The organism is Sphingopyxis sp. OAS728 (genome assembly GCF_014873485.1).
Taxonomy (GTDB): Bacteria; Pseudomonadota; Alphaproteobacteria; order Sphingomonadales; family Sphingomonadaceae; genus Sphingopyxis.
Window position 1 is genome coordinate 4,474,032 of sequence record NZ_JADBDT010000001.1, and the last position, 55,461, is coordinate 4,529,492.

Annotated in this window: 60 protein-coding genes (2 of these 60 running past the window's edge); 33 read left to right on the plus strand and 27 right to left on the minus strand. The window is 63.3% G+C overall.

Annotated elements, in window-relative coordinates; all coding sequences use genetic code 11:
• From GGC65_RS21140 to GGC65_RS21180, 11 genes are all read left to right on the plus strand, one after another.
• Positions 1–2,538, plus strand: partial view of a strawberry notch-like NTP hydrolase domain-containing protein gene (locus GGC65_RS21140; RefSeq protein WP_192648955.1) — the 3' portion only. It extends 1,797 nt beyond the left edge of the window; only the last 2,538 of its 4,335 coding nucleotides appear in the window; its start codon lies beyond the left edge, outside the window; the stop codon is at positions 2,536–2,538.
• 11 nt (positions 2,539–2,549) lie between these two features.
• Positions 2,550–3,587 carry a toprim domain-containing protein gene (locus tag GGC65_RS21145; RefSeq protein WP_192648956.1) on the plus strand — a complete coding sequence of 346 codons (1,038 nt, stop codon included), beginning with the start codon at positions 2,550–2,552 and terminating at the stop codon, positions 3,585–3,587.
• Between the two features lie 326 nt (positions 3,588–3,913).
• Positions 3,914–4,852: a DUF2493 domain-containing protein gene (locus GGC65_RS21150; protein WP_192649666.1), complete on the plus strand. Its 939-nt coding sequence runs from the start codon at positions 3,914–3,916 to the stop codon at positions 4,850–4,852.
• Positions 4,853–5,091: 239 nt separating this feature from the next.
• On the plus strand, positions 5,092–5,832 hold the full coding sequence (locus GGC65_RS21155; RefSeq protein WP_192648957.1) for a LuxR family transcriptional regulator: 741 nt from the start codon (positions 5,092–5,094) through the stop codon (positions 5,830–5,832).
• A 190-nt stretch (positions 5,833–6,022) separates the two neighbouring features.
• A complete protein-coding gene (locus tag GGC65_RS21160; protein ID WP_192648958.1) occupies positions 6,023–6,637 on the plus strand; it encodes an acyl-homoserine-lactone synthase in 615 nt (204 codons plus the stop codon).
• A 13-nt stretch (positions 6,638–6,650) separates the two neighbouring features.
• Positions 6,651–7,556: a phytanoyl-CoA dioxygenase family protein gene (locus GGC65_RS21165; protein ID WP_413052758.1), complete on the plus strand. Its 906-nt coding sequence runs from the start codon at positions 6,651–6,653 to the stop codon at positions 7,554–7,556.
• Entirely contained in the window at positions 7,553–8,173 is a 621-nt protein-coding gene (locus GGC65_RS21170) for a GntR family transcriptional regulator (protein WP_192648959.1), read from the plus strand. The genes GGC65_RS21165 and GGC65_RS21170 overlap by 4 nt, the downstream gene beginning before the upstream one ends.
• 100 nt (positions 8,174–8,273) lie before the next feature.
• The gene (locus GGC65_RS23660) at positions 8,274–8,396 is read left to right on the plus strand and encodes a hypothetical protein (protein WP_264081037.1); all 123 of its coding nucleotides are present in this window, start codon (positions 8,274–8,276) and stop codon (positions 8,394–8,396) included.
• A gap of 71 nt (positions 8,397–8,467) precedes the next feature.
• Positions 8,468–8,596, plus strand: coding sequence for a hypothetical protein (locus tag GGC65_RS23665; protein WP_264081038.1), 129 nt, complete (start codon positions 8,468–8,470; stop codon positions 8,594–8,596).
• Positions 8,597–8,649: 53 nt separating this feature from the next.
• Entirely contained in the window at positions 8,650–9,306 is a 657-nt protein-coding gene (locus tag GGC65_RS21175; RefSeq protein WP_192648960.1) for a lasso peptide biosynthesis B2 protein, read from the plus strand.
• A gap of 74 nt (positions 9,307–9,380) precedes the next feature.
• Entirely contained in the window at positions 9,381–11,000 is a 1,620-nt protein-coding gene (locus GGC65_RS21180; protein ID WP_192648961.1) for an asparagine synthase-related protein, read from the plus strand.
• Here GGC65_RS21180 and GGC65_RS21185 read toward each other — a convergent pair.
• From GGC65_RS21185 to GGC65_RS21210, 6 genes are all read right to left on the minus strand, one after another.
• The gene (locus tag GGC65_RS21185; RefSeq protein ID WP_192648962.1) at positions 10,907–12,880 is read right to left on the minus strand and encodes an Atxe2 family lasso peptide isopeptidase; all 1,974 of its coding nucleotides are present in this window, start codon (positions 12,878–12,880) and stop codon (positions 10,907–10,909) included. The two genes, GGC65_RS21180 and GGC65_RS21185, sit on opposite strands and share 94 nt — an antisense overlap.
• On the minus strand, positions 12,874–15,807 hold the full coding sequence (locus GGC65_RS21190) for a TonB-dependent receptor (protein ID WP_192648963.1): 2,934 nt from the start codon (positions 15,805–15,807) through the stop codon (positions 12,874–12,876). Before GGC65_RS21190 ends, GGC65_RS21185 begins: the two co-directional genes overlap by 7 nt.
• An 82-nt stretch (positions 15,808–15,889) precedes the next feature.
• Entirely contained in the window at positions 15,890–16,798 is a 909-nt protein-coding gene (locus tag GGC65_RS21195) for a FecR family protein (RefSeq protein WP_192648964.1), read from the minus strand.
• A complete protein-coding gene (locus GGC65_RS23785; RefSeq protein WP_192648965.1) occupies positions 16,795–17,373 on the minus strand; it encodes an RNA polymerase sigma factor in 579 nt (192 codons plus the stop codon). The genes GGC65_RS21195 and GGC65_RS23785 overlap by 4 nt, the downstream gene beginning before the upstream one ends.
• Before the next feature lie 914 nt (positions 17,374–18,287).
• The gene (locus GGC65_RS21205) at positions 18,288–18,467 is read right to left on the minus strand and encodes a hypothetical protein (protein ID WP_192648966.1); all 180 of its coding nucleotides are present in this window, start codon (positions 18,465–18,467) and stop codon (positions 18,288–18,290) included.
• A gap of 61 nt (positions 18,468–18,528) precedes the next feature.
• Positions 18,529–18,831 carry a hypothetical protein gene (locus GGC65_RS21210; protein WP_192648967.1) on the minus strand — a complete coding sequence of 101 codons (303 nt, stop codon included), beginning with the start codon at positions 18,829–18,831 and terminating at the stop codon, positions 18,529–18,531.
• Positions 18,832–18,880: 49 nt separating this feature from the next.
• Between GGC65_RS21210 and GGC65_RS21215 the strand changes: the two genes are divergently transcribed.
• On the plus strand, positions 18,881–19,135 hold the full coding sequence (locus GGC65_RS21215; protein WP_192648968.1) for a hypothetical protein: 255 nt from the start codon (positions 18,881–18,883) through the stop codon (positions 19,133–19,135).
• 122 nt (positions 19,136–19,257) lie between these two features.
• Here GGC65_RS21215 and infA read toward each other — a convergent pair whose 3' ends face one another.
• Together infA and GGC65_RS21225 are read right to left on the minus strand one after the other, a co-directional pair.
• Positions 19,258–19,512: a translation initiation factor IF-1 gene (gene infA / locus GGC65_RS21220; protein WP_192648969.1), complete on the minus strand. Its 255-nt coding sequence runs from the start codon at positions 19,510–19,512 to the stop codon at positions 19,258–19,260.
• 8 nt (positions 19,513–19,520) lie between these two features.
• Positions 19,521–19,727 (minus strand): cold-shock protein, encoded by a 207-nt coding sequence (locus GGC65_RS21225; protein ID WP_054728090.1) that lies wholly within the window; start codon positions 19,725–19,727, stop codon positions 19,521–19,523.
• Positions 19,728–20,094: 367 nt separating this feature from the next.
• Between GGC65_RS21225 and GGC65_RS21230 the strand changes: the two genes are divergently transcribed.
• From GGC65_RS21230 to GGC65_RS21250, 5 genes are all read left to right on the plus strand, one after another.
• Complete coding sequence (locus GGC65_RS21230; RefSeq protein WP_192648970.1) at positions 20,095–20,736, plus strand: hypothetical protein; 642 nt, start codon at positions 20,095–20,097, stop codon at positions 20,734–20,736.
• Positions 20,726–21,028 (plus strand): DUF2384 domain-containing protein, encoded by a 303-nt coding sequence (locus GGC65_RS21235; RefSeq protein WP_192648971.1) that lies wholly within the window; start codon positions 20,726–20,728, stop codon positions 21,026–21,028. Before GGC65_RS21230 ends, GGC65_RS21235 begins: the two co-directional genes overlap by 11 nt.
• The gene (locus tag GGC65_RS21240; protein ID WP_168707828.1) at positions 21,018–21,251 is read left to right on the plus strand and encodes a hypothetical protein; all 234 of its coding nucleotides are present in this window, start codon (positions 21,018–21,020) and stop codon (positions 21,249–21,251) included. Before GGC65_RS21235 ends, GGC65_RS21240 begins: the two co-directional genes overlap by 11 nt.
• 32 nt (positions 21,252–21,283) lie before the next feature.
• Entirely contained in the window at positions 21,284–21,538 is a 255-nt protein-coding gene (locus GGC65_RS21245) for a hypothetical protein (protein ID WP_192648972.1), read from the plus strand.
• A gap of 232 nt (positions 21,539–21,770) precedes the next feature.
• Entirely contained in the window at positions 21,771–22,400 is a 630-nt protein-coding gene (locus GGC65_RS21250) for a tyrosine-type recombinase/integrase (protein WP_136174220.1), read from the plus strand.
• A gap of 126 nt (positions 22,401–22,526) precedes the next feature.
• Here the strand turns inward: GGC65_RS21250 and GGC65_RS21255 are convergent, their stop codons facing one another.
• From GGC65_RS21255 to GGC65_RS21285, 7 genes are all read right to left on the minus strand, one after another.
• Complete coding sequence (locus GGC65_RS21255) at positions 22,527–22,952, minus strand: aconitase X swivel domain-containing protein (protein WP_192648973.1); 426 nt, start codon at positions 22,950–22,952, stop codon at positions 22,527–22,529.
• Positions 22,949–24,202, minus strand: coding sequence for an aconitase X (locus GGC65_RS21260; RefSeq protein ID WP_192649668.1), 1,254 nt, complete (start codon positions 24,200–24,202; stop codon positions 22,949–22,951). The genes GGC65_RS21255 and GGC65_RS21260 overlap by 4 nt, the downstream gene beginning before the upstream one ends.
• Before the next feature lie 22 nt (positions 24,203–24,224).
• Entirely contained in the window at positions 24,225–25,694 is a 1,470-nt protein-coding gene (locus GGC65_RS21265; RefSeq protein ID WP_192648974.1) for a M24 family metallopeptidase, read from the minus strand.
• Positions 25,695–25,768: 74 nt separating this feature from the next.
• Entirely contained in the window at positions 25,769–26,710 is a 942-nt protein-coding gene (locus GGC65_RS21270) for an alpha/beta hydrolase (RefSeq protein ID WP_192648975.1), read from the minus strand.
• A 39-nt stretch (positions 26,711–26,749) separates the two neighbouring features.
• Positions 26,750–27,667 (minus strand): sulfite exporter TauE/SafE family protein, encoded by a 918-nt coding sequence (locus tag GGC65_RS21275; RefSeq protein ID WP_192648976.1) that lies wholly within the window; start codon positions 27,665–27,667, stop codon positions 26,750–26,752.
• 75 nt (positions 27,668–27,742) lie between these two features.
• Positions 27,743–29,575, minus strand: coding sequence for a M2 family metallopeptidase (locus GGC65_RS21280; protein WP_192648977.1), 1,833 nt, complete (start codon positions 29,573–29,575; stop codon positions 27,743–27,745).
• 109 nt (positions 29,576–29,684) lie between these two features.
• The gene (locus GGC65_RS21285) at positions 29,685–30,341 is read right to left on the minus strand and encodes a helix-turn-helix domain-containing protein (RefSeq protein WP_192648978.1); all 657 of its coding nucleotides are present in this window, start codon (positions 30,339–30,341) and stop codon (positions 29,685–29,687) included.
• Between the two features lie 211 nt (positions 30,342–30,552).
• Here GGC65_RS21285 and GGC65_RS21290 point away from each other — a divergent pair, with 211 nt between their 5' ends.
• The 7 genes from GGC65_RS21290 (at position 30,553) to GGC65_RS21320 (ending at position 37,849) form a co-directional block, all read left to right on the plus strand.
• Positions 30,553–32,802 carry a TonB-dependent receptor gene (locus GGC65_RS21290; RefSeq protein ID WP_192648979.1) on the plus strand — a complete coding sequence of 750 codons (2,250 nt, stop codon included), beginning with the start codon at positions 30,553–30,555 and terminating at the stop codon, positions 32,800–32,802.
• A gap of 49 nt (positions 32,803–32,851) precedes the next feature.
• A complete protein-coding gene (locus GGC65_RS21295) occupies positions 32,852–33,805 on the plus strand; it encodes an ornithine cyclodeaminase family protein (protein WP_192648980.1) in 954 nt (317 codons plus the stop codon).
• Between the two features lie 278 nt (positions 33,806–34,083).
• Complete coding sequence (locus tag GGC65_RS21300) at positions 34,084–35,283, plus strand: hypothetical protein (RefSeq protein ID WP_192648981.1); 1,200 nt, start codon at positions 34,084–34,086, stop codon at positions 35,281–35,283.
• Positions 35,284–35,311: 28 nt separating this feature from the next.
• Positions 35,312–35,599: an excalibur calcium-binding domain-containing protein gene (locus GGC65_RS21305; RefSeq protein ID WP_225941278.1), complete on the plus strand. Its 288-nt coding sequence runs from the start codon at positions 35,312–35,314 to the stop codon at positions 35,597–35,599.
• 632 nt (positions 35,600–36,231) lie between these two features.
• Positions 36,232–36,633, plus strand: a complete 402-nt coding sequence (locus tag GGC65_RS21310; protein WP_192648983.1) for a hypothetical protein — start codon at positions 36,232–36,234, stop codon at positions 36,631–36,633.
• 115 nt (positions 36,634–36,748) lie between these two features.
• Positions 36,749–37,024: a hypothetical protein gene (locus tag GGC65_RS21315; RefSeq protein ID WP_192648984.1), complete on the plus strand. Its 276-nt coding sequence runs from the start codon at positions 36,749–36,751 to the stop codon at positions 37,022–37,024.
• Between the two features lie 222 nt (positions 37,025–37,246).
• Positions 37,247–37,849 carry a DUF1772 domain-containing protein gene (locus GGC65_RS21320; RefSeq protein ID WP_192648985.1) on the plus strand — a complete coding sequence of 201 codons (603 nt, stop codon included), beginning with the start codon at positions 37,247–37,249 and terminating at the stop codon, positions 37,847–37,849.
• 234 nt (positions 37,850–38,083) lie between these two features.
• Here GGC65_RS21320 and GGC65_RS21325 read toward each other — a convergent pair whose 3' ends face one another.
• Positions 38,084–38,446, minus strand: a complete 363-nt coding sequence (locus GGC65_RS21325) for a hypothetical protein (RefSeq protein WP_137892568.1) — start codon at positions 38,444–38,446, stop codon at positions 38,084–38,086.
• 63 nt (positions 38,447–38,509) lie between these two features.
• On the opposite strand from GGC65_RS21325, the gene GGC65_RS21330 reads away from it, so the two are divergent.
• Entirely contained in the window at positions 38,510–38,629 is a 120-nt protein-coding gene (locus GGC65_RS21330; RefSeq protein ID WP_225940948.1) for a DUF1993 family protein, read from the plus strand.
• Between the two features lie 35 nt (positions 38,630–38,664).
• On the opposite strand, the gene GGC65_RS21335 is transcribed toward GGC65_RS21330, so the two are convergent.
• From GGC65_RS21335 to groES, 5 genes are all read right to left on the minus strand, one after another.
• The gene (locus GGC65_RS21335; protein WP_192648986.1) at positions 38,665–39,009 is read right to left on the minus strand and encodes a response regulator; all 345 of its coding nucleotides are present in this window, start codon (positions 39,007–39,009) and stop codon (positions 38,665–38,667) included.
• A gap of 79 nt (positions 39,010–39,088) precedes the next feature.
• On the minus strand, positions 39,089–40,327 hold the full coding sequence (gene trpB / locus GGC65_RS21340) for a tryptophan synthase subunit beta (RefSeq protein WP_192649669.1): 1,239 nt from the start codon (positions 40,325–40,327) through the stop codon (positions 39,089–39,091).
• Between the two features lie 118 nt (positions 40,328–40,445).
• Complete coding sequence (gene folE, locus GGC65_RS21345) at positions 40,446–41,045, minus strand: GTP cyclohydrolase I FolE (RefSeq protein ID WP_192648987.1); 600 nt, start codon at positions 41,043–41,045, stop codon at positions 40,446–40,448.
• 280 nt (positions 41,046–41,325) lie between these two features.
• Entirely contained in the window at positions 41,326–42,945 is a 1,620-nt protein-coding gene (gene groL, locus GGC65_RS21350) for a chaperonin GroEL (protein ID WP_192648988.1), read from the minus strand.
• Between the two features lie 48 nt (positions 42,946–42,993).
• Positions 42,994–43,308 (minus strand): co-chaperone GroES, encoded by a 315-nt coding sequence (gene groES / locus GGC65_RS21355; RefSeq protein WP_054727958.1) that lies wholly within the window; start codon positions 43,306–43,308, stop codon positions 42,994–42,996.
• 260 nt (positions 43,309–43,568) lie between these two features.
• Here groES and GGC65_RS21360 point away from each other — a divergent pair, with 260 nt between their 5' ends.
• Together GGC65_RS21360 and GGC65_RS21365 are read left to right on the plus strand one after the other, a co-directional pair.
• A complete protein-coding gene (locus GGC65_RS21360; RefSeq protein ID WP_192648989.1) occupies positions 43,569–43,796 on the plus strand; it encodes a hypothetical protein in 228 nt (75 codons plus the stop codon).
• Positions 43,793–44,062 carry an usg protein gene (locus tag GGC65_RS21365; RefSeq protein WP_192648990.1) on the plus strand — a complete coding sequence of 90 codons (270 nt, stop codon included), beginning with the start codon at positions 43,793–43,795 and terminating at the stop codon, positions 44,060–44,062. The genes GGC65_RS21360 and GGC65_RS21365 overlap by 4 nt, the downstream gene beginning before the upstream one ends.
• 102 nt (positions 44,063–44,164) lie before the next feature.
• On the opposite strand, the gene GGC65_RS21370 is transcribed toward GGC65_RS21365, so the two are convergent.
• Positions 44,165–44,644 (minus strand): Hsp20 family protein, encoded by a 480-nt coding sequence (locus tag GGC65_RS21370; protein ID WP_192648991.1) that lies wholly within the window; start codon positions 44,642–44,644, stop codon positions 44,165–44,167.
• 335 nt (positions 44,645–44,979) lie between these two features.
• Here GGC65_RS21370 and hemH point away from each other — a divergent pair, with 335 nt between their 5' ends.
• Positions 44,980–46,038, plus strand: coding sequence for a ferrochelatase (hemH, locus tag GGC65_RS21375; RefSeq protein WP_192648992.1), 1,059 nt, complete (start codon positions 44,980–44,982; stop codon positions 46,036–46,038).
• 60 nt (positions 46,039–46,098) lie between these two features.
• Here the strand turns inward: hemH and GGC65_RS21380 are convergent, their stop codons facing one another.
• Positions 46,099–46,653, minus strand: coding sequence for a fasciclin domain-containing protein (locus GGC65_RS21380; protein ID WP_192648993.1), 555 nt, complete (start codon positions 46,651–46,653; stop codon positions 46,099–46,101).
• A 219-nt stretch (positions 46,654–46,872) separates the two neighbouring features.
• On the opposite strand from GGC65_RS21380, the gene GGC65_RS21385 reads away from it, so the two are divergent.
• Positions 46,873–47,289 carry a nuclear transport factor 2 family protein gene (locus GGC65_RS21385; RefSeq protein ID WP_192648994.1) on the plus strand — a complete coding sequence of 139 codons (417 nt, stop codon included), beginning with the start codon at positions 46,873–46,875 and terminating at the stop codon, positions 47,287–47,289.
• Positions 47,290–47,291: 2 nt separating this feature from the next.
• Positions 47,292–47,630 carry a putative quinol monooxygenase gene (locus GGC65_RS21390; protein ID WP_192648995.1) on the plus strand — a complete coding sequence of 113 codons (339 nt, stop codon included), beginning with the start codon at positions 47,292–47,294 and terminating at the stop codon, positions 47,628–47,630.
• An 18-nt stretch (positions 47,631–47,648) separates the two neighbouring features.
• Here the strand turns inward: GGC65_RS21390 and GGC65_RS21395 are convergent, their stop codons facing one another.
• The 3 genes from GGC65_RS21395 to GGC65_RS21405 all read right to left on the minus strand — a co-directional run bounded on the left by GGC65_RS21395 (position 47,649) and on the right by GGC65_RS21405 (position 51,772).
• Positions 47,649–49,022, minus strand: coding sequence for a cryptochrome/photolyase family protein (locus GGC65_RS21395; protein ID WP_192648996.1), 1,374 nt, complete (start codon positions 49,020–49,022; stop codon positions 47,649–47,651).
• A 246-nt stretch (positions 49,023–49,268) separates the two neighbouring features.
• Positions 49,269–50,831 (minus strand): phytoene desaturase, encoded by a 1,563-nt coding sequence (locus tag GGC65_RS21400; RefSeq protein WP_192648997.1) that lies wholly within the window; start codon positions 50,829–50,831, stop codon positions 49,269–49,271.
• Positions 50,828–51,772: an NAD(P)/FAD-dependent oxidoreductase gene (locus GGC65_RS21405; RefSeq protein WP_225940949.1), complete on the minus strand. Its 945-nt coding sequence runs from the start codon at positions 51,770–51,772 to the stop codon at positions 50,828–50,830. The genes GGC65_RS21400 and GGC65_RS21405 overlap by 4 nt, the downstream gene beginning before the upstream one ends.
• Positions 51,773–51,974: 202 nt before the next feature.
• Here GGC65_RS21405 and GGC65_RS21410 point away from each other — a divergent pair, with 202 nt between their 5' ends.
• Both GGC65_RS21410 and GGC65_RS21415 read left to right on the plus strand, forming a co-directional pair.
• Positions 51,975–52,562, plus strand: coding sequence for a PAS domain-containing protein (locus tag GGC65_RS21410; protein WP_192648998.1), 588 nt, complete (start codon positions 51,975–51,977; stop codon positions 52,560–52,562).
• A 101-nt stretch (positions 52,563–52,663) separates the two neighbouring features.
• Positions 52,664–53,389, plus strand: a complete 726-nt coding sequence (locus GGC65_RS21415; protein WP_192648999.1) for an SDR family NAD(P)-dependent oxidoreductase — start codon at positions 52,664–52,666, stop codon at positions 53,387–53,389.
• Between the two features lie 101 nt (positions 53,390–53,490).
• Here GGC65_RS21415 and GGC65_RS21420 read toward each other — a convergent pair whose 3' ends face one another.
• The gene (locus tag GGC65_RS21420) at positions 53,491–54,366 is read right to left on the minus strand and encodes a LysR family transcriptional regulator (RefSeq protein ID WP_192649000.1); all 876 of its coding nucleotides are present in this window, start codon (positions 54,364–54,366) and stop codon (positions 53,491–53,493) included.
• A 124-nt stretch (positions 54,367–54,490) separates the two neighbouring features.
• Between GGC65_RS21420 and GGC65_RS21425 the strand changes: the two genes are divergently transcribed.
• On the plus strand, positions 54,491–55,461 hold the 5' portion of the coding sequence (locus tag GGC65_RS21425; RefSeq protein ID WP_192649001.1) for an MFS transporter. 526 nt of this gene lie beyond the right edge of the window; the window shows 971 of its 1,497 coding nt (coding positions 1–971); the start codon lies at positions 54,491–54,493; its stop codon lies beyond the right edge, outside the window.

Below are 55,461 nucleotides of genomic sequence, written 5' to 3' on the forward strand. Positions count from 1 at the left end.
GACGGCCCGATCATCTTCGACGAGGCCCATGCGATGGCAAATGCCGCAGGTGGCAAGGGCGAGCGCGGTGACCAGAAGCCCTCGCAGCAGGGGAAAGCCGGGCTTCGGCTTCAGTATGCGCTTCCCGACGCGCGCATCGTCTATGTATCGGCGACGGGGGCGACCACCGTGCAGAACCTTGCCTATGCGCAGCGCCTCGGCCTTTGGGGCGGCACCGACTTTCCGTTCGCCGGTCGCAGCGATTTCGTCGCCGCGATCGAGGAAGGGGGCGTGGCGGCGATGGAGGTGCTCGCACGCGATCTCAAGGCGCTCGGCCTCTACGCCGCGCGGTCGCTATCGTTCGACGGGGTGGAATATGAGCTGCTCGAACACCGGCTAACCGACGAGCCGCGCCGGATCTACGACAGCTATGCCGCCGCCTTCCAGGTCATCCACAATAATCTCGATGCCGCCATGGAAGCCGCCGGTGTCACGAGCGCGGAGCATGGCACGCTGAACGGGCAGGCCAAATCCGCAGCGCGCTCGGCGTTCGAGAGTACCAAGCAGCGCTTCTTCAATCATCTGATCACCGCGATGCAGACCCCGAGCACGATCGCCAGCATCGAGACGGATATCGAGGCCGGCCATGCAGCGGTCGTGCAGATCGTCTCGACCGGCGAGGCGCTCCAGGAGCGGCGGCTTGCCGAGATTCCCGCCGAGGAGTGGGGGGATGTGTCCGTCGACATCACACCGCGCGAATATGTTCTCGACTATCTGGCGCACGGCTTCCCGGTCCAGCTTTTCGAACCGTGCACCGACAGCGAGGGCAACCTCTCGTCGCGTCCCGCTTACGGCGAGGATGGCAATCCGATCGTTAGCCGCGAGGCGTGCCGCCGCCGCGACGCGATGATCGAGAAGCTCGCGAGCCTGCCGCCGGTGCCGGGCGCGCTCGACCAGATCGTCCAGCATTTCGGGACCGACGAGGTGGCCGAGGTCACGGGCCGGTCGCGGCGGATCGTTCCGAAGCGGGATGAGAGCGGCGATGTGCGATTTGCTGTCGAGAATCGCCCGGGCAGCGCAAGTATCGGCGAGACCCACGCGTTCATGGACGATGCGAAGCGGATCCTCATCTTTTCGGAAGCGGGCGGCACCGGGCGCTCCTATCACGCCGATATCGGCGCGAAGAACCAGCGGCGGCGCATTCACTATCTGCTCGAGGCCGGCTGGAAGGCGGATGCTGCAATCCAGGGTTTCGGGCGCACGAACCGCACGAACCAGAAACAGCCGCCGATGTTCCGCCCCGTGTCGACCGACGTGAAGGCGCAGAAGCGCTTCATCTCGACGATCGCGCGCCGGCTGGACTCGATGGGCGCGATCACGCGGGGGCAGCGTCAGACGGGCGGGCAGAATATGTTCCGTCCCGAGGACAATCTGGAATCCCTCTATGCCCGCGACGCGCTTCGACAACTTTATTTCCTGATCTCGGTCGGCAAGGTCGCGGGCTGCTCGCTTCTCACCTTCGAGAGCGCGACGGGGTTGTCGCTTCTCGATATCGACGGCGGTCTGCGCGATGAATTGCCCCCGATCACCACCTTCCTCAATCGCATGCTCGCGCTCGCTATCGATCTCCAGAATATCCTGTTCGAAGCGTTTGAAGGTTTGCTCTCAGCGCGGATCGAGGCGGCGATGACCGCCGGGACCTTCGAGGTCGGCCTCGAGACATTGCGGGCCGAGAGTTTCCTCATATCCGAGCGGCGGACGATCTACACGCATCCGGGAACAGGCGCTGTCACGCAGCTGCTGACGATCGATCGGAAGGACCGGCTCGCGCCGCTCTCGCTGGCCAACGCTCTCGCGCTGGAAGACGCCGAGGGCGCCGCCTTGCTGGTCAATGCCCGTTCGGGCCGGGCCGCCGTGCGCCTCCGCGCGCGAAGCATCGTCGACGACGATGGTGCCGTGCACCGCCGCTACCGGCTGATCAGGCCGATGGAGACGGTCAAGATCCTCGCCGACCAGCTTCCTTCAAGCCATTGGAACGACATGGGAGCCGAGGCCTTTGCAGCTGCATGGAACGCCGAGCTCGCCGAGCTGCCCGAATTTGAAACGGGAACGCTTCACATGGTCGCCGGCTTGCTGCTGCCGATCTGGCGGAGCCTCCCGAACGAGTCGACGCGCGTTTACCGGCTGCAGACCGATGCCGGCGAGCGGGTGATCGGGCGGAAAGTGTCGCCCGCTTGGGTGGCGAAGTTCGTCGACGACGGGCCGCCGAAGCTCTCTGGGGCGCAGGCATGGGCGATGCTGCTGTCGGGCGAGGCGAGGTTCGAGCTTGCCGAAGGGCAGATGATCGCGCGCGTCCGCGCGATGAACGACTGGCGGGTCGAACTCACCGGCTTCAACGATCTCGGGGTCGAGCGGCTGAAGGCATTTGGCTTGATCTCCGAGATCGTTTCATGGAAATTGAGGCTCTACGTGCCGGCAGGGGCTGCTGGCGCCGACGTGTTCGCACGGCTCCTTGAACGCTTTCCGATTCAACGGGTCCACGAACGCAAGGCCGCCTGAAGGAGCCCCGCATGGAAAGTCCCGCCCGCGAGATCGCGCGCCGTCTCGGTGAGAATGCCGAGGCGGTGTGCCGCCGCTATCTGTCGAATGGTCGCCGCGAAGGGCAATATTGGGTCGTCGGCGATCTCGCCAACAGCAAGGGCCGAAGCCTCTATGTTCGCCTTACGGCCAGTAGCGACGGTGCGCGCCCCGGCAAATGGACCGATGCTGCGACCGGCGACCATGGCGATCTCCTCGACATCATCGCTGCGAGCGGCGCTCACGCCCATTTTCGCGATACGCTCGCCGAGGCGCGGCACATTCTCAGCCTGCCGCCGCCCGACGAGCAGATGCCCAATCCCCGGAGCCGCAAGCCGGCGGGCGGCTCGGCGGGGGCGGCGAGGAGGCTCTTTGCAGCGTCGCGCCCAGTCGAACGAACGCTGGCCGAGCTCTATCTCGAGGGGCGCTTGCTGCACGGCCCATTCGGCCCGTCGCTGCGCTTTCACCCCCATTGCTTCTATCGACCGAGCGAGGACGATGCGCCAGGGCTGCCGCCTGCGTGGCCCGCGCTGATCGCCGCCGTCACCGATGAGGGCGGCGCGATCCATGGCGTGCACCGCACGTGGATCGACCCCGCGACGCGGACGAAAGCGCCCGTGGCGCACTCGCGCCGCGCGATGGGTAATCTGCTCGGGCACGGCGTGCGCTTCGCCTCCAGCGGGGCGGTGATGGCGGCGGGCGAAGGCATCGAGACGATGCTATCCCTGCGCGAGGCGGCACCGACGTTGCCGCTGATCGCGGGGCTCTCTTCGGCGCATCTTGCCGCCATCCGCTTTCCGGAAGCGCTGAGGCGCCTTTATGTCGCCTGCGATCGCGACCCCGCGGGCGAGGCGGCCTTCGCGACGCTTTCGGAGCGGTCACAGACGGCCGGGATCGAGCTCTGCCCGATCGTGCCGCGCCTCGACGACCTGAACTCCGAGCTTTGCCGATTTGGCCTGGACGCGCTCAGGCATTGTTTGACGTCACAGCTCCTGCCGGTCGATGCGGACAGGTTTCTCGCGCGTCATTGAACTGGCCGGGAAGAGCGGAAGGCGGGGCGATGGGTGCGGGATAGCGCGCGGGCCTGCCGTCGCCGGTCGGCTCGCGCCTCCGCCCTTCGCTCGGGGGCGCCTGCGGCAAGCGCACCGGGCACGCAATGGCGCGCGTGCAGCCATTTTCCGCCGGGACGCTGCGCGCCCCTTTGCATCGCGAAGCAAAATGGCCTTCGCTTGCCATCCTCCGCTGCCGCTCCGGCCGCGCGCCAGGCGCGCGGTGCAGACCCCGGTGCGCTCGCCGCAAGAGGTCGCCCGCGAAGGCCGCGAGAGGCGCGGCCGGCGCCAAGCGAAAGGCAGTTTCCATGTCCCTCGATCCCGATCCCGTTCCGCCCCATCATGCCCCCGAACCCGGTTCGACCGCCTATCTCCTCCAGGAACTGCAGCTCTTTGGGTATCGACCCTTCGACAACGAACCCGATGCACGGCCGCTACCCGATGCGCAGCTCGCCGGCGGCGCGATCGCCGACATCTTCGATGCCATGGCGACATGCCTGGCCGACACGAGAATCGAGCCCGACCTTGAGGATCTTCTCTGGAACATCGTGAACATCTTCCACCGTGCCGGCGAGCGGGTCGAGCGCAGCCTCGACGACAATGAGCAACTTCAGCGCAAACTCCAGCGCGAGCAGGACGGCAGCGAAATCCGCTCGGTCGAGCTCGAACGCGCGACCGCCGAGGGCATCACGCTCATCGAGCGCCGCGACGCGATGGAATTTTTCCGCGAAGCTGCCGCCGACCAGTTCCGCCTTCACCTGAGGAAAGCCTGGATGCCTAGGACCGGATCGCGGACAAACCACAAGGCGCTCACCGCATCGGTGATCGACAGCCGGGACTTCCTCGATCGCCGGCTGCGCGAAAAGGCGGCGGCGTTGCTGCCTGCCGGCACGCGGATCGCCCTCTCCGGAGGCAATGCTTTCGGCGATCACCGGGCCGTGTGGGACGCGCTCGACAAGGCACGCGGGCGCTACCCCGACATGGTTCTCCTGCACGGCGGCGGCGCCGCGGGCGCCGAGCGCGCTGCGGCCTGCTGGGCAGAGAACCGGGAGGTGCCACAGGTCGCCTTCCGCCCGGACTGGGCGAAACACAGAAATGCGGCCCCGTTCAAGCGCAATGACGCCATGCTCGAAGCGATGCCCGCGGGCGTTATTGTTTTCGCGGGTACCGGCATCCAGGACAGTCTTGCCGACAAGGCCAGAAAGCTCGGCATCCCGGTTTGGGATCAACGCGGCAAACCGGGCTGAGAGCCGCGCCGCATGCGCGTTCGCAGAAACTATCCTCAATCTGGATGTTTATGCCGAATATATTTGCAATATATCCAGAGCTTACACAGCTTCACTGCCATCAAATCACCTTGACCAGCGGTGATGTCCATGGCTTCGCCGGTGCCTAATTGAGTGGGCGTCGCCGACGGGCTTTTGGCAAAGGAACAGTGCCGGTTGTTTCGGCTTGGCGACGATCGCCGGCATTGTCATGGGTCGCAATGTTCATTCTCGATGCCGCGAGCGAGCTCGCAATCGACGTCATGACGGTCAGCACCGAGGCGGCGCTGCTTGATCTTCTCGGTGCCGCCGCCGCACGGCTTGGCTGCGACTATTTCGCGCTTAGCCATCACATTGATTTCCTGGTAGCGCCGCGGCAGGGGATCCGGCTCCACAATTACCCTGAAAGCTGGGCGCGGCGCTTCGACGAACAGCGTCTCGGTCCCGTAGATCCCATTCATCGTGCGAGTCAGCGAACCAGCGCGGCTTTTCTCTGGCAGGAGGCGCCGCGCTGGACGCCCGTCCGGCCCGGCGACGACTTGGTGCTTTCCGAGGCGCGCCGGCACGGGCTTCACGACGGGCTCACCATTCCTTCCCATCTCCCGGGTCAAGCACATGGATCGGTATCCTTCGCATGGCGCCGTGGGAGGCCGACGGTCTGCGATCTTCCCTTCGCCGGCATGTTCGGCCCCTTCGCGTTCGAGGCAGCGCGCCGGATCGCAGGACCCGTGCCCGAGGCGAACCGGCCGCGGCTCACCGATCGCCAGCGTGATATTGTCATTTGGGCGGCGAGAGGAAAATCAGACTGGGCGATAGGGCAAATTCTCGCACTTAGCCCGGGGACGGTTGTCGAGCATCTGCGCAACGCGCGCGGGCGCTACGACGCGCCGAGCCGAACGGTTCTGGCTATCCGGGCGCTCTGGGACGGAACGATCAGCTTCGCCGATATCACGGGCCGTTAGGCCGTCGCCCCGCCGCGGGAGCGGCTCTGTTCGCGCCGGCCTCGCTCCGCTCCCGTGCGCTGCCTGCACTCTTCCAGCGAGCGGGCCAGCGCACGGTGCCGCAATATCGGCACCCCCATTTCTTGATATGGCAGCTCCGCAAAATGCGGTTCAATTGGTTCGTCTCTGCCAACCCCCTAGGAGAGACACCATGTTTTTGATCGTCGACGAGGCCAACCGTGCCCGCGAGCACGCTGTACTGCGATCGATGTTCGAGGCGCGCAAGCGCGTCTTCATCGACCTTCTGAAATGGGACTTGCCGGCGCTCGCCGGCCGGTTCGAACTCGATCATTTCGACGACGGGGATGCGACCTATCTCATCGTCGCCGACCCCGAGGGCAATCATCTCGCCTCGGCGCGGCTGCTGCTGACGACGCAGCCGGCGCTTCTCGATACGCTCTTTCCGGAACTGGTCGCGGGGCCGGTGCCCCAAGGCGCGGACATATTGGAAATTACCCGATTATGCCTGTCACCGGGGATCGGTGCGCGGCAGCGGCGGATTGCGCGCGATGCGTTGCTCGTCGGCCTTGTGGACTATGCACTCGACAATGGCATCGCCGCCTACACGGGCGTCGCCGAACTTTCCTGGTTCCGGCAGGTGGAGAGCTTCGGCTGGGATTGCAAGGCGCTTGGCGAGCCGGTTCTGCACCGCGGACAGGCGCTCGTCGCATTGCGCATCTATATTGACGGCCACACCCTCCGCAAGCTCGCAGGTGCGGGCATCGTCAGCAGCGCCGCCGCGGCATCCGCCACGCGCGCGGCATGAGGAGGGGGCTATGATGATCAATCCGCAGTTCCCCGATCCCGCCGCACGGCGCAATTCCGCCGGGCTCGATCTCATGGGCCGCGGCTACACCATCCTGCGGGGCGCTGCCCCGCAGGGGGTGATCGCGGCCATCGCCGCGGATCTCGCACCGCGGTACGCGGCGACGCCTTTCTGCGAGGGCGGCTTTTACGGCGAGCGCACCAAGCGTTTCGGACGGCTACTGATCCGTTCGCCGAAGATGGCAGATCTCGTGATGAACCCGGCGGTTCTCGAGCTCGCCGAAGTGGCGCTCGGAAACTGGTGCGAGCGTATCCAGCTCAACCTCGCCCAGGCGATCGAGCTTCATCCCGGCGCCTTGCCGCAATTTCCTCACCGGGACCAAGATATGTGGCAAGGAGCGCTCGGCGATGTCGAATATCTCCTCAACGTCATGTGGCCGCTGACGCCCTTTACGGAGGAGAATGGCGCAACGATGATCTGGCCGCGCAGCCATGGCATCGAGGCGCTCGTCGAGGAACCGAAGGAGGCGCCGATCGTCGCCGAGGCCGAGCCCGGCGATGCAATCGTCTTCCTGGGCTCGACACTGCACGGGGCAGGGGCCAATCGGAGCGATGGCGTTCGACGCGCCGTTATCGTGAGCTACTGTCTCGGCTGGCTCAAGCCCTATGAGAACCAGTGGCTGGCCTACCCGCCCGAGGTAGCGCGGGACTTTTCCCCTGAGCTCGCCGCGCTCGCCGGCTATACGCAGCACCGCCCCAACCTCGGCAATTTCGAGGGGCAATGCCCCTCGGTCTTGTTCGGAGGTTACCCTGCGGAACCGCTCGCGGCAGTTGACGCGCTGAGGCCCGACCAGGATGCCCTTCTCGCGGATTTCGTCGCGGCGCAGCGGACCGGCCGTGGTGAGAGTTTCGGGCGATGAGCCCCGGTGCGACCATGGAGCGCGTCTATCTCGACCTCAAGGCGCGGATCATCGCGGGCGTCTTCCCGCCGGGCACGCGCCTCGATCCGACGCAGTTGGCGAAGGCACTCGATGCGAGTGCGACCCCGGTACGCGATGCGCTCCACCGCCTGTCGGGCGAGCGCATTGTCGAAAGCTGGCACCAGGAAGGGTTCCGCCAGCCCTCGCTCGCCGAGGCTGATCTTTGCGATCTTTACGGCTGGGCCGGGGTGCTGCTCTCGCTCGCGCTGAAGGGGCGTACCCCGCATCCCTCGGCCGGCGGCCTGTTCGAGCTTGCGGGGCACGTGGGCTACGCCGAGGCCGCCGAGTCGCTCTTTCGCACCATCGCGATCGGCGCCGGAAATCGCGAGCTGCGCTACGCGCTCATCGCCAATATCGAGCGAAGCCAGATTTTCCGTGCCCCCGAGGCGCGTATCGATCGCGCCTCGCGCGAACTGCTCGCAGCGATGGAAGAGGATTATCGCTTCGGTCGCTGGACCGCATTGCGCAGCAAAATCACGAGCTTCCATCGGCGCCGCGTCGGGCAGGCGGGGCGCATCGTCGCCGAACTCAAGCCGCGGACCGAGCCGCTCAGATAATATTCGGCATATTCGAAAACTATAAAATTCCTATCTGGAATCAGCGGCGTAGCTTTGGACATGCCGCAATTCTGCGGCAGCGTGACAAAGGAGAGCGATCATGGATCGTGATACCAATGACATCGTCGAGCTCGGCAGCGTCAGCGTCGATACGGCGGGCGAAGACCGGGTCGGAATCGAGGCGGGCGGCAAATATCAGCCGCTCGGCCTGACCCAGGACTGATCCGGGCGCCGGGGGTCGGGTTATGCCGGCTCCCGGCCTCGTTCTCCAAGTTTCAAGCAAAGGATGCGACTATGGAACGCGAACTGGAAGCGAACGATCTCCTCGAACTCGGCACGGTCAGCGGCGACACCGCTGGCGATTTCGGACTGCCGCTGGAATCCGGCGGCCGCATGACCCGCCCCGGTCTCGCCCAGGACTGAGCCTGCTTCCGGGAGCGGCAAGCGCCACTCCCGGACGTAGCTCCTGCACCGATATGGAATGGCGACTGGCACCCGGCACGGGCTTCTGCGAAGTGGGCGGAGAACTGCTGTTTCTCGACCTGCGGCGCGACCGCTACCTCGCGCTTCGGGGCAAGGAACGCATGACATTCGATCGCTTGCGCTTTGGCGAGACCGGAGATGAAGGCGCGATGACGCAGCTCGCCGGCAGCGGTTTGATCGTCGCCGGGAATGGCGGGAGGGCGATCAGGGCAACGGAGATCATCGTCCCTGACGACGATCTCTCGGCCTCCGCCGCCCGGTCCGGTTCCGGATGGGGCACTGCCTTAGCGGCGGCGCGGAGCTTGATCTGGGCGCGCCGCGCAATGCGGCCCGCTCGGCTTGCGCGGACTGCCGAATATCTTGCCGCCGCCAAGGCGGACAGGGCGGGAGCCGGGAAGCAGAGCGAAGCCGAGGAACTGGCCGCGGGGTTTGCCGCGAGCCGCTGGTTGATTCCCATCGCGCCGCGCTGCCTGGTCGATGCCCTCGCGCTCGACCGGATTCTCCTTCGTCGGGGTGTCGCGGCGACCCTCGTCTTCGGGGTGAGGCTCAATCCCTTCAACGCGCATTGCTGGCTACAGACGGAGCGAACCATATTGACAGGAACCGCCGCTGAAGCCCGAAACTTCGCTCCCATATTGACGGTCGGATGAGCCGTCGCATTCTCGCCGCGCTAGGAGCGCCGGCAAGCCGCGGCGGGGCTGCGAGCGCGGCGAGACGTTGCGGCTTGGCGCCGCTGCATGAAGGCGGGTCGTTGCATCTCTATTGCTCGCCGGACCTGCCCAGCCGGAGTCTGGAAGACGGCTCGATCTTGTTGGGCGATTGCTTTGCCCGCAGCGGATCCGGTCCCGGCTGCCCGCCTGAAGGCTGGGGAAATTACCTCGCTTTCGGCGCTTCGGGGCGTTCGGCGACGATCGAGAGAGCGCCGCTGACCGGATTGCCGCTCTACTGGACCAGACAAGAAGAGGGGGTTCTCTGCTCGACGAGCCTGGAGCTCCTCTCCGAGCTCGGATGCGGTCTTGCGGTTGACGAAGCGTTTGTCGCGCACAGTCTCGCCTATCCCAATCTGCGCACCGAGCGCACCGGCGTCTCGGGGGTGAATGAATTGCTTCCAGGCTGCCGGCTTGGTTGGACAGGCACGGCGGCCGCGACGACGGAGACATGGTCGCCCTGGAATTACATCGCTCCCCAGCCGGCGGTTTCCGTGGATGACCTCGCGCGGCAATTGGAGACGGTGATCATCGACTGCACACGGGCTTGGTGCGCGGGCCGGGCCGAAATCCTGCTGGAACTTTCGGGGGGCCTCGATTCATCCATCGTCGCGGCGGCGCTCGACGCCGCAGGCGCCGACTTTTCCGCGATCAATTTCGCCACCGCCGCCGCCGACGGAGACGAGCGTGCATTCGCTTCGACAGTCGCCGCGCACTTGGGCCGCGAACTGGACGGACTGCTCAATGACGAAGCGGCGATCGATCTGGTGGGGGTGCCGCGCCTGGTGCGGCCGCGTCCCGGAGCCTATGGCGTGCTTGGCGGGCTCGATCTCGCGTTTGAACAAGCCGTGGGCGCCAGGTCAGCCGCGATCTTCGGAGGAATCGGAGGCGACAATGTCTTCGACTTTGACACGTCGGTTGCCCCCGTCCTCGACGCGTTGCAGGCGTGCGGCGTATCCGGGACGAGTTTCGCTGCGCTCCGGGATGTTGCCCAGGCAAGCGAGGCAACACTCTGGCAGGCGGTGCGGCTTTCGTGGCGTGCATGGCGCGACGGTCCGCGATCCCCTTGGGTTCGCGAAACGCAATTTTGTCGGGAAGAGGCGATGCCCGATCAACCGCTCGCCCATCCTTGGGACAATACCCCGGAGACCGCGCCGCGGGGCAAGCGTAAACATGTCGCCGCTATCCGCCGGATCCTCGACTTTCTCGATCGACCCGACCGCTGGACAGACCGTGACGTCGTCGCCCCGCTGCTATCGCAGCCCGTCGTCGAACTATGCCTCTCTATTCCGAGCTGGACATGGTTCACCGGCGGGCGCGACCGGGCGATTGCGCGGCAGGCCTTCGCGCGGCGTCTTCCGGCGTCGGTCATATGGCGCAAGGGCAAGGGGCGGCTCGAGAGCGCCTGCAGCGCTGCCTATCTGCGGCAGCGGCCCGCACTTCGTGACCTGTTGCTCGACGGCCGACTGGCCGCACTCGGTTATCTCAACCGCGCCGCAATTGAAGCCTATCTTGCTCGCGACGGCATCTCTGGCGATCACGATTACTTCCGGTTGCTCGAGATTGCGGATATCGAACGTTGGCTCCGTTCGCTGGAGAGTGCGTCGCGTGCGGCACGGATGGCGGCCCAGCGCTGATACTGCGCTGCCTTTTCGGGATCAGGGTCGCTCTCATCCTTCAGCCAGTAGCGAAACCAGTCGAGATTGCGGACGTAGGCCGCCAGCTTCTGTCGAGGCTCCACCTTGATATGCGGTGCGAGCGGAAAAATGTGCGTCTCGCCGATCTCGGCAGTCGCGACTTTCGAAATCAATTCGACGGTCTGACGTGCCTCATGTTCGGGGAGCTGCAACAACAAGGGCGCTCCGAGCTTGTCGAGATTCGACGCAACCGATATTCGCCGCCAGCCGTCGGGATCGTCGTCGGGGGACCCGACGCCGAAATATTGCTCGAGATTCTCGGCGAACATCTTGCGCCCGGGCCGCGCGTTGAACCAATAATAGGCGGGTCCCATCTGCAGCGAGGCGATCGAGGCTGCGCGGAGCATGTCGCTGTGCGTCGCGATCCACATCGTGACTTCGCTCCCGAAGCTGAGACCGCCCATTCCGACGCGCTTGCGATCGGCGATCCCCCGACGGTCGAGTTCGTCGATCGCTGCACGAACCGCGGCCATCGCGAGCCCGTATCGATCCTCCGCCTTCGCGCCGCCCGGGAGCGCATTGATGCAGAGCGCCGCAATTCCACTGGCGGCAAGTGCCCGCAGTGGCCATTCATCCCCCAGTCCGCCGCGCGGATAGCCCGTGCATCGATAATAGGTGACGAAGAGCGGCAGCCGCCCGGGGATCTTCGGGCGGATAAGTACGCCCGACGCACGGCTGCCGCTCACCTGCCACGCGACGGTTTCGGCAACGAGCCCGTCGTCGTCAGGATAGCCATTGGGTGATGCGATGATTGTCTTGCGCCCGTTGAAGCCGATGCGAACGAGGCGAGGGGCGATCGAGGGTGCGGCTTCGACACAGAAAACTGCGCGCGGGACAGGAGTGCAGGCTGTGCTTTCCAGCCGGTTGCCCGCGAGCAAGCCTTCGCCGGACGCCAATTTCCGGATATTGCCGGTCTCTGGCGTCCAAATATAAAGCGTCTGCCGATAAGCGCCGTCCCGGAGGGTCGTTACGATCCTGCCACCCGGGGCCCCGATCCACGAGGAGAGGCGTAGCGTGGCGTCGGCGCACGCCGGACCTGTAATGCACGCGCCAGCAGCCTCGAGGGCGGCAGCCGGAGCGGCAGGAAGTTCCAGGGTTGGCCGATCGGCCAGCGCCGAAATTGCTGCCTCGGACAGCGGGCGCTCCTCGCGGGTGTCGAGCTTCCATGTTCGCAGGATCGGAGGGCCCTGGGCGAGGAGGGGTGCGCGGTCGAACCAGTCGCCGGTGAACCGCTGCGTCGCGTGGCGACCGTTCACGATCCCGCCCCGGAAGAGGGGAGCGGCAAGGTCGGTGCGGCCATCCACCAGAACGCCGGCCTCGCGTTCACGCTCCTCGGCGCGCAACGTCTCGGCGCGCGAGGGAAGCTGCCTGACGACCAGCGCACCGTCGGGAAGAAGCGCGAAATTTTCGATATCGCCATCGGCGACGATCGCTGGGGCAAAGCCAGAGCCGTCGATAGTGCTTTTCCAGAGGCCGACCCGGTTGTCAACGAGCGCACGAACGACGACCGTCTGACTGTCCGGCGTCCAGCCGATTTCGCCGGGCAGGATGCTGCCCGCGTCATTGGATAGCGCGGCGCCAAGATGCCCCAGCGAACGGGGGTTTGTCCTTCCGTCGGCGGCGACGATGAACCATTCGGCGTCGATCCGGTTGTTCGCCGTAGAAGGTCGTTCGACGCGATAGGCGAGCCATTGTCCGTCAGGAGAAGCTGCCAGCCCAGAGATATCGGCGATCTCGGCGATCTCGCGCGGCGTCACCTGGCTGGCCGCAGGCGACGCCGCGGCCAGCAGGGCGAGCGACAGGGCGTACCGCCCTACCACCGAATGACCGCCTGGATCGCCATCGAGCGGCCGATCGGGCTCGCTTTCTCGGGGTCGTATGCGAGCGCAGAGGTGTTGCTACGGTTGAAGACGAGCGGTGGATCCTTGTCGAACAGGTTGAGGACACTGAGGCCCAGCGACAAACCTCGCCCGTTATCGTCGCCGCCGATTTTCTGGCTGACATTCAGATCGACCGTCGTCCACGAGGGAACGTGCTGCACGGGGTTCGCGGTCTGATTTCGGTAGCCGTCGATATAATTGACGAAGCCGCCGACCGAAAGGCCGTCCTTCGACCAGCCGAGGCGACCGCGAAGCCGCCATTGGGCCGGATTGGCATAGGTTCCGACGACATCGACCGCCGGTGCCCCGGGCGTGAGCTGGCGTCGGATCGAGAAGATATGCGTTCCCCCCAAGCCGATATCGAGCGTGCCGCCGGCAAGTTCGGGCGCATAGCCGAGGTCGAAGTCGAGCCCCTTCTGCTGCTCGCGCGAAAGATTGCGGATCTGGCCGTCGAGAATTGCGACGATGTCGGTCGTCGCGGCACCTACGACGTTGAAGAAGGTCGGTGCATCGAAATAGCTCTGGACCAGCGCGAGCGGAGGGTTGTCCTGGACCACGCCTGCGAACAGGTCTCGGTTGGCGAGGAAGCGGGTATAGTCCTCGCTGGCCGTCCCGATCCGCCCTTTATAGTCGACCTCATAATAGGTCAGCGAGGCCTTGAGCCCGGGGATCGAGGGCGGCGCGAGGTCGAACCCAGCTGTCCAGGTCGTTGCCTTCTCGGGGCCGATGCCCGGCGCATAGCCGAACAATGCGAGCACCGTCGACACGCCGGTTGGTGAAGCGGGATCGGGCACCTGCTCCGCCGTGTACAGCGAGATCGCGGGACCGACGAGTTCATCAAAGGCCGGGGCACGAAAAGATGTTCCGTAGCTGCCGCGCAGTGCAATGCCGTCAAGCGGCTCCCAGCGAACACCGAACTTCGGGTTCGCGGTACGGCCGACATCGCTGTAATCCTCGATGCGTCCCGCCACCGTGAGGTCGAGGCGCCGGAAGCCGGGAACCACGTTGTCCGGTCCGAATATCGGCACCAGAAGCTCCGCATAGGTCGAGCGGACATGGCGCGGCCCAGGAAAATAGTCGAAATCGTCGATCGAGGACGTAAGCGCGCTGATGTCGTTGATCGACACCGTATCGTAGCGTTCACGTCGATACTCCGCGCCGATCGCGAGGCGCACATCACCCCCGGGCAGCCGCATCAACGGCCCGTCGGCGCGGAGCGCGGCGGACCAGCTCTCGAAGTCGTCGACCGAGGAAAAGCTACCGCGGATGCGGTCGATCGTCGCCGGGTTGTTAGCGGTGCCGTTGCCGAAGATATTGAAGGCGGTGGCCGGATTGGCGTCCGCGAGCGCTGCCGCCAATCGTGCGCGGTTAGGGACATTGAGGCGGTCGAGCGTGCTCTTCTGTCTGCCGAATGCGCCGCCCAGTTGGATGCGCCATCGGCCGACCTCCTGTTCCAGTCCCGCCGACGCCGTGATGCCCTGCGACTTGCCGGTGTCGATTTGCGGCCCGAGATCGTTCACATAGCTGTAGGTGACCGTCACCGGCTGATTGGTGCCAATCGGATCGATATAGTATGGGTTGGTTACCGGCACTCGCGCGGCCTGCAGATAATCGCTCTTGGCCACCTTCCGGAAGCGACGTTCGGCAGCAAGAATATTGGCCCGGAGCGTGAGACCCTCGGTGATCGCGAGTTCGCCTGCCGCATATAGACTATGCGTGCGCTGGTGAGGAAGAATGTCGCTCGCCTGCCGCTGGTCACGCTTGTTCTGGACCCCGGGAAGCAACGCCGACGCCGCCAGGGTGCGACCATCCTGTCCGTCGGGGATGCCGAAGCGCTGACCGTTGGCCGCGGTGATCGTCCCCGGCGCAGCATAGAGCGATCGATAATCCGGCCCCCCGAACGGCCGGAGGTCCTCGGCGAAGAAATCGCGCCTCGAGCCGGGCAGCGCGCTGCGGTCGGAAAACTGGTAGGCGAGGACGAGGCGTCCGCCGCCCCAGTGCTTGCCAAAAACCTGGCCGACCTGAATTTCACCCATATCGCCATCCGCCGTTCCCGCTCGCAGCAGCGTCTCCGCGCCTTCGAAGCGAGTACGCATCCGGATATTGACCACGCCCGCGACGGCGTCCGCGCCATATATTGCCGAGGCGCCATCGGTGAGCACTTCGACTCGGTCGATCGCATTGACCGGGATCAGGGAAATGTCGGCGAAGACGCCGCCGATCCCACCTAGGGCTGGCCGGGCGCCATCGATCAACACGAGCGTGGAAGAGGTCCCGAGCCCGCGCAGGTTAATGCTCGACCCGCCGCTGCTGTCATTTCCCCCGCCGTTGCGCGTCGTCGTTCCCGAGACCGTCTCGTTCGGCCCGCCGCCAAAGGCTTGCGGCAACGACTGAAGCATCTGCTGGACCGTTGCATAGCCGGCCTTCTCGATCGCGGCACGATCGAGCGTGACGACCGGCGAGCCGATCGGCCCGGCGCCGCGGATGCGCGAACCGGTGACGACGATCGCATCGCCGTCCGCGTCAGTCGAAGCGAGGTCCGCCCCGGCATCGCCGTTTCCCTCGCGGATCACGAGCGCGCCATCAACGATTTCGGCGATCAGGCCGGTACCGGAAAGCAGGCGGGTGAGGGCGGCGTCGGGGGTGAGGCGGCCTTGCGCGCGGCCGCTGCGCTTGCCTTCGGTCAGGCTTCCCGAATGTACCACCTCGCGGCCCGACACTTCGGAATATTTGCGGAGCGCATCGCCGAGGCGCTGCGGCGCGATGTCATATATGCGCTGGTCGGTTTGCGCGTGCGCCATCGGCGCATGGAGCGCCGCCGGCGCTGCGGTCGAGGCCATCATCGCGGCCAGATATTTCATTCGCATTCTCACCCTCCCGGTCGCGGCCGTGATGGCCGTCCGGGGGTGCAAAATGCCGGGGGGCGAAAATTTCCCCCCTGCGTGCGAATTATTTTGCGGCGAGGATGATTTCGTCCGTCCGATCGTCGACCGCGAGCCCGAAGGCGGCCGCGAGCTTGCGGGCGAGGGCGCCGCTGTCCGCGAGATCGAAGCGCCCCGAGACCGGGAGCGTCGCAAGGGCCGGGTCGGCGAGGCGGACCGGTTTCGCGTTCACCTTGTTCGCGCTCTCGAGCACCGAGCCGAGCGGAAGATTGTCGGCCGCGAGCAGGCTGGTCGCGACGGGGCTCACCATCATACCGACCACCTTCGGTCCCTCGGCCGGCACCTCGGCGCTCTGGCCGGGCTCGAGCCGCAGCGCGGCGCCGCCGCCGCTCGAACGTACCTCGACGCGGCCGCTGACTAGGCGAACGCGCGGAGGGCCGTTTCGCAGATCCACCTCGAAGACCGTGCCGAGCGCGGTTGTCTCCGAACGGCCGGCGATGACGGTGAACGGACGCGAGGCGTCGTGCGCGACCTCGAAACGTGCGGAGCCGCTCGTGAGGATGACGACGCGGCGCCCAGTCGTGAACTGGGTTTCGATCTTTGCGCCATCAGTCAGAATGACCTTGGTACCGTCGGCGAGTTGCCGTTCTTCGCTCGCATTGGGTGACTGTGCCGTGCGCGTTTCGTCGTGCAGTGACTGCATATAGAGCGCGCTACCTGCAACCAACACCAGCGCGGCGGCAGTGGCGAGCCCCCATTGCGACTTGGCGCGCTTCCGGGCCTTCGTCCGCGCCATTGCCTCAACGCGCGCCGGCGACATGCTGGACCCCACGGCATAGGCCTCCGCCGAACGGGCATAGGCCGCGGCGTTGCCGGGCTCGCGGCGCCACGCCTCGAACGCTTCGCGGTGCGTGTCGGCATCGGGGCCATGCATCAGGCCGACCCAATCGTCCGCCTCCCGCTGCTGCCGCGTCACGATTGCCGGTCTCGCGCCTTGCGGATTGCGGTTACGGCCTTGCTGATGAGCTTTTCCACGCGCTTCACACCTATGCCTTTGATTCGAGCTATTTCAGAATAGCTGAGATTTTCGACGCGGTGCATAAGGAATACATCCCGTGTGGTGGCATCGAGGTCTGCGAGAGCCTCCTCGGCGCGTCGCAGGAGGTCGCGCGCTTCGAGCACGTTATGCGGATCGGGACCAGCGACATCTTCCTCCTGGAAACTGTGATGCGCCGAATGCTGGCGCCGCACGCCGGTACGCGCGCGTTCCCTCAGAAGCGTGCGCGCAGTTTGCGCGAGATAGGCGCCCGGCTTGTCGCCGATATGGAAATAGCCCTTCGCGCTGAAGAAGCGTCGAAAACTCTCCTGAACGAGATCGGCGACATCCTGCGGATGCGCGTTGCGGCGAAAGAAGCTCGTGAGGCGAGGGCGCTGCTCGGCAAGGATCGCCTCGGTCCGCGCGGCGCGACCGAATCCTTCCCAGTCCCCGGGCGGTATCGATTCCCCATTGCTCAGCGCGGGGCGGCGGTCGTCGTCATCGTCATAATCCATAGGTCTGCCTTCCAGCCCGGAAGGAGACGGCAGGTAGCCGGGTGTTGAGTCTCGCTTGACGACGAGGCCGCAACCTTTGGCCCGAAGGCTTGGACATGCGTCGCGGCCACCCGGCGGGATGGCAAAAATCCGTGATCGTCAAGCGGGTGTCTCAATCCCCGGCACCGCGCTTCTCACACCCGATGCGGAAGTGAGCATAGCTCTCCGCTACGGCAGGGCAAGAGTCAGGAGGGAGATTGATCCAGAATGAATCTTGTTGTGGTGACTGCTGTGCGCCCGATGTCGGCCGTTTCGGCCTCGAATGGCTTGTGCCTGAAAGCGGCCATTTAGCTGGAGCCGCGGAGTGCGATCACTTTGCGTTTAAACCGATCCGTTCATCGGCGGATCACCGCGCGCGATATCTGCCGCAGGACGGTCCTGAAGTGCCATAAATAATGGGATTCTGGTACTCGCTTGCTAAAAGAGCTCTACCTTTCGACAGAGCCCTTTCAGTCCTCTGAGATCGTGACCAAAGGAAGCCCCGTCGGCTCTCCGGGTCGCGGGGAGAGCCTCTGTTTCCGAAAGCTAGGCCTATCTCACGGTATGTCTAGCCAATTCGGCAGTCTTTAACGTCGAATGTCAGCCGTCGAACAAGCTGGATGTTGACCTCGAGGCCAAGCCCCGGTCGCGTCTGCCTATTGGAGCGTTGGCTTGGGAGAGAAGCCGTTCTTATGTTCGGTTTGTTCGGGGAGGCGGCGCGCGGGGTCGGGATGCGGTGGGACTTCCTTCTCGGGCGAAACGGGCCGCCGCTTAACGGGGCCTTTCGTGCTGTTTGCCACCTTGATGCTATGCACGGAAATCTCCCAGTCCAATTGAAGCTTCAGCCCATCGCGGTCCAGCAGCAGCGCAGCCGTGCCAAGAAAGATTAGCGTCGGCTATTGCGCGCTGTAACCTGTGAAGTCTGGCGATAGGCCTCGACGGTGTCGGAAGCGATTCATCCGCTTGACATAGTGGCGGGCGAGATTGAGGGCTTCCATTTGCTGCCCGTCCTCCGGCGCCAAATCCGCCGCCATCAGTGCGATTTGGTGATGATAGAGAAGCTGGTTCATATCCATGGCGGAATCCTGAATTGAATATGGCGCGGATGCGTGATGGCCTCTCGGGGATGTCAATGTCTCACGCGTCGGGGTCCGATATCTCGCAACGTCGTTTGACAATTTCGTCAAGCTTCCCCGCGGCCGCTGCCGCCATGTCGGCAAGAATCCACGGGACCGCCCTGAGATTATTGCACGCGGCCGGTCCTATGGCTTCGATCAGAACCCGTTCGATGTGGTCGGCCAAGGTTAGCGCCTGCATCGGATTGGGTCGTGAAATAAAGATGTGCGGATGAAGAGTCTCGAGCGCTGCTCGAATGATCTCTTTTTGCTCCGAAGGTGAGATTTGGGGGTGCGGAGGTCCAGGCATGACGGGCTCGGTCAAGGTTTCCTCCGCGCCGCTTCCAATGTGCGGATGACCGCTATGCGAGGCATTGCCTGCGCACTTCGGCTGCAAGGCGATCCTTTTCGGCGCGCGCCTCTTCGGATTTCAGCTGACGAGCTGCCATGATTCGCCAAGCGGCTGCCGAGCGAAGGTTGCGCTGCCGGACCTGCGCAAGATCTGCTTTGGCGGCTTCCGCTTCGCACCGTTCGGCTTGCTCGCGATAATGATCACTTGTTACTGCCACGGCGCGTTCCTTTCGTTCAACCAATCAATAGGGGGCAATACGCCCGAGTTCGCGGCGTGAGAGCGTTGGCCTACGCCCTGCCTCAACGGCGCGGCGCATCGATCGTCCGCCGAGAAGGAGGCCGGTCAGGCTGGAGAAAATGGTGCTACTCTGAAAAATGTCAAAATCCTTGACTATAGTTCTCAACGGCGCTTGCCTGGAGCGCCAGGATTCCCCGGGCCGCGATCGCGATAGACGATGCGGCCCTTGGTCAGATCATAGGGCGTCATTTCGACGCGCACGGAATCGCCCACCACCGAGCGGATGCGGAAACGCCGCATCCGTCCGGCGGTATAGGCAATGAGCCGGTGGCCATTTGCGAGTTCGACGCGAAAGCGCCCGTCGGGCAGAATCTCGTCGATCATCCCGTCAAGGGTGAGAAGTTCTTCCTTGGCCACCCGACGCGTCAGGCCGTTTCGAGATTTACGGCTGAAACCTTGCCGTCACGGCCGGTCTCAAGGTCGTAGCTGAGGCGCTGGTCCTTGTTCAGCGTTGCCATCCCGGCGCGCTCGACGGCAGTGATGTGGACGAAGCTGTCGCCCGAGCCATCCGCGGCTGCGATGAAGCCATAGCCCTTGTCGCTGTTGAAGAATTTGACGTTGCCGATCGGCATGGATGTTTCCTTTCACGAAAACAGGGTATCCGCCGGCAAAAGCACCGGCAGAGCTGGAAGCGTGAGAAGGGAAGAAGCGACCCCCGCGGGGGCATCAAATTTCCGTCGCAGGCGACGTTAGCGATCCACGTATAAGTCAGCGATCTCAAAAAATCAAGGAATTCCTTGCCTTTCAGTTTGTCGACAAATTGGTCGGCCGAGAGCACGAGGTCGATGTTCGCCCGGGACGCCTGAGGTCCGATCAGGACATTTCGACATGCATATGGCTTGTAATGCAGCATCCGGACGCCCACATGAGGGTATCCCCGGCTTGGCATTGCATGCCGGTGACTGAGAGACAATCGCGCTCCCGCAAAAGGGAGCAGACATGGATCTCAACCAACTTCTCTATCATCACCAGATGGCGCTCATTGCGGTAAGCCAAGCCCGGCGCGACGGTCACTTGCTTCCGAACTTCGATCTGCCCCGCTATTATGCGAAGCGGATCAATGAGTATCGCGAGCGCCGTGGGCTGGCCGACGACTTTGCAGGGGTTATCACGCCGGAGCATGTTGGTCCGAAGGCTGACCCACCTGTTTCCGATCCGGCAAACGACTACCCGGTTTTTGTTGGCGACACGCTGATTGCAGAGTTGCTCGTCAACGAGGCGTTGGCGATGACCGAGGAGGAAAGGGCGGCCTTCGGCTTGGAGGATGTCGTCGGCCGACTTGCCGCGGTCCAGGAGGATATCTGGGTTATCGGGCGCGATATCTACCGCGCGCTTGGTCTCGACGAGGACAAGCTGGCCGCGCTTGCGGCAAAGTTGTCCGCTTTGCCCGATTTGCATCCAGCCGATGCGGTGCATCTCCAGCCGTTTCGGTCGCTATCGGAAGTAGGCATCGTCCACACATATGTTGAACAATTCCGGGTCGGGCCATTCCGATATTCGAGTATCGACGACGCGCGTGCCGCGCTCCGGCGCCAAGGCTCCAGCAGTGGAGCCGAAGGAAAACAAGCCAATGACGTCTGAGCAGAATAAGCCGCGCACCGCTTTGGCGAGCGCGCGTACAAACCCGTTTCGGCGAAATCGCAAGATCACACCCCTTGCGCCGGAGGATGCGCAGCGGCAAGGCGCGATCAGCGCGCTGGCGTTCCAGCTGCTTGGCGGACGCGATGCGGCGCTCGACTTTCTCAACACCGAAGACGCAATTCTGAGCGGGCGTCCCATCGCGGTCGCGACCAGAAGCGAGGCCGGCTATGCGAGCGTCGAGCGCGAGCTTCGCGCACGATCGCTTGTCCGGGATGCGCCGCATGGAGGATGATCGAGAAGGTGCCAGTCACATCGTCCGCTGCTGGTTCGAGTGGGAGATCGACGGCCTCGCCCGAAAGGTCATTCTTGTCGTCGAAACCGACCTTCCCATGCAGCCCGATGAAAACGGCTATGAAGCCATCGCGCTCGATGAACTTCGCGCTGCCGCTATCGCCCGGTCGCGCGCGTCCCCTGGCGCTATCGACCGGATCCGCATCGTTCCGGTTCGCTACTAGCTGGCCCGCGCAAGAGGATCGGACTTCAAGACATGGCCGACTATGAGATTGTCGCCGTCCGCGAAGGTGCCGGTAATGGCCGGACGCATCATATCGCCGCGGTGAAGGTGGGCGAGAGCCTGTTCCTCGCCGATCAGATCGTCGACTGGATCAATGCCGGCACATACCGTTTCTGGGTCTGGTTTCATGTGGTCGCCAGGGAGCAAGGTGCGTCGCGGCGCTATTACCTGACCATAACAAGCGTTGGTTTTCCACCCATTGCCTTGCTTTCGCTCCCCCGTTTTTAAGTTTGGAATTTCAGTTTCGGTCCGTAACCGGTTCAACGGCAGCAACGGGAAACAGCGAGGCTTAAATCAGGACTTGTCGATCGAACGCATCACATGAACTGGAGCGAACGCTTGGGCAGTCCGAACGTCCGCTCTCGCTGTTTGGAGCCTCAAAGCTGGCTGCCTGCAAGCAGCCAACCGGCTTGACCCATGCGTTTCCCTTTTTGGCCATTTTGGCCTTAGGAGAACGATCATGGGTAGGTCAGAATTCGACTATTTACCTCCGCGACCGGCGTGGAATGCCGGTCGAAAGGTTGGCGCAAAGCGGCCGTTAAAACCACGGCAGATTTGGGCTATTCGCTTTCACCTGGATCGAGAGCATCGGCTTCGAGACAGGGCACTTTTCGATCTTGCGATCGACAGCAAACTGAGAGGCTGCGATCTGGTGAAGATCAAGATCGGCGACCTTGTCACCGGCGGTGAGTTGAGAACACGGGCGATGGTGATTCAGCAGAAGACCGGTCGACCAGTTCAGTTCGAGATCATGTCGGATGCTCGTGGAAGCCTCTTGGCATGGCTTGAGCGGCGCGGCGGATCGATCGAGGATTTTGCGTTTCCCAGCCGGATCGACCACTCTGCCCATATGAGCACGCGTCAATATGCGCGTCTCGTCGACGAATGGGTAACGGCGGTTGGCCTTCGAAGCGAAGATTACGGGACGCACTCTCTGCGCAGAACGAAGGCCTCGATCATTTACAAGGCAACCGGTAACCTACGTGCCGTACAAATTCTGCTCGGTCATACCAAGATTGAAAATACCGTGCGGTACCTCGGCGTCGACGTTGAAGACGCGTTGACTCTGGCGGAAGGCATCGAAGTCTAACGATCAAATCTCGTTATCCTGGAGAGCGAGCGCTCTGACGCGTCTTAGAACGTCCGCTCTCTCTATTTGATTTCTAAAAGCTGACAGGCTCCAACCGGCCAGGAGATAATGCACAGCTGATTGTGATCAGCTGGCGATATCCAAACAACTGACATCCCCGGTTGCTTCGACAATAACCTTGCCGGCGGATGGAAGCATGTCCCACTGATCTTCCGTTACCAGCACGATGGGGATTTGAATCCCATAGAGGTCAGCCGCGACGAGGCTGCCGATCACCAGGATCGGATCGGGACGCACGAGAATGATTGCGCACGGTGCGACACCGCGTCTCGCTGCTTCGACGAGCGCGCTCGAGGAGGAGGAAGAGCCGCGCGCAGCGCGCATCGCCAAAACCTTACCTGAAAGCGATTGGCCATGCTCCGGGTGGTTCACGTCGCAGATCGTGCCGTCGTCGAGGTCGAGGCCGCCCCACAGGCTCAGTGGCGCAGAGAGCCGGGCAAGGGGACCGGTCGCCGTGCCGGGGCTGAGCGTTCTGAGCGATGAGAGGTTCATTTTCGCACCACCCGCCCGGTCTCGGCCGATCGCACACAATCTTCGAGGCTCATCAGACCGACGCGCCGGCGCAGATTGCCTGGCCCATAATGCGCCCATTTTCCGGAATTGGTGACGATCGCGCCGGTGGTTTCACGCACGACTGGCGCGAGATATGTGCATGTATCGACGACGAGGTGCGCACCGAAGGCAAGCACGGGCGCAAGGTTGGGGGCTTCTTCGACATGCGCCGCGATCTCGCGTGACGTGGAGACATAAACCTCGACACCGGCCGCTGCCCGTCGTCCTTCAACTACGCGGGCGAGCGATTCAAACTCACTGATCGAATAATGCGGGGTGCCGAGGCACAAGGCAGCCACCTCTTCGCCCTCTCGCAAAGGGCAGAGGGATCGTACGGCGGCGCGCAGGTCGTCGGGTGAAAAGGTGATCTCGATCAGATCCGCATCGGAGTTGCCGGTTGCGTGTGCGAGCGTTTCGGCTTCGGGAGTGATCCCGACTGCGTGGAACAGTGCGATCGCACCTGCCGAGGCGGCGCATGCGCCCAGCGCCTTGAGTTCGTCTTCGCTCGCATCCGCCGGCAGACCGATCATGACAGGCACATGGTCGGTGGACCGCGAGCCGAGCACATATCCCATGGCTGCGAAATAGAGATCGCGCGCCAGACCTGTGTCCTCAACGCTGGGAACATGCACGACCAGCGTGGCGCGGCGGTTCTCGGTCCGGTGAAGGCCGACATAGGGCACGCGCCCCGTGAGCGCCGCGCAGAGGTCGGTGAAATCGCCGTAACGGTCCGTGCGCGCGCCGAGCACCGAATTGGCGAACGCGATCGCGTTCGATTCCGCCCAGGCAATATGCTCGCCGATGCGCGGTCTAAGCATGCGCTGATAGGGCGCGCAGGTGAGGGTCGCGACACAGCCCAGCTCTTCGTGCAGCGCGGTCAACAGCGCCTGCTCTGACAGCAGCTCGGATGGACCCTGGTGCCAGCCGGGATGGACGACGTCGACCGCCGCGACGTTCAAGGTGGTCGGTACGCGGACGCGTCCGCCGAGGTCGACGAAGCGCCGAACGAAGTCGATGCTCGATGGCCCGTGATAGAGGCACCCGTCGATGTGGGCGGAGTTCACGGAAATGAAGCGCTCTGCGCCGAATACCTCGCCATATCGGATGAGGAGCGCCATTGCATGCGCGGAGGCGGCACCAAATGCACCGTCGAGAAGGTCCCGGTCGACCGGTTCAAGTTCCATCGGCATCAACCCTATCCGGTTCGTCCCGTCAAAGCTTCACGAACAGCCAGTCCTTCGAATAGGGGGTGCGGCTCATCCCATAACCGCTGGCCTCGCCGGTCACGATACTGTCGCTCCAGTTGTAACCGACCTTGCGGACCGCATCGTAAAGGCCGGGTTCGACGGACATCACCGAATTTTTCGGTAGCACCGTGCGATCGCCGAGCGCGATGAAGGGCGGCATATGGCCCTCGGTCGTCTGGCCGTGCGAGGCACGCGTGAAGATGTAATCCTTCATGCCATTGTCGACCTGATATTTGTGGACGGCATAAGCGATGTCGCCGCAGACCGCCCCGGCCTTCTGCATTTCCCGCTGTATATCGCAGCAGTGCCGGCTGACCTCCCAGAGTTTCGTTCCGTGTGGATCGAAGCGTCCGGCCTTGTTCGCGACTTGGTACATGCGGTAATTCTCGCCGCCGCAAAGCCCCACCATGACATAGGTCACCACCTGCAGCGGCGCGTCGCGCAGGACCTGCGAATAATAGGGCTGGTTGGGATGCGGATAGCCGTTGACCGGCCCCGAGCGAACTTCGACCTCGCCGATCGAGCCCACGCCATGGTTGGGGAGGCCGCCTGCGAGGTCGAGTTCCGAATATAGGGTGTCGCGCAGCCAAAGCTCGGTGGCGAACTTGAGTTCGAGGTCGGTGATGTCGGTCCCGAAGGTCAGCAGATAGTCGCGTGCGAAAGCCTGTGCCCGGTCGTGATAGGTGTAGGCGCGGCTCCACAGGGCCAGCTCCTCGGGCGTCTTGACCATGCGCAATGCGAGGACGGCATCGCTGATATCGACGATTTCGACGTCGGGCAGGATCTTTTTGAACTTGGCGAGTTCGGACGCATAAAGCTCGCCGTCGATGCCGATCTTCGTGCCCTTGACCCCCTTCTCCTTGATGCCTTCGAGCATATACTCCATGAGATCGATGCCGGGCGATGTCACGACCTTGCCCTTGTTCGGGAAGCCGCCTTCCGCATGCGGATAGTCGAAATAGATGCGGTCGCCGCCGAACCAGCCGTCGCGGACAAGCGAATGATCCACCATCGGATGGAAGTACCAAGGCGCTTCGTCGCTTTCATTCATGAAGACGGCCTGCGGGCGCTCGGTATTGCTGAACGAATAGCCGGTGAAATAGGTGACGTTGGAAGGCCCTCGTAGCAGGACAGCGCTCACGCCGAGCTCGGCGGTCTTTTCGAAGAGCGACTTCATTCGGCTCTGGTGCCACGAGCGCGAAAGCATGTCGGTCTTCGCGGGCGCGGGCGGGCGGTCGACGCCGCCGTAATCCGCCGGGAGCAGGAGCGCCTCGCTGTTGCGGGGGATCGCCTTCAGCTGAGCTATGATGGTTTTGGGATTGGCCCCGCTTTGCATCGCGGCGACTTTCTCGGTCCGTGACACCAGCCCGGCGGTGAGCGCGCCGAGCGCGGTGAGTTTCATGATGTCGCGGCGACTCTTGGCGAAGCTCGTCATCGGTTGCGATCCTTGTCTGTATGGGACGCAGTTGCGGCCCAGGGGGGTACTTCCGGCTTATCGGGCTGCGAGACCTAAAGGCCGACGACACAGCCTGCGCCGATGGCCGGCGGTGTGGGGTCGAGCAGTTTGCGCAGCCCGAAGGTGTGTCCCGGACCCTGAATCGTGTGATGGGTCGTATCCGCGAGCGCGCGTGCGAACACCCTGTCACCCCGGCCGGCAGCGGCGACATATTCGGCAAGGATCTCAACGTTGCGCGTCATATTATACTTTGCCTCCGAGACCGTTTGTTCGAGGGCTCCGGCAAGCGCCACGGTGTGCGGGAAGGCTGCGCCTCTTTGCAGGGCTTCTTTCAATTGCCTCAGCACAAGATTCTTGTCGAACCACAGCGAGGGGCTAAGCGCGAGCAGATTGGCGAACAGATCGGGTTGCTGAACTGCCGTGTCGAGGACGAAGAGGCCGCCGAACGAGTGGCCGACCAGCGTCGATTGCGCGGCGTCGACTTCGAACTCGCTTTCGATGAGCGGCTTGACCTTGGTCGCGATAAAGGCGCGGAACTCGGCGGCGCCGCCAAAACGTCTGCCGTCCGACGGGCCGTTGGCGCTGGGTGTCAGATCGAGGGCCCGTCGGCCCGCCTTGTCGGCCTTTTCGGCGTCGGCATAAGCGATGCCGACAATCAGGCAGGGCGGCACGGAACCGCCCCACTGCATCATTCGGGTCAGTCCCAGGACAATCGGAAAATTCTCGGTGCCGTCGAGGACATAGATGGGGACGGGCTTGCGGCCGCGGATCATGAGCGGGAGGCCCTCCTCGATCGGATGCGGATGTCCGATCTGGATCCGGAATTGCTGCCCACCGGGGCCTACCAACATGCGCTCCTCGCTGCGGTCGATCCCGGCCAATTTGGGCGCTGCCGCGGTTTTGCTGCGGGCGTGCGCGGTGGCGGGTGCAGCCGCCGTAGCCGCTGCGGCGACGCCGAGCAGGATGTTGCGTCGCGATACGTCGGGAAGGTCCAACTTAAATCTCCCTTGGAAATTGATATTGTGGTTTCGGCGTCATGCTTCGCCCGCCGGACCGATACGGCCAGTTGGCGCGGCCACAATGCGACCGTCTGCGGCTTCGCGGCGCGAATGGAGCGCCGACCGCAGCATCAGGACGGCAGCGTAGACGACAACGACGACGACGCCCCACCGAAGCGCGTAAAGCGGAAGCGACTTGATGAGATAGGCCGCGAGCAGCACTGCCGGCGCTCCGCCGATGGCCATCCCGGTGACAAGGCCGAGGTCGATCGGCCGCTTGCGGACAATCGTCGTCCCGCTTGCGACGAAGATGAAAGCGGCGGACCCCATCATGATCGGGAAGGCCGCGAGCGGATCCATGCCGAGCAGACTGAGCACGATCAATGTCGGCGCGAAACTGCCGATGCCGAGGTTGGTGAGAATACCGAGCAGGAAGGAAAAAGCGACGACCAGGATGAGCTGGGGGACCGGCAATGCGGTCGCCGCGCCGCCGCCCGGCAGGAGGGCGAGATTCGAGAGGGCATAGAGCGTGCCCGCAATGAGAAGGCCGACGCCGATCGTCGTCTGGATCGCCTGCACGGGCAGGCGCGGGGCGACGACAACTCCCGCGATCGCTCCGAGGCTCGATGCCACGATGCAGGAAAAGAGCAGGAGCGGATCGACCTCGACCGATATGATATAGACGAAGGCCTCCACGACCGTCGCGATCGTATAACCAACGATCATCGTCGACGGGATCATTTCGTCGGGGGTGAGACGCCTGATCTTGAGATAGGCCGTGGAAGGAGCGAAGGAACCGATCCCGAGGGCATCGAAGAAGTTTGCTACGGCGCTGAGGGCAATCCCCTCGACGCGCGGTCGCACGGGGGCCAGCCGCCACCTTCGCACCAGCAGGGCCGTGAATACGATCGCCGCAGCGCCGAGGACCGTGAGAAGCACGTCTACCAGCTGCATGGCATAGATCCTTTACGGCTTTCAGATGTCACGGCTTTCCCGCGGGTCTTTGCCCCGCAGCCGATTGCGACAGAGCTACCAGCCACAACGTTCACCGGCATTTTCCTTATCGAGCCATTGCTTCAACGGCTGAAAATAGGCGAGCATGGCCCGCGGATCGGCATCGGACGAGCCGGTAAACATCTCCAGTGCCTCGGAATTCGGACTCGACCCACCGAGAGCCAGCGTCTTGCGCAATTTCTCGCCGACCTCTTTGTTGCCGTAAATCGAACAGCGATGAAGCGGGCCCTTCCACTTGGCGATGCGGCAGGCGGCCTCGTGAAACTGATACTGGTAGAGGCGCGCCTTCAGATAGCTGATGTACGGCACATTTTCGGGAACATGATATTTGGCCCCCGCATCGAACCCGTCGTCGGGGCGCGGCCGCGGAGGAACCATTCCCTGATATTCGCCCACGAGCTTCCACCAGCTCCGGTTGTATTCGTCGGGGGATATCTTGCCCGCGAGCACGTTCCATCGCCATTTGTCGAGCGCGATGGCGAAGGGCAGGAGGGGTAACTTATCGAGCGCGATCTGGAGCAGCTGCCCGATATCGTCGCCTTCCGCGGCATCTCCCGGGAGGACGCCGATGGTCTTGTAATAGGCCGGCGATGTCGCGGAGAGGGCAATGAAGTCGCCGATACCTTCGTGGAATCCCTCGTCCGCGCCCCTGCGGAACAGGAAGGGCTGGTCGGCGTAGGAGAGGTTGTAGAAATCGTGCCCGAGCTCATGGTAGATCGTGGTGAACTGCGATCGGGTGACGCGAATGCACATCTTGATGCGCACGTCGGTTCCATTGTCGATTGTCCAGGCCGAAGGATTGCAGTCGACCGATCGGTCGCTCGGCTTTACGAATTGCGATGATGTCCAGAAGCTCGCCGGCAGGGGATCGAAGCCAAGCGAAACGTAGAAATTCTCGGCCGTTTTGACCATTTGCTCCGGGTCATAATTCGCTTTCTGGAGGTAGACATCGATATCCGGCCGATCGAGTGGGCCCGGCTTTGCGATGTCGAACAGATTGCCCCAGTTCTGGCCCCACATATTGCCGAGCAGGTGGGCCCGAATGGGGCCGGTGCGCGGTTGAACGGTCGGCCCGTATCGCTCTGAGAGCTTCTTGCGCATGAAGCAATGCAGCGCCGCGTAAAGAGGACGCAGCCTGTCCCAGTCGGCATCGATTTCCGCTTCGACCTGCGCTGGGCTGCGATCATAGCCCGATCGCCACAATTCGCCCATGTCCGCATAGCCAAGGTCGCGCGCGCCCTGGTTGGCGAGGGCCGCCATGGCGACATAGTCGGGCTTGAGCTTCTTCGCACTGTCGCGCCAACCTTCCCAGAGTTGTCGCGCCTCTTCGGGGTCACGTGTCTTTGCGAGCAGCGCTTCGGCATCTCCGAGCGAGAGCGTCTGCCCTTGGTAGACGAAGGATCCCGTCGCATACTGACCGCTCAGCGATGTCTGAAGCGCAGCCAGACGCGACGCCGCGCCCGCTTCCGCAGGAGGCGGAACGGTGGTCATGCGCTTGAGCACATCCAGCTTCCTCCGCTCGACAGGTGTGGCGGAAGCCTGGTCTAGGCTCGTGGCTTCCCTGGCGATGCGCAAGGTGAGGGTAGCGAGGCGCTCGCGGGCAAGGCTGCTGAGCCATTGGGTGTCGGGCGTAATATTCGTTGCATGGACCCAGTCCGCGCGGCTCGACTCCTGCGTGGCGGCATCGAGTTCTTCTTCTGCCTGTGCAAGAAAGGTGCCGATCGTTACCGGAGAGGCGAGGGGCGACTGCGTTTCCGCGCCGAAGACCGGATTTAAGGAACCTGCGAGCGCGAAAAACGCCAAGCAGCTGAGTGAAGTCAGCGCCTTGAGCGAGCCCTTCGTGGTCATACGCGTTTTCCTCCCACCGCCCATAGCGATTGGACGATATGTCCTAACAGTTGCCTATATGTCAATACCGGGACAAAGAGGAAATCGGATCACGAGAGGGTGTGCACCGCTATAGCGAGGACTTGCGATGATCTTGGGCAAAAGGAATGACGCCGTCGCCGTCCTTGGCCTCCGCCTCGGAGCCGACGCAAAGGATCCTTGCGGGCCCGTCTCCAACATTGACGTAGGCATGGCCCACCTTGCTGTCGAAGAAGACGCTCTCGCCGGCCTTGAGGCGGAGCGGCGCGTAAATCTCGGTGTGAAGCTCGATCTCGCCTTCAAGAATATAGGCGAGTTCGTCGCCCTCGTGGCGGACGAACTCCTCGAACTCGTCGATGCTCCGCGCGTGAATATCCATGAGGACCGGCGTGAACCGCTTTCCTATGAGGTCATGCGCCAGATATTCATAGGTATAGACGCCTGCACCAATTTCGAAACCGTCGCCGCCGCGGTGGACGCTGCGGCGCCCCGCGAACTGAGCCACCGGCTGCTTGGCCGGGCCGGATGTAAAGAGCCGGGATATGTCCACCGACAGCGCTTCCGCCAGTTGCACAAGCTTGTCATAAGTCAGCGAGCGCTGGCCATTCTCGATCTTCGAAAGGCTGGATACGGATAGGCCCGTCGCGGTTGCCATATCGGAAAGGCTCCAATTGCGCTCTTTCCGAATCGACCTCAGGGCAGACCCTAGGCTCGTTCGCTCGTTGTTGATGTTAGCGGCGGTGGCCAAATCCTTGCTCCCTCGTCTAAGCGGCGCGTGAATCCGTGCGCGGCCAACACTCTGTCCACAAAACAGCGCCCGGACAATTCGCTAGAATGTATAGGTTTCCACCTCGTTTAGACAAGGTGTTTCGTCAAAATATGTCCAATATGGAAAATTCACTGGACATAATGTCACATTTTTGACAGGAGTCGCCGCGAACACGATGGGAGGTTTCGTGATGACCAAGATTGCAAGCTCAGTTCGGATTTTTGCCGCCTCGCGGAGGCCTCGCCTGTCGACCGCCCTGTTGCTCGCGTCGGGAGCGAGCCTTGCGGCGATGGTCCCCGGCGCAGCCTACGCCCAGGCCGCGCCTGAGGCGCCGGCAGCGGACTCGGCCGAATTTCAGGACTCGAACGATATCGTCGTGACCGCCTCGAAGCGGAACGAAAACCTCTCGAATGTCGGGTCGTCGATCACCGCCCTCAGCGGCGATCGATTGTCGGAACTTGGCATCTCGTCCTTTCAGGATTTCTCGCGCCTGACCCCCGGCCTGTCATTTCAGGCTGTGGCACCGGGCCGCACCCAGATCAGCATTCGCGGCATCAACGTCGGGACGACGCAACCGAGCAGCTCGGTCGCCCAATATCTCGATGAGACCCCCATCACCGCAGCTGCGACAGCTGCGCTGGCGGGTGAGCTCAATCCCGATCTCGACCCGTTTGACATGAGCCGGATTGAAGTTCTCAAAGGTCCTCAGGGAACGCTCTACGGCGCTAATGCGCTCGGCGGCGTGATCAAATATGTCACCAATGCTCCCGATTTCGGGGGCTTCGCTGCCGCGGTAGAGGCGAGCGTCGGTTCGGTCCACAAGGGTGGCACGGACTACTCCGGGAAGGCGATGGTGAATGTGCCGATCGCCGACTGGGCCGCCCTTCGCGTCGTGGGCAATTATCGCAAGGATGCCGGATTCATCGACAATGTGGCCCTCGGCGACGACGACGTGAACTTCGCCAAGAACCGCGGCGGCCGCGCCACCCTCGAGTTGCGGCCGGTCGACGATCTCGTGATCAAGCTCAGCGCATTCACGCAGCGACTAAACGTCGGCGGTGAGTCCTCGGTCGATGCGATCCGAAATACACTCACGCCGGCCTTCGGCGACCTCACGCAGTCGCGCCCGCTCCCCGAGTTCATCCGCGATCGCTTCAATCTCTACAATGCGACGATCAGCTACGATTTCGGCTTCGCTACCCTGTTCTCGACATCGAGCTGGACGGATCAGAAATATCGGCGGGCTTCGAACGGTCCGTCCTTCACGGCAGGTACACGGATTTCGTCGGAAGGTGCGGGCGAGAACAAGAAGTTCGTGCAGGAAATCCGCCTGCAGTCCGAGAGTGCTGACCAGCATGGTTTCGAATGGCAGCTCGGCGCCTATTATACGAACGAGCGGTACAATCGCACGTCGACCGACTTTATCGTCGACCTTAACACGCAGGCCACGACGGTCGACTTCTTCAGCGGCACGATCGCAAAATATGAGGAAAAGGCTGCCTTCGCCAACGCGACCTACTATTTCGGACCGAGCTTCGACATCGCTGCCGGTGTCCGCTACAGCGAAAACAAGCAGGACGGGCAGGGCTATGGTGGCGACGGCCAGTTCAACGGCCGGATGGGCTCATCACGCGACGATGCGATCACCTGGACCGTCACCGGCCGCTACCATCCGACCGAAGATGTGATGCTCTACGGGAACGTCTCGCGCGGCTATCGCGCCGGCGGCCCGAATTTCTTCCGGGTCGGGCAAGTCATCCCGTTCGAGTTCGAGCCCGAGGAACTGACCAATTACGAGCTCGGGTTGAAGGCGAGCACCGCGGACAACAGGCTGCATTTCAACCTTGCCGGCTTCTATATAAAATGGTCGTCGATCCAGCTGCCGCTGATCGTCGACTTCCAGACATTCCGCGGCAACAATGGCAAAGCGGAGAGCAAGGGCTTCGAAGCATCGGCGAGCTATACGCCGATCGATGGCCTGACCTTCGCGGGGACGCTCGCCTATACAGACGCGAGCATCACCACCGACGAGCGCGCCGGTGTCGGTGCCGCGCCCGGCGAGCGCATGGCGGGTACGCCGCGTTGGAGCGGCTCGCTGACTGCCGATTATGAATGGGCTCTTAGCAGCAACCTCGACGGTTTCGTCGGAAGCACCTTCACGGGCAGCTCTAATCGACCGAACAGCTATATCGCCAGCGTCAACACCCCCTATGTGCTGATCCCCGGCTTTACGACGCTCGCGCTTCGCGCCGGTGTCAAAACCGACACGGCGACATTCACGCTTGCGGTCGATAACCTCTTCGACAAGCGCGGAATCACCGATGACTATACGTTCCCCCGCTTTTACGGCGAGACCTTCGGCGGTCTGGGCACCTACTATGACAATTTGGGAACGATCCGGCCTCGCACGATCAAGGCCACCGTCAGCCTGAAGATCTAGCTTCGGGCCGACGAGGCAGGGCATGATGTGAAAAGGGGAGGCGGAGAGCTTGCTTCATCTGGGTGCAGGCCAGCTCGGCCAAATTTTCCAGCGGATCGATCTGGTGGAACTGTTGGTAGAGGCGTTCAAGACGGCGGAGAAACCTCCCCTTCGGCAACGAATCGGCACGTCGGGAGGCGGGGAGCTTCTCGTCATGCCGGCCTTCTCCGACGGGTTCTCGGGCGTGAAGATCCTGACTGTCACGCCCGAGAACAGCGGAACAGGGCGCCCGCCGATCCAGGGTCTCTTTGCTCTCTTCGATACCGCAACCGGCGCGCCGCTCGCGACTTTCGATGCAGAAGCGCTGACGGGCTATCGCACTGCCGCCGTTTCGGCGATGGCTGCCAGCAGGCTCGCCAGAGCGGACGCCACCAAACTTGCGCTCTTGGGATCGGGTCATCTGATTCCCTATCTCGCATCTTCCCATGCTTCGGTTCGGCCTATCGGCGAGGTCAAAGTCTGGGCACGCAACGCCGAGCGAGGCGAGCGGGCTGTCGAGTGCATTCGGAGCAGACTTCCGAATGTCGAAACCAGTTTTGTGACAGATATCGAGGCCGCCGTCGGGTGGGCCGACATCGTGTGCTCGGCCACACGATCAACTGTTCCCCTGATCCTCGGGAGCTGGCTTCGCGAGGGCGCTCACGTCGATCTGGTGGGCGGATATCGTCCCGATATGCGCGAAATCGACGCCGATGGAGTGGCGACGTCGCGTGTCTTCGTTGACACGGTTGAAGGAGTTCTGGCGGAGGCGGGCGATCTGATCGTGCCTTTGCGCGAAGGCCGGATCACCAACGATGCGATTTTGGGCGATTTGGCCGATCTGGCTTCCTCTCCTCTTCACCGTCAAGGGGAGTATGAAGTTACCCTATTTAAGTCGGTCGGCACTGCTGCCGCGGATCTGGTGGTCGCTGCAGCAGCTTGGACGGCCTATCGCGACGCTTCGCTAAGAACGCTCGCGCAGTAATCTCGAATCCAGCGTAGCGGCTGAGAGGGCAGCTATTCCCTCGATCGGGACCGAAAGCGGACAGTCGACTATCGGCCAGTTTTGGCACTGAGGTCGAGCTGGGATTTGAGTGAGAGTGTTGAACGGCAGTCGGTCCGCTCCGTTTGCGCACCGTTGATCGATGCGGTGAAAATATGCGCCAGATCGGATCAAATAGCTGATCACGATAGCAGGGCTTTAATCCGGCGCTAATTGGTTCGGAATATCAGCCGCCGACAGTTTTTGTCGGGGGACGAACAATGAAGCGGGTAGTATTTATAATCGCGTTGCTTGGAATATCGACGACCATCGCTCAAGGCGCCATGGCAAAAGAGAAATTTCTCATCCAGCCAGTTCAGGTCGGGAACGAGACCGTCCGCTATGATCAGGGCGTCGCGACGGTCGAGCTTTTCAATCGACAAGGCTCAGTCCAGATCCAGCCCATGCCGGTCGATCACGGAAGTCTGGCCTTCTTCGTCGGCGTTTACAATGCCGGCCAGCTACCCGCCAATATCGACATCACCAATTTCTCTATTAACGCCGGTGGGCAGCCTCTCGCCATCTTTTCGCGACAAGACCTCGAGAAGAAGGCGAAGAACCGTGCGATGTGGACGCAGATCGGCATCGCCGCGCTCGGTGGCCTCGCGGCGGCGGGCGCTGCCAGCCAGCGTGACACCTATCACAGCAGTTTTTACACGCCGCGCGGATCCTATCATGGATATTACAGTGCCCCGAGCGCCTACGGGCAAATCCAGGCGGCCGCCATCACCGCCGGAACGGGCTACGCGATCTACAATGTCCAGCAACGCCTCGATCAAACGCGCCGCGAACTGGCGAACAGCGTCGTGCAGCTTTCGACCATCGATCCGGATCGGAGCTATGGCGGGAAGATTGTGTTGGCGAAAATCAAGGACAAGACGCTTCCCAAGATCGTGACGATCAATCTCGACTGGAACGGCGAGCGCTATCCCTTTTCTTTTCGGCTCGTGAAACCGGGAACGCCAGCTCCGATCTATACCAACCTTGCTCCCGTCGCACAGGAACCGCCTGTTGATGGGGTGTCTGGCGGCGCTGTGAGTGCGGGAGCAGTTGTCGAAACGGGCTCGGCAATATCGGCGACAGGTGCAAGCGCGCCAGTACAGATTTCACCGGTGGATCTCGATGCGGAATTGGCAAGCGCCGCGCGAACCATGAAAACCCCGATTTCCTTTATGGAGAAAACGACTGTCTCCAAGGTTCGGGCTGACGGAAACAGCCTCGTCATGACCGCCCTGGTGGATCAGAAGGGCGCCGCCGTGACAGAAAACGGCCGGCGACAGATCATCCGCAGGATTTGCGAGACAAATCCCGCGCTTCTGAAGGCGGGGGCGACAGTCCGCATAGATTTGTTCGAAGGGTTAAACGCGCGCGGCCCGGCATTCGATTCGGTGGCGGCGACACGCAAAGACTGCTCAATCTGACCTGGCTGCTCATAAGACCATGCTAAAAATGATCTTCTTCATCGCGGCTCTATTGCCCTTGGCCGCCGGGGCCCACCCCGGCGGGCTCGCTGCCGATGGTTGTCACAATGATCGGAAAAACGGCGGCCGCCATTGCCATCGGTCTCCAGGGCAGGGTGCTCCGCCCGCCGAGCGCCGCCAGCGCCTGTCAGGCGGGAGCGCCTATTACGCGAACTGTACCGCCGCGCGCGCTGCTGGCGCAGCGCCCGTCAGACGCGGCGATCCGGGCTATGCCCGACATCTTGATCGCGACAGTGATGGGGTAGGTTGCGAGTAATAGTATGGACGTAGTCGAAGGGGAGCGGCCGCTTTTGCGACTTGGCTGCAAAAAGTTGACGTTCCGCTCTCGGCCAGCTCCAGCAGCTATGTTACCCCGACGCCTCAGAAAAATCGCATCACGATCATGAGGGCGATGATGCTGCCTGTTGCCAATCCGATTAGCGTTCCAGCAGCGATGCCGCGATTGAGAATCCGGCGTTCCACCTTGTTCATTTCCCGTCTCCTTTCCAAGCATTTTTCCACAAGCAACGCGGGTCGGCAACGGGTTGTTTCAAGTCTACCAACCAAGAAGGTTGACGAAGGTCCGCTACCGCGAAATGAATCCTGAATCCTGAAGCCTGCCCGACCGAAATCGGCCAAAGTTAGCGATGGCATCTGCTGGCGAGATCGCGAGCGGCCTCACCGTTCAGAATGGGGTGGAAAGCGGAACAGCCAGTTTTGGCCAAGGCGCCGGCTTGCGAAGCAACGCATCTGCCGCGGTGGGCTCTGCGCAGTTCAATCAACGGCGAAGACGATCTGTGCCAGCCTTGATCGGCCACCGCGAGAAACTCCCGACTATTGTAAGGTTTGCGTGATCCGTGGCATTGAACCATTCCGGGTATGCGGTGCAAAGCTAGAAAGAGAGTCCCTATGCAGTTGGCTAAGCGGGGATGGGCGTTTGCTCGAATATTGCTCGGCTTGTTCTTTATATATGCCCCTTTGATGGTGATTATCCAGTTCGATGGGCAGAATCCGCCCGAGACGGTGGCGGCGGCAAGCGACTTCGCGTTGGCCCTGGACAGGACCGGGTTCATGAACCCACTTATCATCGCGACAATGCTGGCGGGCGGCGTCGCGTTGTTGTTCCAACGCAGCGCGCCGATGGGCTTGATCCTGCTTGGTCCGTCAATTGTTGTTATTGCAGGTTTTCATTGGTTCCTGACCGGCAAGTTCGTGTGGGGTAGCGTCTGGCCTATATGGTTCTCTCTACTGGTCTGGCACAATCGGCGTATCTTTGCCCGGCTTTGGAATCCAGATCAGCGGCAACCCTAGCCACCCAACGCGGAAAAGAATGTCCGCCGGAGCGATGCCGGTCCTTACATCAAGATCGGCAGCGAATGGCCGAAACGGGGTGGAAAGCGGGCCATGACCCCCGTAAGCAATGCCGATGTTTGTGATCGAAGATGAATGGCACGCGGAGTGGATCGGCGAATTTTCCAGCCGCGATGAAGCGATTGAAGAACTCAAGCGCTTGGCCGAGCTATCTTGGGATCAAAAGCCGAACCTGTGCCCGTGCACGAGTTGGCGAACCTGCGGTCGGCGTTATCATCTGGTTGAGTTTGATACAGCTGGCGAACCGTGGCGCAGCCTCAGCGATGAGGCAATTCTTGAGGTTTCAGCCAAAGAAACCGCGTGGCTCCAGAATACGGATGTGAAAGGGTAACGTCCGCAATCGGTCGATTCCGGTCGCGGCAAAGCTGCGCGCCGCTAACGTCCGCTTCTCTCAATTTTGGCCTTAAGGCTGCCCGTCCGCGGTCGGCCAGAGTCGGCGGTCTCGGCGACTGGCGTGACGGCTGGTGCCTCCAATGGCAGTAATGGGGTGGATTGCTAAACGACCGGTTTTGAGGAATTATCGCCTGATACGGGAGGCGTCTTGAGGCAGCTAATGGCAAGTCGGCAAAAGGTTACTCGTGCCTTCCTCTGGCTCGCCGTCCTTGCCGGGGGGCCGCTACTGGGTGCGAAATTATTCGATCTACTGGTCTTGGCGGGTGCGTGGGCCGCGTCTCCGCCCGCGTCGCTTGCCATGATGCCCTATGGCAAAGCATGGCCCGTCGATACCGGCGCCTTCTTTATCCCGCTTTCCGCCGCAATGCTGATCGCAGGGTTCGGTGCACTTGCTGCCGGATGGCGCACTCCATGGCACTACCGCTGGATGCTATGCCTCCCCTCGATCGGTATCTTGCTCCTGCTTATACTGACCGTGGCGGCGTTCTGGCCGATGAACGCAGCGCTATATTATCATGGTGTTCACTCACCCAAGGACACGATTACGGACGCCCAATCGATTGTCATGACCAAGCAATGGATCGCCTTGGATTGGTTGCGCGTCGCAGGCGCAGGCGTCGCCTTCGTTGCACCGTTGCGAGCGCTGACATTACCTTGGCCTGAGGAGCTCGCACCACAAGACCCACTCATTGTGCGAATAATGCTAGCTATTACCTTGGCCGGCGTGGGAGCGTTTGCCATATGGTTCATGTCAAACTTGTGACAAAGCTGTCGTCGCAAGCTGTGACAGTCCACCTCGCGCGTAGAACGTCTGCTTCCCTCGGTTGACCGTCTTGAAGCTGCCAGTCCGAAATCGGCCACTAGCTGTCATTCTCGCTCCACCGGCCACGAATGTCCGCTTCTCTAGGTTCTCAGCTGCGAAGCTGCCAGTCCGAAACCGGCCAAGCGGCGCCGCGAGAAGCGCGGTTCGTTCGATGACGGCGAAATGCCGTCGCGCTCATCGTCCGCTGTAAGGCTCACCTCTTCGGGTTCGCGCGCCGATCAGCACCCGGGGCATGTTTCCTCGTTCACGAACTGTGAGAAAGACGAGGTAGGGAAGCAGGAAACCCGCGCCTCCGAAAAAGGCGATGAGCGCGAGGAGCAGGGCGATCGCACTGAATCCATTCCGCCAAGCCGTCCAAAGCGCAGAGAGGATGAGAAAGCAGAGAAAATCGAGGTTGAACTGCCCGGGCCATCCCAGCTTCGCTACGTCTCCGAAAAAGATCGGTAACAATCCAAGGCCGTGGCGGGAAATGACTACAGCGGTGTAGGCGGCCAGCGCCAGCCAAAGGATGATCAAAAAACTACGAAACGACCCCATCGACGACAATCTGCCACGAGAATGTTAAGGCTGCAATCGCGGCTTTGAGTCCGCGACTGGATCATGCCAAATTTCTACTTTCATGCGACGATGGCTTACGCGCCGCTGCGCAACGCAGGTCTTGCCATAGGCAAGATGGATTTCATGCCGCACATGGCCCGTCACCAAGTCGCGCCCGAATAACGACCGTCGAGAAGGCTCCGGCCTGTGACCGCGGGCTACCCCATTATAGCGGCGATTGCCCGTTCGAGCTCGGCAATCCTGAAAGGTTTGCGAAGAACTGGCCGGCCATCAAATTCAGCCGCCATGATCGTCGCATCTCCGCTCGTCGCTATGAAAGCCTTCCCGGCATCGCTCAACGCGGAAGCGACCGCCTCGCTCGTTTTGCCATCGGCAAGGTGAACATCCAATATTGCGAGGTCGAAATCTCGCTTCGCGACGAGATCCAGCGCCTCCGCGACGGTCGCTGCGGTTACCACGATCTCGTGTCCAAGCACGTCGAGATACCCCTCAAGCATCATCGCCACCAGCGGATCGTCTTCTACAAGAAACACCCTTATCATCATCCGTCCCTCATAGATCCGAAATCTGTAGCGCCAGTGTCTTCGATCACACGTCCCGTGCCCCTACCTTTCGTCGCGCTCAAAGTTCCACGCCGAGATGCTGGGCCACGGAGAATATGTCCTTGTCCCCTCGTCCGCACATGTTGACGATGATGATACTATCTTTGGGCATCGTCGGCGCGATCCTGGCAACCGCGGCGACGGCGTGACTGGGCTCAAGCGCCGGGATGATACCCTCTGTTCTGCAAAGCAGCTGAAAGGCCTCGAGCGCGTCGGCGTCGGTCGCGGAGGTATAGTCCGCCCGCCCGATGTCCTTGAGCCATGCATGCTCGGGGCCGATGCCGGGATAATCGAGACCTGCGCTGATCGAATGGCCTTCGATGATCTGCCCGTCGTCATCCTGCAGCAGATAGGTCTTGTTGCCGTGAAGAATGCCGGGACGCCCGCCGGCCAGTGAGGCGGCATGTTCCTTGTCGAGGCCATGGCCGGCCGCCTCGACGCCGAGCATCTTCACCATCGGGTCGTCAAGGAACGGGTGAAAGAGACCGATCGCATTCGATCCGCCGCCGATTGCAGCGACAAGGAGATCGGGCAGGCGGCCGGTACGGGCGAGCATCTGCTTGCGTGCTTCTCTGCCGATCACGCTCTGGAAATCGCGCACAAGTTCCGGATAGTGATGCGGGCCGGCCGCAGTGCCGATGATGTAGAAAGTGTCCTCGACATGGGCGACCCAGTCGCGCAGCGCCTCGTTCATCGCGTCCTTCAGCGTCTCGGCGCCGGCCGTGACCGGCACGACCTCGGCGCCCAGCAGCTTCATGCGGAAGACATTGGGCGCTTGCCGCGCGATGTCGGCGGCGCCCATATAGACGACGCAGGGCAGGCCAAAGCGCGCGCAGACGGTTGCCGTCGCCACCCCGTGCTGGCCCGCGCCCGTTTCCGCGATGATGCGGGTTTTGCCCATCCGGATCGCCAGCAGGATCTGCCCGACGCAATTGTTGATCTTGTGGGCGCCTGTGTGATTGAGTTCGTCGCGCTTGAACCAGATTTGAGCGCCGCCGAGCGCGGACGTCAACCGCGGCGCGAAATATAGCGGACTGGGACGGCCGACATAATGTTCGAGCAGGTCGTCGAACTCGGCCTGGAAGGCCGGGTCGCGCTTTGCGGCTCGATATTCGCGCTCCAGATCGAGGATGAGGGGCATGAGCGTTTCGGGGACGAAGCGGCCCCCGAATTTCCCGAAATGACCCGCTTCGTCCGGCTGCCCACGCAAGCTGTTCGGAAGATGGCCAAGATCGTCGGATGGTTGTGGAGACCGCATCATGTCGGTGCAATCCCGGCAGGAGACCCGCGCGAGGCGGCGCCGCACAGAATTCTGGCGAGCGCCTCATGGGGGCGGGTAACGCTCGCGAGACCGGTCCGGATTCTCGACCGGCGCATCAATAGCCCATCAGTGCGAGCACTTCCTTGCGGCTCCGCTGGTCGTCGAGGAAGCAGCCGAGGAGCCGGCTCGTGACCATGCCGACGCCGGGCGTGCGCACGCCGCGCCCGGTCATGCAGCCATGCTGGGCGTCGATCACCACGGCGACGCCGTGCGGACGGAGATTGTCCCAGATGCATCGGGCGACCTCGGCGGTCAGCCGCTCCTGCACCTGCAGCCGGCGCGCATAGCCGTTCAGCACGCGCGCGAGCTTGGAGATGCCGACGACGCGGTCGCGGGGGAGGTAGGCGATCGACGCCTTTCCGGTGATCGGCGCCATATGATGCTCGCAATGCGACTGGAACGGGATGTCGCGCAGCAAGACGATCTCGTCATAGCCGCCGACCTCTTCGAAGGTGCGCGAGAGATGCACCGCCGGATCCTCGTCATACCCCTGGCAATAATCCTTCCAGGCACGCGCGACGCGCTTCGGTGTGTCGAGCAGGCCTTCGCGATTAGGATCCTCGCCGACCCAGCGCAGCAGCGTCTCCACCGACGCGAGAACCTCGGGGGGTATCGCGCCGTCAACGGTGGGGCTGGAAGGGGGCACGTGAAGCATGGTCCTGGCCTCCTGACGGCGAAGTGTTGGCGTTCCGGGAGGGGAGGAGAGGGAGGTGGACCGCCGGATCGGCGCATGCCCGAGCGCAGCATGGCGTCGCAACATGTCCCTTGGGGCAGATCGCCGGTTGGAAGCCCGTTTCGTGCACGGACCTCGGGTGAGCCCCGGAACGCAGAAATGCCCTTCGCTCGCTTGACGAGGCGTGGCGCGGTGCGCGGCGGCTGGTGAATAGGGCGGTATGGAAATGCGGGGGCGGCGGTGGCCCGCCGCCCCCGGTCTGTCAGAAATCCATCGCCGGCATCGGCGCGGCCTTCTCTTCCTTCGGCAGCTCGGCGACGAGCGCCTCCGTGGTGATCAGCAGAGACGCGACCGACGCGGCATCCTGAAGCGCGGTGCGCACGACCTTCGCGGGATCGATCACCCCCGCCTTGACGAGGTCCTGATACTCGCCGGTGGCGGCATTGAAGCCCCAGCTATACTCCTCGCTTTCGAGGAGCTTGCCGACGATCCATGCGCCGTCCTCGCCGGCATTGTCGGCGATCTGGCGCGCCGGGGCGCGGAGTGCGCGGCGGACGATGTCGATGCCCGACTGCTGGTCGTCGTTTGTGGCCTTGATGCCTTCGAGCGCCTTCAGCGAGCGCAGCAGCGCGATGCCGCCGCCGGGCAGGATGCCTTCCTCGACCGCCGCGCGGGTCGCGTGGAGCGCGTCGTCGACGCGGTCCTTCTTCTCCTTGACCTCGACCTCGGTCGCGCCGCCGACACGGATCACCGCGACACCGCCCGAGAGCTTGGCAAGCCGCTCCTGCAGCTTCTCGCGGTCATAGTCGCTGGTCGTCGTCTCGATCTGCTGGCGGATCTGCGCGATACGGCCGTCGATATCCGGCTTCGCGCCGACGCCGTCGACGATCGTCGTATTATCCTTGTCGATGACCACCTTCTTCGCGCGCCCGAGCATGTTGATCGTGACGCTCTCGAGCTTGATGCCGAGTTCCTCGCTGACGACATTGCCGCCGGTGAGTACCGCTATATCCTCGAGCATCGCCTTGCGGCGGTCGCCAAAGCCCGGCGCCTTGACGGCGGCGACCTTGAGCCCGCCGCGCAGGCGATTGACGACGAGCGTCGCGAGCGCGTCGCCCTCGACATCCTCGGCGATGATCAGCAGTGGCCGGCCCGACTGGACGACGCTCTCGAGGAGCGGCAGCATCGCCTGCAGGTTCGAGAGCTTCTTCTCGTGGATGAGGATATAGGGGTCGTCGAGTTCGACCTTCAGCTTCTCGGCATTGGTGATGAAATAAGGGCTGAGGTAGCCGCGGTCGAACTGCATGCCCTCGACCGTCTCGAGTTCGGTCGCGAGGCTCTTCGCTTCCTCGACGGTGATCACGCCCTCATTGCCGACCTTCTCCATCGCCTCGGCGAGGATCTTGCCGACCTCTTCGTCGCCATTCGCCGAGATCGTCGCGACCTGCGCGATTTCGCTGTTCGCCTCGACCGACTTCGCATGGGCCTTCAGGTCTTCGACGACGGTGCTCACGGCAAGATCGATGCCGCGCTTGACGTCCATCGGGTTCATGCCGGCAGCGACCGCCTTCGAGCCTTCGCGGACGATCGCCTGCGCGAGTACGGTCGCGGTGGTCGTGCCGTCGCCGGCTTTGTCGTTCTGCTTCGAGGCGACCTCGCGCAGCATCTGCGCGCCCATATTCTCGAACTTGTCGGCAAGCTCGATTTCCTTGGCGACGGTGACCCCGTCCTTGGTGATGCGCGGTGCGCCGAAGCTTTTCTCGATCACGACGTTGCGGCCCTTCGGACCCAGCGTGACCTTCACCGCATTCGCAAGCGTATCGACGCCGCGCAGCATGCGATCACGCGCGTCCGACGAAAACTTCACTTCCTTGGCAGCCATTGGTGCAACTCCTTCCTGTCACTGGCTGAATTCAGAAATGGCGACCGATCAAGCCGCCTGCTTGAGCGCCTCGGCCTGCTCGATCACCCCGAGGATGTCGCTCTCTTTCATGATGAGCAGCTCCTCGCCGTCGATGCGAACCTCGGTGCCCGACCATTTGCCGAACAGGATCCGGTCGCCGGCCTTGACGTCGAGCGCGGTGACCGTGCCGTCCTCGGCGCGGACGCCGGGACCGACGGCGACGACTTCGCCTTCCTGCGGCTTTTCCTTGGCGGTGTCGGGGATGATGATGCCGCCCGAGGTTTTCTCCTCGGCTTCGATGCGGCGGACGACCACACGGTCGTGCAAGGGTCGGAAATGCATGCATAACCTCCATGTTGCATAACGATATGATAAGCCGGCGCGCCTGTCCGGGACGCGCGGCGCCGATGAGCTAGGAAGCGGAATTTTTTGCTTCAAGAGGGGCGACGAAAATTTTTTCGTCTTCTCGTCAGCGCAAAACAAGTGATCCTTATCAAGGGGCTGAGACCTCTTGACTCGACTCGCTTCGTTCCCAAAATTTGTGGCTACGGCACCCTGCCGCACGATGAGAAAGGAAAGGCCAAAAGGAAGGAGGCACGATCATGTCCGAGCCATTTTCCCGTTTTCTTCACCCCTTTGACGTGGCGCGTCACCCGAGCCTCGAGCCCGAGGTCAAGCGCGCCCTCCTGGCATCCTGGGCATCGGATCGCTCGGCGGTCCGAAACAAGCCCGCGCTACGCAAGCCGCCCGGCGCGCGCCGCGCTGTGGCGGTCGACGACGTGCTCGCGGCGCTTAGGTCGCTCGACGGCGGTGAGGCGCGCACGCCATGACCGATCGGGCGCTGATCGCGCAGCTGGACGGCTATGGGCTGACGACCGCCGAGGTCCATTATTACCGGCCCGACCATCCCTCATTGCTCCAGCTCTTTGTCTGGCAGGATTATGACCTGCCGCCGGATTTTCCGGCGCTGTTCGATTTTCTTGCCATGTGGAGGCGCCAGATCGAAGCCGCGCTCCACTCGGTGCGGATCGCGCATGATGCGCTGGTCGGGCCCGCCGAGTGGCGCGTGGCGGACATCATTCGCTCGCTTGATTAGCCTGGCGGTTCCAGGGACACGCGGCGCGCCGGAGCAGGTCTGAGGCGATCGCGCTTCAGCAAGAGAGGGAGACACGCCGTTGGCGTGCCTCCCTTGTCGAGCTCAGGCGCTTTCGAGCGCCTTATCCATCGGCGCTTCGATCCGCTGCGGCTTGCCGGCACTGCTGCCGATCTCGATCTTGCGCGGCTTCATCGCCTCTGGGACGACGCGGCTCAGTTCGATCGTGAGCAGCCCGTCGGCGAAGCTCGCGCGCCCGACCTCGATATAGTCGGCAAGCTGGAAGCGGCGCTCGAACGCGCGGCGGGCGATGCCGCGGTGGAGATAGGCGCGTGTCGCATCCTCCTCGGCCGGCTTGCCCGTGACGCTGAGCTGGTTCTGCTGCGCGACGATCTCGATCTCGTCGGCCTTGAAACCGGGCACCGCCAGCGTGACGCGGAAACGGTCGTCGGCGTCGCGCACGATGTCGAAAGCAGGAAAGCCGTCCGACGTCTCGCCGCGCTGCCCCTTCTCGAGCAGGTCGAAGAGATGATCGAAGCCCACCGTCGAGCGGCGGTAGGGGGTGAAGTCAAAATCGGTTCTCATTTCCAAATTCTCCTGATTGAAGCAATTCGGGCATGAGATGCGCCGGGACTTAGAGCCGGCGCTCTCTCTGTCCTAGGACGCGGAAAATCCCGCGTCCGGGAATGAGTTAGGAAAGCCGTTTTGCCGTTTCAAGAGCGTCGGGCCGCCCGGAAAGTCGGCTGACGTGTCGCGGCAGCCAGCGCGGTTCCCGAACCCCGGGGCGCCTGCGGGCATGCGGGAAATGGCATCCAGTCTGCCCCTTGGTGCAGCTTGGCGGCGAGGGGCAAGTCGGAGACATGCGATCAAGGTCGCGGGGCACGGTCGCCGCGAGGCGTCCTGTCCGCGCGGAGATTGCAATGACTGTCGAAGGGCCTCTGGTAACGGCTGAAATCGGGGATCGTTTCGTAGAGCCGGAGCCCGCCCCGTTTCCGGCGGGGCACCCCGCCGTGCCGGTCGACCGCATCGGCGTGCTTCTCGTAAACCTCGGGACGCCCGACGCGCCGACGAGCCGTGCGGTCCGGCGCTATCTCGCGGAATTTCTTTCCGACCGGCGCGTTGTCGAACTGCCTTCGCTGATCTGGCAACCGATCCTGCGCGGGATCGTCCTTGCGGTTCGGCCGCGGAAATCCGCGCATGCCTACCGCGAAATCTGGACTTCAGAGGGCTCGCCGCTCGCCGCGATCACCCGCCGCCAGGCAAGGGCGCTTCAGGCTTCGCTCGGAGGTGACGCGGTGGTTGCGCATGCGATGCGCTATGGCAGCAGCTCGATCGCGGACGGCATCGACGCGCTTCTTGCGGCAGGATGTCGCCGCATTCTCGTTGCGCCTCTTTATCCTCAATATTGCGCCGCAACGACCGCAAGCGTTGGCGATGCCGTCCAGGCGCATATGGCGCGCCTGCGCTGGCAGCCGGCGCTGCGCATCCTTCCACCCTATTATGATGACGATCGCCATGTCGAGGCACTGGCGTCGTCGCTCGGACGTGCGATCGGTGACCTCGCCTTCGTACCCGACACGATCGTCGCGAGCTTCCACGGCATGCCGGAGCGCACTCTGCATCTTGGCGATCCCTATCACTGCATGTGCCTCAAGACCGCGCGTCGGTTGGGCGAGGTCTTGGGTAAGAGTGTCGTTACGAGCTTTCAGTCGCGCTTCGGCAAGGCCAAATGGCTGACACCGGCAACCGACATGACGCTCGAAACGCTCGGGCGCGAAGGCCGGTCGGTGGCCGTGATCGCGCCGGGGTTCGCCGCGGATTGCCTCGAGACCCTCGAGGAAATCGCTATCCGCGGGCGCGAGCAGTTTCTTGCCGCCGGCGGACGCCATTTCGCTTATGTGCCCTGTCTCAACGACAGCGATGCCGGGATGGATATGCTCACCGCCCTGATAAGAAGCGAACTTTCGGGCTGGCTTTGAGGGCTTTTGATTGTCGGGGCCGAGCTGCGCCAACAAGCGTCGCGCGGCCCCGATAATGTATCAGGCGGGAAGCAGCACGGTGTCGATGACGTGGATCACGCCGTTCGACTGAAGAACGTCGGCGGGGCCGATCTTCGCCGTGCCGCCCTTGGCGTCGCTCACATACCAGCTGCCATCCTTCTCCCAGACGGTGAGCTTGGCGCCCTGCACCGTGGTGAGCACGGCCTTGCCGCCATTGGCTTTGGCCTGCGCGGCAATATCGGTCGCGGTCAGGCGGCCCGGCACGACATGGTACGTCAGGATGCCCGTCAGCATCGCCTTGTTCTCCGGCTTGAGCAGCGTGTCGACGGTGCCGGCGGGGAGCTTGGCAAAGGCAGCGGTGGTGGGCGCAAAGACCGTGAAGGGGCCCGCTCCCGAAAGGGTCTCGGCGAGGCCAGCGGCTTTGACCGCCGCGACGAGTGTCGTGTGATCCTTCGAATTGGCGGCATTTTCGACGATGGTCTTGGTCTCATACATCGCGGCGCCGCCGACCATCGGGTTCTTGGCGGCCGCGATGCCGCCGGCGAGCGCAAGCGCTGCTGCGGCGAGCGAAAGAGAGATACGGGAAATAGCCATTGGTCATTCCTTTTCGAATGTTCGTCCCGGGGGGATAGGACAGCTATGGAATTAGGCGCGCCGCTCCGCCGCGGCGACCTGTCCTTTGGGGCGGGTTATCCGGCCCGCTCGCGGTGGCCCATCGCCGCTAACGATAACGGCACTTCCTCCTCCCATCGGCTGCAGGCAAATTGGCGGCAGGCTGGACCATCGACGCAGCCGGGCGAGAAGGGGGCTTCCATGCCGTTTGAGGGATCGTTCGCAGACCGGCTGGCGCTTCGCGACCTGCTCGACACCTATGCCGATGCGGTCAACCGTGCCGACAGCGAGGCTTGGGCCGCGACGTGGGACGAAGGCGGCCGATGGTCGCTTCCCGGGTTCGGAATATTCGAGGGCAAGGCGAAGATCGTCGACACCTGGCGCGCGGCGATGCGCGCCTTTCCCGACATCGTCTTTCGCGCCTGGCCCGGATCGATCGAGATCCATGGTGAGACTGCGGCCATGCGATCCTACACCGAGGAAATCTTCCTGCGCGACGGCGCCCTTCACCGGACCCTTGGTATCTATGACGACCTCTGCCGCCGGATCGACGGCCGGTGGCTATTTGCAGAGCGGCGGTTTCGGCCGTTGCCGCAGCTTTCAAAAGGTGAGGTGTAGGCATGAAGATCCTGATCCAGGCGGTCATCGATATCGATCCCGAGACGCGCGGAGAGGCGCTGGCGGGTGCGCGCGGATGGATCGAAGGCGCGCTCGTCCAGCCGGGTTGTCTCGCTTACGCCTGGACCCTTGATCCGCATGTGGCGACGCGCATCCACGTGTTCGAGGAATGGGACGGCGAAGCTACGCTCGCAGCGCATCTGGCCGGGCCGCAATACAGGGGAATGCTGGGGCATATCGGCGCATTTGGTGTCCGCGCGTCGTCGAGCCGCAAATTCGCGGTGTCGCGCGAAGGGCCCGTCTATAACAGCCACGGCGTGGCAAGTGCCGCTTTCGACTAGCGCCGCGGCCCTCACTCGCTAGCCGCGCAGGGCTTCCCAGGCAGCGAGGGCCCGCGCCCGCGCCGCATCGTGCCCGATAAGCGGTTGCGGATAGGTGGGCACCTGCGCGTCCTGACCATGGGCGGCGGTGATCTCGGCGTCCGACAGATGTGCAAGTTCGGGAACATAAGTGCGGACATAATCTCCCATCGTAAACCGCTCGCTCTGGAGCAGCGGCGACATGATACGCGAGAAGACCGGCGCGTCGACGCCGGTGCCCGCAACATATTGCCAGTTCATCGCATTTGACCCGAGATCGGCGTCGAGCAACGTATCCCAGAACCAGCGCTCACCGCGGCGCCAATCAATCAGCAGATGTTTGACGAGGAAGGAGGCGGTGACCATCCGCACGCGGTTGTGCATCCAGCCCGTGCGCCAGAGCTCGCGCATGCCCGCGTCGACCACCGGGTAGCCGGTCCGCCCCCGGGTCCAGGCGGCGAAGTCCCGGTCGGCTCCGGGGCCGCTCCGCCAGCCAAAATTATCGAAGGTGGGGCGCCCGTTCCGATCGCCATAATCGGGCATCTGGTCGACGAGATTGATGCCATGTTCGCGCCAGCCAAGCTCCGACCGAAAGGTTTCGGCGCCCGCATCGTCGCGCTCGCCGAGCGCATGCCAGATCGACCGAGGGCTGATTTCGCCAAAATGAAGATGCGGCGACAGCCGCGATGTCGCGGGGAGCGAAGGAAAATCGCGGCGGGTCTTATAGTCGCCGGCAAGCGGCAGCCAGTCGCGCAGCGCGCGCCATGCGCCCTTCTCGCCCGGGCGCCAGTCGCCAAATCCTGCGGCCCAGTCCGGGCTGGTCGGGGTCAGCCCCCAATCGGCAAGATTATCCGACGCCGGCCAGACCTCGGGAGCCGGAATATGATCGGGCGCGGCATAGGGAAGGGCGGGGGGCATGCGCCCCAGGAGCGCGCGATGCCATGGTGTGAAGACCCGGTAGCGGGCGCCTTGCGCATTGGTGATGCTCTCGGGCGGCGCAAGATAATTGCCGTCATGGAGCCGCAGCGCAAGCCTGGCGTCCAGCGCGTCCTCGCAGCGCCGCCACCAGGGCTCGTAACAGCGCGTTGCGTGAGCCCTTGTGCTCCCGGCTTCCGCCGCGACGCGTTCAAGCATTTCAGCGGCAGGGCCGCGGCGCAGGATGAGCCGGCTGCCGCGTTTGCGAAGGCTCGCATCGAGCGCGGCGAGACTGTGATGGAGCCACCAGCGCTGCGCGCCGCCGATCGCGCGCGTTTCGGGGCTCTCGTCGTCCAATATGTAGAGCGGAATGACCGGACCTTCGGCGATCGCGGCGAGGAGCGCCGGATGGTCGGTGGTGCGGAGGTCCTGACGGAGCCACAAGATGGCGGGCGGCATGGCGACGGTTCCCTTTTTGGTGGGCTATGGTGCGGGCGGGCGCGGCGTTCCTCATCTGGCAGGCTCCGACCTCGACAAAAGATGACCTTTCGGGAAGTCCAGGCTTTGGCGATCGCGAGCAAGGGGGAGGTTGGGCGGTGCGACATGGCGTCGCACCGCCCGGCGATGAGAATCACCGCCCCCCCGCCGCGGCCAGACGTGGGTCGCAAGGCGCTGGCCGCCGGCAGAACCGGAATGTCCGTGCGATCAGCCGGGCATGACATCTCCTGCTGCGTCATCACGCCCGGAGAATATTCGGTCGCGAGCGCCCGGATCGCGGGCTGCCGCAGTTCTGATGCCGAAGTCGCCGAGAATGAGGCTCGCCGTCGCCTTCGCGCTCGCGACGACCCCCGGAATACCCGCGCCGGGATGCGTGCCCGCGCCGGTAAAATAGAGGTTCTCGATGCGCGCGTCGCGGTTGTGCCCCCGAAAATAGGCGCTCTGCAGCAGCGTGGGCGTGAGGCTGAAGGCGCTGCCGAGATGCGCGGCGAGATCCTGTTCGAAGTCCGGCGGTTCATATTGGATTTGCGTGACGATCCGCTCGCCAAGGTCCGGGATCAGACGCCGCTCGATCTCGGCGATGATGCGCTTCGCCAATTTGGGCCCTTCGACCTCCCAGTCGAGCGAGGCGTGGCCGCGATGGGGAACCGGCGCAAGCGCGTAAAAGCTGCTGTGGCCCGCGGGGGCCACGCCCGGATCGCTTGCGCTCGGGTGATGAAGGTAAAGCGAGAAATCCTCGGCGAGGGTGCCGTTCCGATAGATGTCGTCGAGAAGCCCGCGGTAGCGCGGACCGAACAATATCATATGATGGGGTATTTCGGGGAAGGTACCGCGAACCCCCAGATGGAGGACGAAGAGGCTCGGCGACCAGCTCTTGCGCGCAAGGCGCTTCGCCTCGCGCTTGCCGCGCGGATGCGCGAGCAGGTCTCGGTAACTGTGCATGAGATCGGCGTTCGACGCGACAAGATCGGCGCGTGCGGTAAACCCGCTCCGCGTCACGATGCCCGTCACCCTGTCGCCCTTAGTTTCGATGCGGGCGACGGGATCGCCAAGCCTCAGCGTACCGCCGAGACGCGCGAACAGCGCGGCCATGCCGGCGACGAGCCGATTGGTGCCGCCGCGCGCATACCAGACGCCGCCATCCTGCTCGAGTTTGTGGATGAGCGCATAGATGCTGCTCGTCGCCATCGGGTTGCCGCCAACAAGCAAGGTGTGGAAGGATAGAGCCTCGCGCAGCTTCTCGCTCCGAACATAGCTCGCGACGGTTTTATAGACCGAGCGCCAGGCCCGGTGCCGCAGGAGCGCGGGTGCCGCCTTCAGCATCGAGCGGAAATCGAGAAACGGCACCGCACCGAGCTTTACATAGCCTTCCTCGTAAACCGAGGCGGAATAGCCAAGAAACCGCTCATATCCGGCCACATCGGCGGGATCGAGCGCGGCGATCTGACGGGCGAGCGACGCCTTGTCATTGCCATAATCGAAGGTCGATCCGTCGGGCCAGCTCAGCCTGTAAAAGGGCGAGACCGGAACGAGGTCGACATCGCGCTCGAGCCGCTGACCGCTCAGCGCCCAGAGCTCGGCAAGACAGGCCGGGTCGGTGATCACCGTCGGCCCGGCATCGAAAGTGAAACCGTCCTTCTCGAAGACATAGGCACGGCCGCCCGGCCGGTCGCGCGCTTCGACGAGCAGGGTGTCGACACCCGCCGACTGGAGGCGGATAGCGAGGGAGAGACCGCCGATGCCGGCTCCGATGACGATCGCGCGGGTCATTGCGGCGCTTCTGCCGCAATCGCCGCGCCGAGAACATGGCCCGACAGCCACGCATATTCGGCAAAGCCGTGATAGAGCCAGTCGCCGCAGGCGCCGAGACCAATGGCAGGGTTCCAGAGCAGCTTCAGATCCTGTCCCGAGGGCTGCGAGAATAGCCAGCGATGGGCCGCGACATGGCTTGGGGTGGGCAAGTCGCGTCCGGCGATCTTGCCAAGTTCGGCGAGAAGCGCTGGCGCCACGCTCGCGCCGTCGCAGGCGAGATGCGCCTCCGACCAAGTCCAGTCGGCTTGCACGACCCACCGCTCGCCCGGCGCGCGGCCGGGCTTCGCGCTGTCGCGCGCAGCGGTCACAAGCGAGCCGGCGCCGCGGAGGAAATCGGGAAGCTCCTCGATCCGCTCATCGAAGACGAACATCGCGGTCCAGCAGGGATTGTAGCGCACCGCCATGGCCGCGCGCGCCATCTCGAAATCGTGAAGCGACAGAAGCGGCGCTGCCTGCTCGGCGGGGATGGCGATCACCGCCGCATCATATTTGCCGAGCCGCTTTGCCTCGCTGTGGAGCGTCCAGCCCGCGGGCGATTTGGTCAGGGCTGTGACCGGTCGCGACAGGCGGACATCGAGATCGTCCGCGAGAGCTTTGAGCGGCGTGGTCATGGTCGGCGTGCCGACCCAGCTGTCCGCGCCGGCGGCTGGCCAACGCGCGGCAAGGCCTGCCTTCTCCCACGCTGCTACGAGCCTGGTAAAGCCTTCCGAGCGTGCCGTGAAATGCGTTGCGCCATGATCGAATGCGACCTCGGGATTGCCCGGATTGGCGCGGCGGGTCGCGAGGCGGCCGCCGATGCCGCGGGATTTGTCGAACAGCGTGGCTTCCAGACCGGCGTCGCGCAGCCTCCTGGCGCAGGCGAGCCCCGCAATACCCGCTCCGATGATCGCGACCCGCATCAGACCATGGCCTCGCGGTCGCCAAGGGGGCTCGCACGATGTCCTGCGGCCGCCCGTAGGCATGGCTGTGCCGTCAATCTGCAGGGCGCCATGCGCCATTTTTTCCGGTTCGTCGCAATTGTCATCGACGCAGGCTTGCATGAGCGAGGGGAAGTGTCGCAACATGTCCCTTGGGGCACCCAAGGGAGAGCAGGCAGATAATATGTCATTGAAGACAATGATCGCGGCCAGCCCGATCGCCGCGGTGATCAGCGACCCGCGCCTACCTGACAATCCGATCGTCGAGTGCAACGCTGCCTTCTCGACGCTCACCGGCTATGGGCCGGACGAAATCCTTGGGCGCAATTGCCGCTTTCTCTCCGGGCCGGATACCGAACCTGAACTGACCGAGACCTTGCGGGCCGCCATCCGGGAGCAGAGGCCGGCGCTCGTCGAGATCCTCAATTACCGGAAAGACGGGACGCCCTTCCGCAATGCCGTGCTGGTGGCGCCAATCTTTGGCCCGGGCGGCAATCTCGAATATTTTCTCGGCTCGCAAATCGAGGTCGACGAGGCCGGCGAGGCGGTTGGAGGACGGAGCGCGCGGGCGCGCGCCCAGATCGAGGCGCTCTCGCCGCGGCAGCGCGAGGTGCTGAAACTTATGGCGAGCGGACAGCTCAATAAGCAGATCGCCTTCACCCTTTCGCTGTCGGAGCGGACGATCAAGATGCACCGCGCTGCGCTGCTGCGCGCGCTCGGCGTCGAAACCACGGCCGATGCGATCCGGCTCGCGGTCGAGGCCGGTTTCTAGCCACCGCTCCACCTTCCCTTTGAGGCATATGGGATATCACGCTGCCGCCGTTTAAGAGCGTCGGGATGCCGGACCGACGTCATGGCCGGGAGGAGCAGCATATGAGCGTTAAGCGCGCCTTGGTGATCGGAAGCAGCGGCGGTATCGGTGCCGCGCTGGTGAATCAACTCGTGGCGTCGGGGCGATTTGACCGCATCTATGCCGGGACCAGGCGGCCCGATGCTTCGCGTCATCCCGATGTGACAACGCTGACGATCGACATATTGGACGACGGCACGCTTGCCGAGGCAGGTCGCCAAATCGCCCGGGATGGCGCGCTCGACTTGTTGATCGTGGCGACGGGGCTGCTGCATCGCACGACTGACATCCGTCCTGAAAAAAGCCTCCGGCAGCTTGAAGCATCGGTGATGGCCGAGGTCTTCGCTGTGAACAGCATCGGGCCCGCGCTCGTCGCAAAGCATTTTCTTCCCTTGCTTGCCCGGCGGCAACGAGCGGTCGCGATATTTCTCTCTGCTCGCGTTGGTTCGATTGCGGATAACAAACTTGGCGGATGGCACAGCTACCGCGCTTCCAAGGCGGCACTCAATGCTCTGGTGCGATGCTTCGCGATAGAGCTCGGCCGCAGCAATCCCGAAGCAATCGTCGCGGCACTGCACCCCGGGACTGTCGACACGCCGCTCTCGGAGCCGTTTCAGGCGCGAGTAGCTGAATCATCGCTCTTTAGTGCGGATAATAGCGCGATGCACATCCTGGCCGTCATCGACCAGCTATCGCCGATGGATAGCGGCGGGTTCTTCGGCTGGGATGGAAGGCCTATCCCGTATTGACGAGCCAGCAGGCGCTTCAAGAGTCTCCGCCTCTTTGCCTGTCCGCTTTAGCGAACATTGCGCCAGAAGCAGACCGACGGCAATCGGCCATTCGCGTCCGATCAAACATCACTCGCTTCCGACCCTGCTGGCGCTTCCGCGGCGACAAGCATCTGGCTAAAGGCGCGCACCGCTTGGGATGCCGCGCCGCCGCTGTGGATCAACATGAAATCGGCACTGGGCAAGGGTGGAAGGCCATAGTCGCCGTCGAGCAGGCGGAGGCCGGGCTCAAGGTGACTGCGCATGAGCACCGCCACGGCCAGTCCCGACCGGACTGCCGCGCGTAGGCCCTGTTCGCTCGGTGACGTGAATGCGATGTGCCAGTCAATCGATGTCGCATCCAGCGCGGCGACCCCCACGAGCCGGTTGATGCAATTCGGGGGATGGAATGCGAGCGGCAGCGACGCGCCTTCGGATAGCAGGAAATTGTCGGCCGCGACCCACGCGAAATCCGCGCGCCGGAGCGGCGTCCCGCCATTCTCGCCTCCGGCGGTCGACAGCACGACGGCGAGGTCCAGTTCCTCGGCCGCGATCATCGTGCTGAGGTCCAAATAACTACTCACATGCACATCGAGCCGCACCGAAGGAAAGGCGCGCGAGAATTGGCATAGCAGCGCCGGCAATCGTTCTCCCATAAAGGCCTCCGGGGCGCCAAAACGCACGACCCCCGTTACCGGGGATGGGCGGAAGCGTTGCGCGAGGGCATCGAGACTCGCGAGAATTTCGCGGGCATGCAGCAGCAATTCTTCGCCGTCATCGGTCAGGGTCAAGCGGCGCGTCGTCCGGCGCATCAGCGCCCGGCCGACCTGCTCCTCGAGGCGCCGGATTTGGTGGCTGACCGCGGGTTGAGTGAGATTCAGCCGACGCGCGGCCCGCGTGAAGCCGCCCGTCTCGCTGACCGCCACGAACGCGCGCAAAAGGACCGGATCGATGTCCATGGCCATCAATTAATTATAATTGATAATGTATGCCAGAAAATAAAATCATTTCCGTCATCACATGCGGGTCTCCAGATTGCGCATCAGCCGGGCAGATTGACCCGGACAATCGAAAGGTGCGCGCATGTCTCCCAACCCCGCCAGCAAAAACACGCTGGCTCTCTTCGCGGTGTGCCTTGGCGCGCTGATGTTCGGCCTCGAAATTACAAGCGTGCCGGTAATCCTGCCGAGCCTGGAAAATGTCCTGAATGGCGACTTCCGCGAACTGCAGTGGGTCATGAACGCCTATACGCTTGCCTGTACGACCGTGCTGATGGCAACCGGGACGCTGGCGGACCGCTTCGGCCGCAAGCGCATCTTCCTGATCAGCGTCACCGCGTTTGGCGTTACGTCGGCGCTTTGCGGTCTTACCGGCAGCATGGCGCTGCTGATCGCAGCCCGGATGCTTCAGGGGCTTGCCGGCGGGGCGATGCTGATCTGCTCGATCGCAATTCTCTCGCACCAGTTTCAGGACGCCCGCGATCGTGGCCGTGCTTTCGCGACCTGGGGCGTCGTTTCGGGAATCGGTCTCGGCTTCGGCCCGATCGTCGGAAGTGGGATCATCGCGCTGGCCGGCTGGGAATGGATATTTCTCGTCCATCTTCCGCTGGCGCTCCTGACCCTCGCGCTTGCCGCCGGCACGATCGCCGAATCGCGCGACCCCGCCGCCAGTCGTCTCGATCTGGCGGGAATAATGACCCTTTCGCTGGCGGTATTCGGTCTGGTCTATGTCATCACGCAGGGCGCCGCGCTGGGCCTTTCCGCCGCGATCGCGATCGCTGTCGCCACTGTCGCATGTTTTGCGGCCTTCCTGTTTGTCGAACGGCGACAGGCGCATCCGATGTTCGATTTTTCCGTCTTTCGGAACCTCACCTTTTCGGCCGCCATCCTCGGCTGCATGGCCATGAACATCAGCTATTGGCCCTTCATGATCTATTTGCCGATCTACCTTCAGGTCGGCCTCGGTTACGACACGCTCACCACCGGTCTGTGCCTGCTCGCCTACACATTGCCGGCTCTCGTCTTTCCTCCCGTCGGTGAGCGTTTGTCGCTCCG

Bases quoted from the DNA above. Each gene is read 5' to 3' on its own strand.
- GGC65_RS21145 (WP_192648956.1), top strand. From the start codon at position 2,550: ATGGAAAGTCCCGCCCGCGAGATCGCGCGCCGTCTCGGTGAGAATGCC.
- GGC65_RS21150 (WP_192649666.1), top strand. From the start codon at position 3,914: ATGTCCCTCGATCCCGATCCCGTTCCGCCCCATCATGCCCCCGAACCC.
- GGC65_RS21155 (WP_192648957.1), top strand. From the start codon at position 5,092: ATGTTCATTCTCGATGCCGCGAGCGAGCTCGCAATCGACGTCATGACG.
- GGC65_RS21160 (WP_192648958.1), top strand. From the start codon at position 6,023: ATGTTTTTGATCGTCGACGAGGCCAACCGTGCCCGCGAGCACGCTGTA.
- GGC65_RS21165 (WP_413052758.1), top strand. From the start codon at position 6,651: ATGATCAATCCGCAGTTCCCCGATCCCGCCGCACGGCGCAATTCCGCC.
- GGC65_RS21170 (WP_192648959.1), top strand. From the start codon at position 7,553: ATGAGCCCCGGTGCGACCATGGAGCGCGTCTATCTCGACCTCAAGGCG.
- GGC65_RS23660 (WP_264081037.1), top strand. From the start codon at position 8,274: ATGGATCGTGATACCAATGACATCGTCGAGCTCGGCAGCGTCAGCGTC.
- GGC65_RS23665 (WP_264081038.1), top strand. From the start codon at position 8,468: ATGGAACGCGAACTGGAAGCGAACGATCTCCTCGAACTCGGCACGGTC.
- GGC65_RS21175 (WP_192648960.1), top strand. From the start codon at position 8,650: ATGGAATGGCGACTGGCACCCGGCACGGGCTTCTGCGAAGTGGGCGGA.
- GGC65_RS21190 (WP_192648963.1), bottom strand. From the start codon at position 15,807: ATGCGAATGAAATATCTGGCCGCGATGATGGCCTCGACCGCAGCGCCG.
- GGC65_RS23785 (WP_192648965.1), bottom strand. From the start codon at position 17,373: ATGGATTATGACGATGACGACGACCGCCGCCCCGCGCTGAGCAATGGG.
- GGC65_RS21205 (WP_192648966.1), bottom strand. From the start codon at position 18,467: ATGGATATGAACCAGCTTCTCTATCATCACCAAATCGCACTGATGGCG.
- GGC65_RS21225 (WP_054728090.1), bottom strand. From the start codon at position 19,727: ATGCCGATCGGCAACGTCAAATTCTTCAACAGCGACAAGGGCTATGGC.
- GGC65_RS21230 (WP_192648970.1), top strand. From the start codon at position 20,095: ATGGATCTCAACCAACTTCTCTATCATCACCAGATGGCGCTCATTGCG.
- GGC65_RS21235 (WP_192648971.1), top strand. From the start codon at position 20,726: ATGACGTCTGAGCAGAATAAGCCGCGCACCGCTTTGGCGAGCGCGCGT.
- GGC65_RS21240 (WP_168707828.1), top strand. From the start codon at position 21,018: ATGGAGGATGATCGAGAAGGTGCCAGTCACATCGTCCGCTGCTGGTTC.
- GGC65_RS21245 (WP_192648972.1), top strand. From the start codon at position 21,284: ATGGCCGACTATGAGATTGTCGCCGTCCGCGAAGGTGCCGGTAATGGC.
- GGC65_RS21250 (WP_136174220.1), top strand. From the start codon at position 21,771: ATGGGTAGGTCAGAATTCGACTATTTACCTCCGCGACCGGCGTGGAAT.
- GGC65_RS21255 (WP_192648973.1), bottom strand. From the start codon at position 22,952: ATGAACCTCTCATCGCTCAGAACGCTCAGCCCCGGCACGGCGACCGGT.
- GGC65_RS21260 (WP_192649668.1), bottom strand. From the start codon at position 24,202: ATGCCGATGGAACTTGAACCGGTCGACCGGGACCTTCTCGACGGTGCA.
- GGC65_RS21265 (WP_192648974.1), bottom strand. From the start codon at position 25,694: ATGACGAGCTTCGCCAAGAGTCGCCGCGACATCATGAAACTCACCGCG.
- GGC65_RS21275 (WP_192648976.1), bottom strand. From the start codon at position 27,667: ATGCAGCTGGTAGACGTGCTTCTCACGGTCCTCGGCGCTGCGGCGATC.
- GGC65_RS21280 (WP_192648977.1), bottom strand. From the start codon at position 29,575: ATGACCACGAAGGGCTCGCTCAAGGCGCTGACTTCACTCAGCTGCTTG.
- GGC65_RS21290 (WP_192648979.1), top strand. From the start codon at position 30,553: ATGACCAAGATTGCAAGCTCAGTTCGGATTTTTGCCGCCTCGCGGAGG.
- GGC65_RS21300 (WP_192648981.1), top strand. From the start codon at position 34,084: ATGAAGCGGGTAGTATTTATAATCGCGTTGCTTGGAATATCGACGACC.
- GGC65_RS21305 (WP_225941278.1), top strand. From the start codon at position 35,312: ATGATCTTCTTCATCGCGGCTCTATTGCCCTTGGCCGCCGGGGCCCAC.
- GGC65_RS21310 (WP_192648983.1), top strand. From the start codon at position 36,232: ATGCAGTTGGCTAAGCGGGGATGGGCGTTTGCTCGAATATTGCTCGGC.
- GGC65_RS21315 (WP_192648984.1), top strand. From the start codon at position 36,749: ATGTTTGTGATCGAAGATGAATGGCACGCGGAGTGGATCGGCGAATTT.
- GGC65_RS21320 (WP_192648985.1), top strand. From the start codon at position 37,247: ATGGCAAGTCGGCAAAAGGTTACTCGTGCCTTCCTCTGGCTCGCCGTC.
- GGC65_RS21325 (WP_137892568.1), bottom strand. From the start codon at position 38,446: ATGGGGTCGTTTCGTAGTTTTTTGATCATCCTTTGGCTGGCGCTGGCC.
- GGC65_RS21330 (WP_225940948.1), top strand. From the start codon at position 38,510: ATGCCAAATTTCTACTTTCATGCGACGATGGCTTACGCGCCGCTGCGC.
- GGC65_RS21335 (WP_192648986.1), bottom strand. From the start codon at position 39,009: ATGATAAGGGTGTTTCTTGTAGAAGACGATCCGCTGGTGGCGATGATG.
- trpB (WP_192649669.1), bottom strand. From the start codon at position 40,327: ATGCGGTCTCCACAACCATCCGACGATCTTGGCCATCTTCCGAACAGC.
- folE (WP_192648987.1), bottom strand. From the start codon at position 41,045: ATGCTTCACGTGCCCCCTTCCAGCCCCACCGTTGACGGCGCGATACCC.
- groL (WP_192648988.1), bottom strand. From the start codon at position 42,945: ATGGCTGCCAAGGAAGTGAAGTTTTCGTCGGACGCGCGTGATCGCATG.
- groES (WP_054727958.1), bottom strand. From the start codon at position 43,308: ATGCATTTCCGACCCTTGCACGACCGTGTGGTCGTCCGCCGCATCGAA.
- GGC65_RS21360 (WP_192648989.1), top strand. From the start codon at position 43,569: ATGTCCGAGCCATTTTCCCGTTTTCTTCACCCCTTTGACGTGGCGCGT.
- GGC65_RS21365 (WP_192648990.1), top strand. From the start codon at position 43,793: ATGACCGATCGGGCGCTGATCGCGCAGCTGGACGGCTATGGGCTGACG.
- GGC65_RS21370 (WP_192648991.1), bottom strand. From the start codon at position 44,644: ATGAGAACCGATTTTGACTTCACCCCCTACCGCCGCTCGACGGTGGGC.
- hemH (WP_192648992.1), top strand. From the start codon at position 44,980: ATGACTGTCGAAGGGCCTCTGGTAACGGCTGAAATCGGGGATCGTTTC.
- GGC65_RS21380 (WP_192648993.1), bottom strand. From the start codon at position 46,653: ATGGCTATTTCCCGTATCTCTCTTTCGCTCGCCGCAGCAGCGCTTGCG.
- GGC65_RS21385 (WP_192648994.1), top strand. From the start codon at position 46,873: ATGCCGTTTGAGGGATCGTTCGCAGACCGGCTGGCGCTTCGCGACCTG.
- GGC65_RS21390 (WP_192648995.1), top strand. From the start codon at position 47,292: ATGAAGATCCTGATCCAGGCGGTCATCGATATCGATCCCGAGACGCGC.
- GGC65_RS21395 (WP_192648996.1), bottom strand. From the start codon at position 49,022: ATGCCGCCCGCCATCTTGTGGCTCCGTCAGGACCTCCGCACCACCGAC.
- GGC65_RS21400 (WP_192648997.1), bottom strand. From the start codon at position 50,831: ATGACCCGCGCGATCGTCATCGGAGCCGGCATCGGCGGTCTCTCCCTC.
- GGC65_RS21405 (WP_225940949.1), bottom strand. From the start codon at position 51,772: ATGCGGGTCGCGATCATCGGAGCGGGTATTGCGGGGCTCGCCTGCGCC.
- GGC65_RS21410 (WP_192648998.1), top strand. From the start codon at position 51,975: ATGTCATTGAAGACAATGATCGCGGCCAGCCCGATCGCCGCGGTGATC.
- GGC65_RS21415 (WP_192648999.1), top strand. From the start codon at position 52,664: ATGAGCGTTAAGCGCGCCTTGGTGATCGGAAGCAGCGGCGGTATCGGT.
- GGC65_RS21420 (WP_192649000.1), bottom strand. From the start codon at position 54,366: ATGGACATCGATCCGGTCCTTTTGCGCGCGTTCGTGGCGGTCAGCGAG.